We start from the raw sequence: 54,722 nt of genomic DNA on the forward strand, positions 1-54,722 counted from the left end.
AGATGATCGACACGCGCGGTGTTGAACGAGGACGAGCGCCGCTTGATTCCGTGCACGACATAGCCGAGCGACAGCAGGTGATCGGCGAGGTAAGCCCCGTCCTGACCCGTCACACCGGTGATGAGAGCGACCCGCTGGCTCATATTGTAGACTTGCTCCCGATGACACCCCGACCGGCGCGGCTGGCGCCACCGTCGAAAAACTCCCCCTCTTTGACATAATGGTCGCTGGGGTCAACCTCACAGGCGCGCCCGGGCGGGTTTCCCGGGTCGCTCCCTTCGAATTGAGGCCGCAGCCGGCAGAAATTGCGAGGCGTTACTGCGAGCGGTCGGAGGTCCAGCCCTTGTAGTCCTTGATATTGTCGCGGGTCACGAGCTTCGACGGCAGCAGCTCGACGGTCGAGGCCGGCTTCTGCCCGTTGAGAATGCCGACACCGACCTGCACGGCGCGACGCGCCATGAAGAACGGGTCCTGCGACGCCGACGCCTGGATCTGCGGCGACGCCGGATCCTTCAGCGCGGCCTCGATGTCAGGCGCGCCGTCAACGGAGGTGATAATGATGCCGGTGCGATTTTGCTGTTTCGCCGCAAGGTCGGTTCCGATCGCCTGCGGATCATTGATGGCGAAGATGGCATCGATCTTGGAGAAACGGGTCAGATAGCCTTGCGCGACGGTGAGGCCACCTTCGCGCGACCCCTTGCCGTCCTGGTCGCTGGACAGCACCTTGATCCCCGCATTCTTCCCGAAGACGTTCTTGCAGCCGGTGACACGGTCGATCACGGCCGAGACCTGCGGCCCGTTCTCGATGATGACATCGCCTTTGCCCCCCAGTTTGTCGACGATGTACTGGCACGAGATCTCGCCGGCCTGGACGTTGTTGGTGGTCACCGTGGCATCGGCGCCTTCAGCCGCGGTGTCGACCGCGACCACGACGATGCCCGCCGCCTGCGCCTTCTTGATCGCGGGCCCGATCGCCTTGGGATCGCCGGGGTTCAGCAGGATCAGGTCGACACCGGCGGCGATGAAATTGTCGATCTGGGTGACCTGCTTGCCGAGATCGTATTCGAAGCCGACGGTGGTGATCTTCACATTGGGATTGGTCTTCTTGGCCTCGAATTCGGCGCCCTTCGACAGAGCGACGAAGAACGGGTTGCCCATCGACCCCAGCGAGACGCCGATCGACTTGAGCTCCTTGGCAGAGGACGGCACGGTGGTCAGGGCGAGCGCCATCGCGGCGCCGGCGAGCATGGTCATCTTCAACATTGTCTTCCTCCCTGGTCTGTCTTCATCCCCGGGCACGGCAGACCAGTTGCCGCAACCGAATTTCGCATCACTAGGTTCGTGCGGAGCCCTGCAGTCGATAGCGATCCAGCGCCACCGCGCCGATGATCACAAGGCCCTTGATCACATATTGCCAGATGTCGGACACGCCCGTCAGGATCAGGCCGTTCGAGAGCACCGCAATGATCAGCGCGCCAACCAGCGTTCCCCAGATCGAGCCGATGCCGCCGACGAAAGACGTCCCGCCGAGGATCACCGCGGTGATGGCGTCGAGCTCGTAGCTTTGGCCGAGCTGCAAGCCGTTGGCCGCATAAAGGCGCGCCGCCTGCATGCCGCCCCCGAGCCCGGCCAGCAGTCCGGACACGCCATAGACGAAGATCACGACGGCCCAGACCTTGATGCCGGCAAGCCGCGCGGCGCTCTCGTTGCCGCCCACTGCGTAGATGTGCACGCCGAGCACCGTCCGGCGCAACACCAGCCACGAGACCAGGATGACAAGCAGCGCGATCACCGAGAGCCACGGGATCGAGGCGACGCCGGGGATGAGCGTCAGCGAGCCGTTGCCGATGAAGGCATAGGGAATCGACGGATTGAACACCGTGGTGTCGGCGCCGAGCAGCCGCGCCAGGCCGCGCACGGCCGTGAGCGAGCCCAGCGTGACGATGAAGGGTGGCAGGCGCAACAGCGCGATCAGCGCGCCATTGACGACGCCGAAGCCGAGACCGGTGAGGACCGCGACCGGCAGCCACAGCGCGCTCAACTCGGGCAGCTTGGACACCGTCAGGCCGGCCATTGCGGATGCCGCCAGGATCGAGCCGACCGACAGGTCGATGCCGCCGGTGAGGATGACGAAGGTCATGCCCGCGGCGAGCACGGTGTTGACGGCAGCCTGTTGCAGGACGATGCCGAGATTCTGCCCGGTGAAGAAGCGGCCGTCCGACAGATAATGAAAGCCGGCGCAGAGCAGCAGCAGCACCGGCAGCATGCCGGCCGCGCGGATCAGCAGCCTGACGCGCTGGCGCTTCGTCGCTTCGGCAGCAGCAGCGCCGTTTGCCGTTACGGCCTTCGCCTGTGTCGATCCGTTGTCAGGCATCGAGATGCTCCGTCCCCGTGGCAAGCGCCATGATGTCTTCCTGAGTCAAAGGCGCGGTCTCGGTCCGCCTGATCTCGCCCGCGATCAGCCCCGACCGCATCACCAGGACGCGGTCACAGATACCGATGATCTCAGGCAGATCGGACGAAATGACGAGGATCGCGGTGCCGGCCTTGGCGAGATTGTCGATGATCGAATAGATCTCCGACTTGGCGCCGACGTCAACGCCGCGCGTCGGCTCGTCGAGGATCAGCACCTTCGGCGCAATGGCGAGTAGCCGCGACAACAGCACCTTCTGCTGGTTGCCGCCGGAAAGCCCGCCCGCGGGCACGCCGACATTGGCGGCACGGATGCTGAGCCCCGCGAAGGCGCGGTCGGCACGCTCACGCGCCTTGTCGCGATCCAGGAATACGCCGAACTTGGCATCGCGCCCAAGCACCGCAAGATTGATGTTGTCCAGGCACGACATGTCGAGGAACAGGCCGAGCGCCTTCCTGTCCTCGGTCAGATAGGCGATGCCGGCTTCGAGCGCTTCGCCCGGCGTGCGAATGTCGATTGGCTGGCCTTCGAGCTCGAGACGACCTGACGTCTTCGATGCCGCGCCGACGATGAGATGCGCAAGCTCGGTCCGGCCGGCACCGATCAGGCCGGCAAGCCCGACCACCTCGCCCGCATGCACGGTGAGAGAGCAGCCCTTGACGCGCAGCCCGTCCGCCATATCGATGGCGGTGAGTACGGGATGCCCCTTCCCGGCCTCGGGATCGTGATCCTTCTTGTAAAAGGATGAGACGTCGCGCCCGACCATCATGCGGACGATGGCGTCGGCGCGGATGTCCTGCTTGTCGAGCGAGCCGACCAGGCGGCCGTCGCGCAGCACGGTGACGCGGTCACCGAGCGCATAGACCTCGTCCATGCGGTGCGAGATGTAGATGATGGCGAGCCCCTCGGCGCGGAGCTGGCGGATCAGCGCAAACAGCCGCTCACTCTCGCCGGCCGACAGCGCCGTGGTCGGCTCGTCCATGATCAGGATTTTCGAGCGCGCGTGCAGCGCACGCGCGATCTCGACGAGCTGACGCTGGCCCATGGAGAGATGTGCCACCAGGGTCGACGGCAGGAAGTCAGCTCCCAGCCGCTGCAGAATCGGGCCGACGCCCTCGCGCATGGTGCTGCGAGCCAGCAAACCTGAACGCGAGATCTCGCGGCCGAGATAAATATTCTCCGCAACGCTCAGATTGGGGGCCAAAGATAGTTCCTGATAGATGATCGAGATGCCCGCGGCACGGCCGCCAAGCGGACCTTCGATCCGAACCGGATTGCCCTCGATCCTGATCTCGCCGCCGGGATCCGGCCGGTAAGCCCCCGACAAAATCTTCATCAGCGTCGATTTGCCGGCGCCATTCTCGCCCATCAAGGCATGGATTTCGCCAGCATAGACGGTCAGGTCAACCGCACGCAGCGCCTTGATGCCGAAGAAGGATTTTGAAACTCCCCGCATCTCGAGGATCGGATCGTTCATCGTGCCTCCCGGCGCACAATGCGTTTCCTGTCCGCGTTTCGTTTCGAGCGCGGTTCACCCATTAAACAAAAGGCCATCGCGCAGGGCAACAGCGAACAGGGAGAAATGCGCAACCAAAGCGATACTAGTGGCGCGGCCGATACAGTTGGCGCCAGCCGGGAAGCCGCATCGCGTAGGCGTCCACCAGTGCGCGGTCGGGTTCGAAAGTCTCGACGCGTTGCGGCGGCGTGCAGACGGCTTCGATTGCCTCACCGGTGACAGCAAGCCGCCCCAATCTCGCCGCACCAAACGCTGCGCCGGTCTCGCCGTCGGCAAAGCGATGGATCGGAACGTTCAGAACGTTTGATAGCACCGACAGCCAGAACCGGGACCGTGAACCACCGCCGATGACATCGGCCTCGGCAACCGCAATGCCGGCATCGCCGAGCGCGTCACGGCAATCGGCAAGCGCGAAGGCCACGCCCTCGAGCACGGCCTGCACGATCGCCGTGCGGTCGGTGCCGTGACTCAAGCCATCGAGCATGCCGCGCACGACGGGATCATCGTGCGGCGTCCGCTCGCCCGCAAGATATGGCAGGAAGCTCACGGGCGATGGCGCCTGCGGGCGTGACCCCAGCGGCGCCAGCAGCTCGGCCTCAGCGACCCCGAACAGGCGCGCGGCCCAGGCCAGACATGATGCCGCCGAGAGGATGGCGCCGGCCTGAATCCACATGCCGGGGATCGCATGGCAGAAGGTGTGGACCACACGGTCCGGGTTGGCGGCGATGTGATCGGTCGGCGCCAGCAAGGCGCCTGAGGTTCCCAGCGAGATGAACGCAGTGCCGGACTTGATCGCGCCGATGCCGATGGCGCCTGCTGGATTGTCGCCGGCGCCGCCCGCAATCATCGGGCACCTCACCATGCCCCAACGCTGCGCCAGCTCGCGGCGCAAAGTGGCCGCGGGCGCGCATCCCTCGACCAGGCGCGGCATCTGTGCGCGCGACAGGCCGGTCGCGGCGAGCGCTGCATCCGACCAGTCCCGGCGCGCGGCATCGAGCCAGAGCGATCCCGACGCATCCGAGACGTCCTCGATTGCCTCGCCCGATAGCACCAGGCGCAGATAGGCTTTCGGCAGCAGCACGCGTGCGGTGGCCGCAAAGACCTCAGGCTCGTGCGTCGCAATCCAGAGCAGCTTGGGCGCCGCAAAGCCGGGCATCGCCTTGTTGCCTGTTGTCGCGCGCAAGGCAGGCCAGCGCTGCTCCAGGATGCGGCACTCCGCGGCGGAGCGTCCGTCGTTCCAGAGAATGCAGGGCCGCAACGGCGTATCGCTGGCATCGAGCAGCGTGGGGCCGTGCATCTGGCCTGACAGTCCGATGCCTTCGACGGAGGCCAGCTCTTTTCCATGCGACGCCTTCAAGGCGTCCAGCGTCGCAAAGGTCGCCGCGATCCACTGTGCGGGATCCTGCTCGAAATAGCCTTGATGCGGCGAGGCGCTGGTCAATGCCCGGCTCTCGCTCGCAACCACGCGCTGCGCGCCGTCGACGAGAACGGTCTTGACCGCGGAGGTGCCGAGATCGATGCCGAGATACATGGCGGATGTGGCTCCCGAATGTGGGCATTGAGGACACGATGCGCAACAATGATCGTATTCGTCGGGCGCGCAATTCCGGACAAGGACTTATCTCGTGGGATCGCAAATTTTTGCGCGCGGATGTTGCGTCGGCGCAGCAGCTGAAGGTCGCCATCTGTGGTTGATTGGACCAAAGTAGTTGCAACCATGTACCGTCTGCTGCGTTTGCACGATCTGTTTGCCGCGCCGGAGCAACCATGCAGCGATCCAGGTCCGTCTTCATCACGGGCATCGTCTACGCCCTGATCGGCCTGGTGCTCGCGGGTGGCGGCCTTTGGCTCGCGGCGTTGGGCGGCTCCATCTTCTATGTCGTTCTTGGTGCCGGCATTCTCGCCACGGCCGCGCTGTTGCTGTCGCGGCGCCATCAGGCGCTGTGGCTGTTTGCGATCGTGCTGGTCGGCACGGTGGCGTGGGCCATTTCCGAGGTGCAGTTCGACTGGTGGCCGCTCGCATCTCGCGGCGACGTCGTCTTCCCCATGGCGCTCTGGCTGCTCACACCGGTGATCGTTCGCGGGCTGTTGCGAGACCAGCCGGTGTCCTACCGAAGCGCGACGCTGCCACTCTGGATCGGCGTAGCCGCGTCTTCCGTCGCTATCGCCATCGCGCTGCTGTCGAGCTATCACGACGTCAACGGCACGATCGCCGAGCGAGCTCCGCCACGCCGCAAAGTGAGGCCGATCCTCAGCCTGACAGCGACTGGCGGGCATATGGACGCACGCAATTCGGACAGCGCTATTCGCCGCTGAAGCAGATCACGCCCGACAACGTCGGCAAGCTCAAGGTTGCCTGGACCTTCCGCACCGGCGATGTGCCGACGCCAGAGGATTCCGGCGAGACGACCTTCGAGGTGACGCCGATCAAGGTCCGCGACACGCTTTATCTCTGCTCGCAGCACCAGGTGCTGTTTGCGCTCGACGCCAAGACCGGCAAGGAGCGTTGGCGATACGATCCCAAGCTGGCTGCCGCGGTGATCGACAACTATGGGGTCGACGTGCCCTCGGGCGTGATCCGCGGCTTCGACGTCTATACCGGCAAGCTGGTCTGGGTCTGGGACTCCGGCGCGGCGGACGAGAACGAGCTGCCGTCGCCGACGCGCCACTACACCAACGGTTCGCCGAATTCGTGGATTGCGGCCTCGTTCGATCCGAAGCTGAACCTCGTCTACATCCCCACCGGCAATAACGGACCCGATATCTGGGGCGGCAATCGCAACGCGCTGATCGAGCGCTATTCCAGCTCGATCGTGGCGCTCGACGTCAACACCGGCAAGCGCGTCTGGTCGTACCAGACGGTGCATCACGATCTCTGGGACATGGACGTTCCGTCGCAGCCAAGCCTGGTCGATGTGAACACAGCCAAGGGTGTCGTTCCAGCAATCGTTCAGCCGACCAAGGTCGGCAACATCTTCGTGCTCGATCGACGGACAGGCGAGTTGATCGTGCCGGCACCGGAACGCGCCGTGCCGCAGGGAGCCGCGCCCGGCGACCGCACCGCGCCGACACAACCATTCTCCGAGCTGACGTTCCGCCCCGAGGCAAAACTGACCGGCGCGGACATGTGGGGCGGCACGATCTTCGACCAGTTGCTGTGCCGGATCATGTTCAAGCGGCTGCGCTACGAGGGCACGTTCACGCCGCCCTCGCTGCAGGGCACGCTCGTCTTCCCCGGCAATCTCGGCATGTTCGAATGGGGCGGCATCGCGATCGATCCGGTGAGACAGATCGCCATCGCCAACCCGATGTCGCTGCCGTTCGTCTCAAAGCTCATTCCGCGCGGCCCGCAAAATCCTCCGGCGCCGACGGCCGAGAAGCCTGTCGGCAGCGAGGTCGGGACGCAGCCGATGTATGGCACGCCGTTCGGGGTGGAGATCTCAAGCTTTCTCTCGCCCCTCTCCGTGCCGTGCTACCGGCCGCCATGGGGCTCGATGGCCGCAATCGATTTGAAAACGATGAAGGTCGTCTGGCAACATCCGAACGGCACCATCCGGGACACCACGCCGCTGCCGCTGCCTTTCAAGATGGGCGTGCCGATGCTGGGTGGACCGATCACGACCGCCGGAGGGGTCGCATTCTACACCGGGACCTATGAGTACACGATCCGGGCCTACGACGTGCGCGACGGCAAGGTGCTCTGGGAAGACCGCCTGCCGGCCGGCGCCCAATCGACCCCGATGAGCTACGAGGTCGACGGCAAGCAATATGTGGTCACCGCAGCCGGCGGCCACGGCTCGTTCGGCACCAAGCGCGGCGATTACGTCATCGCCTACGCGTTGAAGGACTGAACCGGGGGACGAATTTGGCTGTTACGAGCGGCGTGGCGGCGGCCATGGTTCGCATGAAATTCCATCTCGGTCGCGATCATGGTGCTGCCAATAGCCGGGTTCTCCCCGTCTCGCGGGCGCCAAGCCGACCAGTCGGGCAAAATCACAGTTGGGGGCAGACGCGATATGTCTGAGCGTGGTTGTGACCGGCCATGGGCTTGACGCCAGCCCCCACACGACTGCGAAGGCAAACGCAAAGGCAGCGACGCCAATCACGACCCCGATGACAGTCTGGCGCTGCCGCTGCCGATCATAGCGGGCCGATGCCGCGCGGAAACCACGTTGAAGATTACGCAGTCGCTTTTCAGCGCCGGCACGAACAGGATTGGGGCTCGGCAGGTGCGGCACGCTGGCTTCGCTCCGCCACAGAGGACAAATAGCTTGAGCAATATCGAGGCTTCTACCATGAATTGCGGGACTAGCGCAGGTGCCGCGCGAGCAAAAGGCTATCAATTGTCCGAATGACCACCAGCCAGCTTGTCCGAATGACAGGGAGAGCTGCTCAAAAGCCTTGGAGCGGGTGAAGGGAATCGAACCCTCGTATTCAGCTTGGAAGGCTGCTGCTCTACCATTGAGCTACACCCGCGACAGGGGCTCCCTAACACGGCCGGGCGGCGGTCTCAACTGTCCGTGGCGCTGCGTTGGCCGGCTTTCCTCCCTTGCGCACAGGCCCGGTTCCGCCTCGCGACGCGTCCCCTTAACAGCGGCGGTCATCCGGCCTATATTGAGGTCTCCCGCAATCAACGAAAGGAGGTGATCCAGTGTCTTTTACCAAGCGCTGTCACCTCGCTGGGATCGCCCGCTAGGCTTTGAAAGAGGCTTGGCATCGGGGCGCTCTCAGCCCTGGACCAGCGAGCAAGAAATCGGGCGCGACGGAGGTCTCCTCCGCCGCGCCTTTTCTTTTGGAATTGCTTCAAGGGATGAGCCGCACATCGGCTCAGATTGCGCGAAACCGCTCGCGCACCGCCACGGAGGCGACCAGCGCGCCAAGGCACCAGGCCATGACCGCCCGGTGGGGCTCACCGCTCAAGAGCACGGTGAGGATGCTGGTGAGCAGGCAGAGCGCAATGACATGGATGTTGCGGCTCACGAGCGAGAAGAGGAAGGGCAGTGCGGCGATCGCAATTTGCAGGACGCTCATGGCGCGTCGTTTTCGCTCAGCGAGGTTTAAAAACCGAAGATGGCCAGCACAGACGGGCGCTTGCCGCGGCGAGTCTCGACGATCCGTTCGCCGCCACGCTCGACGGAGCTGCCGTAATAGCGGTGGTGGCCCGCCTGGTCGTGCAGATCGGCCGCCTCCGACGTCCCTGCCCGCCGCGCATCGCAGATGATCTTGATGGTCTGACCCGACATTGCCGCCTCCGATAGCCCTTGATGGCTCTTGATGGCCATCAGTCGCCACGACTTTGGCCAGCGTTCACACCCCCGGGCGCTAATCGGGTTTCAGATTGGTTTCGTCAGCGTCGCCGTGACGCAATATATTACGCCGGCCATTGTCGGTATCGATGGCGGTCATACGTCCTTTGGGCTGCGCGCCCAAAAACAAGTGAGGTAAAAATGCTTTACGCGATCCTGGCCTACCACGTGGAAGGCGAGATTTTGGCGTGGACGCCAGAGGAGGACGCCGCCGTCGTCGCCAAGGTCATTGAGGTTCAGGCGCCCATGAGAGCAAGCGGCAACCTTGGGCCGGCGGCCCGTCTGGATGACACCAAGAAGGCCTACACCCTGCGCGGCTCCGGCGCAGGCATCGTGTTGGACGGGCCGTTTGCCGAGACCAAGGAGCAGCTTCTGGGCTTCCACCTCGTCAACTACGACACGGATGAGGAGGCCATCGCGGCGGCGCGGAAGCTGCGTGAGGTCAATCCAAGTGCAGTCTACGAAATCCGCCCGGTCAAGCTTTACGTACCGGCCGATGGGTTCGGCGCGACGCCATCAAGCAAATAGGCGCGGCCCACTCGTTCCGCCCGCCCCGGCGCCTCATCGGGGCACAGGGTCAGAAGCTGGAACCTGAGGCGGCTTTTCCCGAGGTGTTGTCTGCAGGTTCCGTCCAGCCGCATTGCGATTCGGCGGGGGATCGTTGATTCTGCTGGTTTCACCGGGGCGATTCGTGACGTCATATCTGGACACGCTCAATGCGGAGCAGCGCCGCGCCGTGGAGCATGGCGTGGCCGATGGTACGATCGTGGGCGCCCCTCTGCTCGTCATCGCCGGTGCGGGCTCCGGCAAGACCAACACACTCGCCCATCGCGTCGCGCATCTGATCGTCGCCGGTGCCGATCCGCGGCGTATCCTGCTGATGACATTCTCCCGCCGCGCCGCCGCCGAGATGGCCGGTCGTGTCGAGCGCATCGCCCGCAAGGTGCTGGGTGAGAACAATGCCGCGATCATGCGCGATGCGCTGACCTGGGCCGGCACCTTCCACGGCATCGGCGCGCGCCTGTTGCGCGAATATGCCGAGCGGATCGGCGTCGATCCCGCCTTCACCATCCACGACCGCGAAGATTCCGCCGATCTGATGAATTTGGTCCGGCACGAGCGCGGTCTGTCGAAGACCGAGAGCCGCTTTCCGGCCAAGGGCACCTGCCTGTCGATCTACTCGCGCTGCGTCAATGCCGAGATGGAGATCGAGAAGGTGCTCGGGGCGCACTATCCCTGGTGCGCGGGCTGGGCCGCCGAACTGAAGGGGTTGTTCGCGGCCTATGTCGAAGCCAAGCAGGCCCAGCATGTGCTCGATTACGATGACCTCCTGCTCTACTGGTCGCAGATGATGGGCGACGCGCTGATCGCGGATGAGATTGGCGGCCGCTTCGATCACGTGCTGGTCGACGAATACCAGGACACCAACCGCCTGCAATCGTCGATTTTGCTGGCGCTCAAGCCCGACGGACGCGGGCTCACCGTGGTCGGCGACGACGCACAGTCGATCTATTCGTTCCGCGCCGCCACCGTGCGCAACATCCTGGACTTTCCGCAAAGCTTCTCGCCTCGCGCCGAGATGATCACGCTCGACCGCAATTACCGTTCGACGCAGCCCGTACTCGCGGCAGCCAACGGTGTCATTGGGCTCGCGCGCGAGCGCTTCACCAAGAATCTCTGGACCGACCGTACCGGCTCGCAGAAGCCGCAGCTCGTCACCGTGCACGACGAGGCCGACCAGGCCCGCTACATCGTCGAGCAGGTTCTGGCCAATCGCGAGCAAGGCGCACTTTTGAAGCACCAGTCGGTGCTGTTCCGCACATCCTCGCATTCCGGCCCGCTCGAAATCGAGCTGACCCGCCGCAACATCCCGTTCGTGAAATTCGGCGGACTGAAATTCCTCGACGCCGCGCATGTCAAGGACGTGCTGGCGCTGCTGCGCTTTGCCGAAAACCCTCGCGACCGCGTCGCCGGCTTCCGCATCCTGCATCTGTTGCCGGGCATCGGCCCCGCGACCGCGCAGCGCGTGCTCGACCAGATGGCAGAGAGCATGGACCCGCTGCACGCACTCGGGCAGTTTCCGGTGCCGGCGCGCACGGGTGCTGACTGGACCGGATTCGTCCGCACCGTCGAGAATCTGCGCTATTCGGAATGGCCGGTGGATCTCGAGCGCGTGCGCCTCTGGTACGAGCCGCATCTCGACCGCATCCACGAGGACCCCGAGACGCGTCGCGCCGATCTGATGCAGCTCGAGCAGATCGCGAGCGGCTATTCCTCGCGCGAAAAATTCCTGACCGAACTCACGCTCGATCCGCCGGATGCGACCAGCGACAAATCAGGTCCGCCGCTTCGCGACGAGGATTATCTGATCCTCTCGACGATTCATTCGGCCAAAGGGCAGGAGTGGAAGTCGGTATTCGTGCTCAACGTCGTCGACGGCTGCATGCCCTCCGACCTCGGCGCCGGGACCAGCGCCGAGCTCGAGGAGGAACGCCGCCTGCTCTACGTCGCGATGACGCGCGCCAAGGACGATCTGCACCTCGTGGTGCCCCAGCGCTTCTTCGTCCACGGCCAGGCCGCCAAGGGCGACCGCCACGTCTACGCCTCGCGCACCCGCTTCATCCCGGAGCAACTGGTCTATCTGTTCGAGCGCACGGCCTGGCCGAAGGCCGGCGCAAGCGCAGCGCGCGCTGCATCGCAGGGACCGAAGGTCGACATTGGCGCGCGGATGCGGGGAATGTGGCGGTAGACGCAAGAGACAAGTCTCGGGACCTGTCAGGATGGCTGGAATAACAGAGGTCCGACATGAAAGCCGTCGTCGTCGAGCAATTCGCGCCCATCGATCAGATCGAACTGAAGGAAATCCCGTCTCCGCGCATGGAGCCCGGACAGCTGCGCATCCGGGTGGAGGCGGCGGGCATTGGCTTTGTCGACGGCCTGAAGATCGAGGGACGCTATCAGACCAAGGATTCTCTACCCTTCATTCCCGGGACGGAATTCGCTGGTGTCGTCGAGGAGGCGCCCGGCGCGCCGGGAGGTTACCAACCCGGCATGCGCGTGATGGGCATGACCCGATCTGGCGCGCTCGCCGAGGAAATCGTCGTCAGGCCTGAAGCGCTCCATCCCTTGCCGGACGGTGTCGCGGCCGAGGTCGCCGCCTCATTCCGCGCCAACTATCTGACTGCGCTCTACGCGCTGAGCGCGCGCGCCGCGATCGTCGCGGGCGAGCAGCTTCTGGTGCTGGGTGCAGCGGGCGGCACCGGGATCGCGGCCGTGCAGATCGGCAAGCTGCTCGGCGCCCGTGTGATCGCAGCCGCATCAACGCCGGAGAAGCGCGAGTTCGCGCAAACCCATGGTGCCGACGCTGTCATCGACTACACCCGGACCGATTGGCGCGACACGCTGAAAGAATTGACGGGAGGACACGGCGCTGACGTAATCTTCGACCCCGTCGGCGGCGAGATCTCGGTGCAGGCCTTTCGTTCCATCGCCTGGCGCGGACGCCATCTCGTGGTCGGTTTTGCCGGCGGTACGATCCCCGCGCTGCCGTTCAATCTGCCGCTGCTGAAAGGCGGTGCCCTGCTCGGCGTCGACCTCGCGCAGATCCCGACGCGCGAGCCCGATGTTCAGACCCGCCTGATGTCGGAGTTGACCTGCTGGCTCGCCGAAGGCAGGCTGAAACCTGTGGTCGGTCGCGTTTTCTCGTTCGACGACTTTCGCGAGGCGTTCAGGACGATGCAGACGCGCGGGGCGCTCGGCAAGATGGTCGTGCGCACTTCGAAATAGACGCACAAACGGAAACCGAGCATTTCCGGAAGTTGCCTTGTGACGTCGCGGTCGTCCCTTAAATCCGGTCGATCCTCCCCACAGAGACCTGATCGATGACCGCACCGCTCGAATTCGGACTGGATACCTTTGGCGACGTCACAGAGGACGTCACCGGCAACATGCTTCCGCATGCGCAGGTGATCCGCAATGTCATCGACGAAGCCGTGCTGGCCGACGAGCTGGGCCTCGACTTCATCGGCCTCGGCGAACACCATCGCGCTGATTTTGCGATCTCCTCGCCCGAAACCGTGCTCGCGGCGATCGCCTCGCGCACCAAGCGCATCCATCTCGGCTCGGCCGTGACAGTGCTGTCTTCGGACGACCCCATCCGCGTGTTCCAGCGCTTTGCGACGCTGGATGCGCTCTCCAACGGTCGCGCCGAAGTGATCCTCGGCCGTGGCTCGTTCACGGAGTCCTTTCCGCTGTTCGGCCTCGACCTGCGCAAGTACGAAGAGCTGTTCGAGGAGAAACTCGACCTGTTCGCGGCGCTGCTGTCGCAGAAGCCGGTGACGTGGCAGGGCAAGCTGCGCCCTCCGCTGAAGGAGCAGCTTGTCTATCCGCCGGTCGAGAATGGTCAGCTCAAAACCTGGATCGGCGTCGGCGGCAGTCCGCAATCGGTGGTGCGCGCCGCGCACTACGATCTGCCCCTGATGCTCGCCATCATCGGCGGCGATCCCGCGCGCTTTGCGCCTTATGTCGATCTCTATCACCGCGCCTTCAAGGAGTTCGGCCGCCCCGCGCAGCCGATAGGCGTGCACTCGCCCGGCTACGTCGCCGAAACCGATGAGCAGGCGCGCGAAGAGCTCTGGCCCGACTACAAGGCGATGCGCGACCGCATCGGCCGCGAGCGCGGCTGGCCCCCGATGGGCCGCGATGAGTTCGTCAGCGAAGCCGAGCACGGATCGCTCTATGTCGGCTCGCCGGAAACCGTGGCACGCAAGATCGCGAAGACGGCAAAGACGCTCGGCATTTCGCGCTTCCAGCTGAAATATTCGGCGGGGCCATTGCCGCACGAGAAACTGATGCGGAGCATCGAGCTCTACGGGGCGAAAGTGGTGCCGATGGTGCGGGAGATGTTGGGGTGAGGAACTCGCCTCAGTCCGTCTTCGCCCTACGGGCTTCGCCGGACACCACGCTTCGCCCTTCGGGCATCACGCGGCTGCGCCACGCGTAGCCCGAAGGGCGAAACGTGGTGGGGGAGGCAGGACTCGAACCTGCGAAGCCATGAGGCGGCTGATTTACAGTCAGCTCCCTTTGCCACTCGGGACACTCCCCCGCTCGACGGCAGCACAATCGGGCCGGACCTTGCCGGCGGACCGAAGACGGCCATGGAACGTGAAGGCCGCGACAGCCCGGATGGGGGCGCGACCGGGCGCGTTTATGGGCGAAGCGGTGGGGCAAAGTCAACCGAGGCGAACAGCTAAAATCGCCCTCGAACCCAGCCAAATTGCCATATTCCGGGACCCGTGACACAAGCGAGGCCATGAAGGATAAGAAATTCGCCCCGAGGGGGCCCCGCGGCGGGGCTAAGCCCTTCAACAGACCCGGGAAATCGGCTGGCCGGCCGGCAAGGCACGATCGCGATTCGCATGGCGATGGGCCGGTCATCCTCTATGGCTGGCACACCGTCGCCATGGCGCTGGCCAATCCCCAGCGGCGGATCCGCAAGCTGACGCTCACCGAGAACGCCGCCAAGCGCCTTGCGGACGAAAACATCGAGACCCGCGTCACCCCCGAGATCGTCCGGCCCCAGGAGATCGACCGCCTGCTCTCGCCCGACGCCGTGCACCAGGGCCTGCTCGCCGAGGCCGATGCCCTGCCCTCGCCCGACATCGAGGACTTGCAGCAGGACGGCATGGTGCTGGTGCTCGACCAGATCACCGATCCCCACAATGTCGGCGCCATCCTGCGCTCGGCCGCCGCTTTCGCCGTCAAGGCGATCGTCACGACGGCGCGCCATAGTCCGGAAGCTACCGGCGTGCTCGCCAAGGCCGCCTCCGGCGCGCTCGAACTGGTGCCTGTTATCACCGTGCAAAACCTCGCCCGCGCGCTCACCACGCTGAACGAAGTCGGCTTCCAGACGGTTGGGCTGGACAGCGAAGGCAGCGAGGATCTCTCGGACGTCGCGCTGCGCGAGCCGCTGGCGCTGGTGCTCGGCGCCGAAGGCAAGGGCCTGCGGCAATTGACGCGCGAGACCTGCAGCGTCGTGGCGCGGCTCGACATGCCCGGCGAGATCAAGAGCCTCAACGTCTCGAACGCTGCCGTGCTCTCGCTTTATGTCGGCGCTGTCAGGCTCGGGCTGATGAAGCGCTGACAAAACAAAACGCCCGGTCGTGAGACCGGGCGCTTCATCAACTCAACCGATCAAGATCAGTAATAGCGGCGCAGCGCGCGATGGCCGCCGTAATACGGCTGATAGCGATGGGCGTAGCCATAGCGCGGACCATAGCCGTAATGCGTGCGCGGCAGGTAGCCGTAACGCGGGCCGTAGCCATAGCGATACGGCCGGAAATGCCGGCGATAGGGATAGGCGACCGGCGGCGCGACAGCAGCGGCGCCATAGCCATAGCCGTAATTGGCGGGCGCGACGACTGCGTCTTCCTGGTAGGTCGGATGCGGCGCGAAAGCACCCGGGCCGGTGTAGGTCGGGCCCTGGTTGACGTAGTAGTACTGCGTGCTCGGCTCGGCCAGGCGCTCATAGCCATAACCATAGCCGGCTCCATAGCCATAGCCGCCGCAGCCGGTATTGCAGCCGGAGAACACCGGCGCAACCGGCTGGCACGGGCTGAAGCCGCAAGCCATCGCCGGCGCGCTGCCCACGAACATCACGGCGGCGGCCGCGACCAGTCCCGAAATCATTTGACGCATTACTCTCTCCTGTTGATTTCCGTCTTGTTGGATTCTGACGTTTCTTAACCCGGCGGCTTGCCGGGCATTCCTGCATGCGGCCGTGGTCGAGGACGGCGCGGATGGTCGTTGACCTCTGGAGCGAGGATCACCGGCGGCGGATCGACCGGCACATCCATCTGCGGCGGCAACGGCGCGGATTGCGCACCCCAGCTCTCGTGATAACTCTCGGCGGGCTTCGGCAATTTGCGGTTCGCGGGCGGCTCGATTTCGAGGCGGCCGTAGCCGGGCTGCAAGCCCATGCTCGGGTAGTAGTGGCCGACCTCGGGGGGCTGTCGTTCTGCCACATAGCGCCCGCCGTAAATCGTGGGCTGCACCTGGACGTTCTTGCCAAGGCCCCAGACACCTTCGACGACGGTGTAGGACGCGTCGATATTGTTGATGATGATGGGCACGCCGGGACGGCCGGGCACGACGATATCGAAACCGCCGCCGGCCGAGGCCGACGCGGGCAGTCCGATCAGGAAGGCTGCAAGCGCCAAGGCGCGCATGGAAGTATCCCGGTTGTCCGGATCGCAACCTACCGGATTGCAGCATCGAGAGGGTTAAGGAGCGCTGACCAAATTCCGGTAAGCCTAACGTGCAAGGGTCGGGCGCCGCTCAAATGCAGCGACGCGCACTAGCGAAGTGTTAACGGCGGCGGCCCTTGTTCCCATGCGCTCACATCCGTTTGACTGTGCGAAATATCAGTCCGTTCCGTCGGAACGACTGCCGCTCACAATATTTAGCTCCCCGTCAATTCGAAGGGAGACGATCATGACGGCAATGAAAATCCTCGGCGCGGCGGCGATTGCGGCGACCATGTTGACCGGCTCGGCGATGGCGCAATCGGTCGTCACCAATTCCGGGCGCTGCTCAGCGCGATCGCCCGACGTCAACTGCCAGAACCTCGGATATCGCCATCATCGGGTAAGCTACCGCCACAGCAATGGCGACTGGAACAGGACCCATACCGGCTTCTGGCCGACGGACGTCGCGGGTGACGTGGCCGGCGCCGCCATCGGCACCGCGGGCGCGATCGCAACCGCCCCGTTCCGCGCGATGGACAACAGCTACGCCTATGACAATTCCTGGGACAATCGCGGCTGGGATAACCGCGGTTGGGACACTCGAACCTATGCCCAGCGCAACGGCTTCGTCTGCACGCCCGGTACCTGGTTCAAGGGCGCGGACGGCCGCCGGCACATCTGCCAGTAAGCCGATTTAGACAGCCTACACGCGAACAGGCGGCCTCCTCAGGCCGCCTGTTTCGTGCCCGCAGGACGTGTGCGGGTTCTGGCACTTTCCAACCAAGTCTGGTATTGCGACGCGCGGGCGGGCAGCCGGCGCATGCCGGCCCCTGCCCGCTTCCTCAAGGGCGTCGCCGGCTTAGCTCAGCGGTAGAGCAGCGGTTTTGTAAACCGAAGGTCGGGGGTTCAATCCCCTCAGCCGGCACCATTAGATTAGCCGACACCCTCGCCTTAACAATACGGCTAGACTCCGCCCCCATAGACAAGGCCGCTTGCACAGCCTCAGGGCGCCCGCTGGGCGCCCCAATCAATGCTGCCAGCCGTCCACGGGTCTCCACCGTGTAAGGCTCACCTGGCTTTCTGGGCAGCACCACGACACTCTCTACTAGTTCCCGGAAGCTGGCTGCTACTTGAGGGTCGACGCGATCCCCCGATCCGGAAATTCGCTCCAAATTCTGCCTGAAGCGGGCCACAGCGGTGGGATGCAGATCGACAGAAACAATGTTCTCGTCAGCGGCTGCCAAGTCGGCCTGAAGCCGCGACTTCTCTGTTCGTTGGTGCTGTAGCCGGGAAGCTATTTCTTCCGGTTCAAATTGCCCCTTCTCGACAGCTAGAACGAGGTTGTCGATTGCCTTCTGACAGCCCGCAATTTGCGCCGTAATCTTCGCCTTATCGCGGCGCGCGCTCGCAGACAGAGCCCGCCTTTCGGCTAGATAGGCTTCAACGAACTTGCCCATTTGCTTCGGATTGTCGATCTGGGCTTTCAGCCGAGTAAGAACAAGCTCCTCGATTTTTTCGATGTAGTAGCGCGTGCCGTTGTTGCAGGAACCGCTTTCGCGATGGCGCGTACATTGAATGCGGGGCCCGGAGCGGTCGTGGCCCATAAGCGACATGCCAGAACCGCAGGCACCACAGCGAAGCAAGCCTGACAGAAGACGGGTGGACTTTGGCCGCCTGCGAGACGCAGGGGTTCCAGCGTCAAGCCGTCGTGCACGAACCGCGTTGAACAGTTCGTCGTCGATGATGCGCAATTCCGGGACTTCCTGCGTAACCCACTCGGACTCAGGATTGGTTCGCGTCACGCGTCGTCCGGTTTTTGGGTCTTTGATGGACCGCCTCTTATTCCAGACTAAGCGGCCTACGTATCGCTCGTTCAGAAGCAAGCCCTGCCCGCGTGCGGTGTTGCCGTTGATCGTAGAAGCATTCCATTTACCCCCTCGCGGGGCCGCAATGTTGTCAGCATTCAAACCCGCAGCAATCGCGCGCGGAGACGTCCCCGCCGCGTATTCTTCGAAGACGCGCTTCACAACTGCCGAAGTCTCGGCGTTGATATCGAGAATGCCAGCATCCCCCTTTCTCGGGGTGTACCCGTAAAGATCGCCACCGGGATTGCGCCCCTGTCTCACTACACCGCCAAGACCGCGCCTAACCTTCTGAGCAAGTCCCTTCAAGAACAAAGCACTCATGGTGCCTTTGACACCGATGTGCATTTCATTGATTAGACCGTCAGCCATCGTATGAATTTCGACTTCTGCGAAATTCATATCCTCGAAAAGCTGTGCAATGTCTGACTGACTGCGCGACAGACGGTCCAAGTCTTCCGACAGGATGATATCGAACGACCCAGCGTGGGCTTCGCTGACCATCTTTGCGAACTGCGGCCGACCAAAGATCGAAGCGCCCGACGCAGCGCGATCATAGAAATTCCCTACGACCTTCCAGCCCTGCTTTGCGGCAAACTTTTCGCAGACAGCGATTTGGTCTTCAATCGATCGATCGTTTTGTAGGTCCGACGAATAGCGCGAATAGATCGCGACCCGCTTAGTGGAGCGTGTTGTCATTAGCTGCGCTCATTGCTTCGACATGGTCGATACGGGCCTGACTGCGGGCTAGCGCAATTACGAAATCGTCCAGCGCTGCTTCCAAATCGTCGCCTATGGATAGGGCAGCGTTTCCCGAAAAAAACTGAGCACAGTTACTGTTTGCTGGTCTTGGCAATTGATTTTCTTGCATAAATACTCCCCAATGCAATGAACTCTATATCCGACAAACGGTCGGATTTCAAATGTAATTAGAAACTATGCCTGATCGTGATTTCTCCTTATTGGCGGCACAGATCAGGGCCGCGCGTGCGTTGCTTGGTTGGTCGCAGGCTTACCTAGCTGAGGGCTGCAACATGCACCGCAGCACGTTGGCCGACCTTGAAGGCGGCAAACGCGAGCCGCACGAAGCGACGCTGTTCGTTCTGATGAGCGAGCTAGCAGCGGCGGGAATCGTCTTCACAGAAACGGGCGTGCAGTTTCGGAAGTGGCCGTCGAAGCCCTACGTACCGGCTGGGATCAAAGACCGGAAGAAGTGATCGCGCGGGTTTGGTCGACAGTTGCTATAGTCGGCGTGCACTTGGACATGAATGGGTGATGGAATGCGCACTGCCGAGGAATGCCGAAAGCTCGCAATGGCATATAGGAACAAGGCCGAAGTCGCCGGGGTCACCCCAAGGACCGCAACGGTACTCAAGAACATTGCCAAGAATCTCACGGCGCTCGCCAATCAGTACGAGACGCTGGCCGTCATTGCCAATGAGGAACGACGACACATTGCGCATTGATGCCAAGACCGCCTTGGCGTCGCCCTAACGACGCTGCTGGCTGGATCAGCCGCCTTCCTTGTGGAACGCTCACTAACATCACTTCGTTACCACATGCGGCTCGGGCAGCACCGAGTGGTAAGACAAGTGACTTAGCCCCGGCCTCACGATCCCCCTCGTTGCCGGGGCTTCGTTTTGCAATTGGAACAAATAGCACCACCGCAGGTTAGCGCTTCGGTATCCCGCCTCAACACCGTGATGCCATAAGAGGCCTCAACTGGGCTCCGGCTCCGAGTTGAGGCCTTTTTGTTGCTAATAGGCGCCGCGCGGGTTTTGAATTTTGACATCGACCCGGTTTGTCCTAGGCTTGGGCAATGACCTACGAACGGTCCCGAGAAGTCTACCGTCCCTACCGAGAGGATCGCGCGATTTTTGCGCGGGCCTATAAGCGCTACCTGGCTGCGTATCGGGAGAGCCTTGATCTGCTGAAGCTACCGCTTCCCGACACCTTCCTAGGCCGGAAGACACATGAGCCGTTCCCCAAGCTGGACGAGGATTAAGCGCTCTCAACGTCCAGTCTGCTGATTATCGACACCGTTGAGGTGTTGAGGTGTCCCAAACTGCATAGTCAGAGTGTCGCTCAGGACGCTAAGTTTCCATGCATGGGCAGAGAATTACTTGTGATTTTGGCCGCCGTCTCGGCCGGTATTTTTACCATCGCCGCCGTCGCCGTGCTCGTGTTCAGCCATTGATCTAGCTCAAGTGGAGCATGTGCGCTTCGTATCTCCTGGCGTGGACAGGAATACCGAGCGGGGCGCAATGATGCAGCCTTGGATGCTGTACGTACTGACTTGGGGGCTGACTGTCGTCGCCCTCGTCGCCATCCTGTCGATGGCGATCGCTTAAGGGCCGCCATCTTCAAGTTAGCCAAAAGCGCCTTTTCAGCGATTCCTAGAAAGTTCGCTTCGCACGCAAAAATATAGTTCCATAGGCGCTAACATAGGTTACTGCCCAACTTCCCACCTGCCGTAAAGTGTTACCATCACCGCGCGGCTCTCGGTATCTATCGGTGATGAGAACGCCCCAGCACAGCGCTCCCGCCTTCCTCGAAAAAGGAGCGTGTCATGACAAAGCATCGGCGTCGTTTCAAACAGACCACGTCGCTGGAAGAACGCCTCGCCGCTTGGTCGAAAGAGGTTCGTGAGCAAGCCGCAATGCTTCCACCCGGCCCCGAGAGAGATTTGCTGATTAAGAAAGCGAGACAGGCCGACGTTGCGTGCCACCTCGACGATTGGGCGCATTCGCCCGGCTTACAGCCACCGGACTAATTCTAAGAACCATTAAGCTTCGGCAGGGCGACCGGGGACTTCCCCATGCGGCAGCCTGAAGAACTGGAAGGTCGTTCCTACGTGATCTACGCGTGGGAGCGCACAAGCGCCGGGAGCGACGTGACAAGGCGCATGCTCGTCCGTTCAAGCGAGCGGATTGAACTGTCTCGCAAGCTTCTCAAGGGGCTTCCCACTCCTCCTCCTGCGACTCGGCAGAAGCGCTCAGAGAGTGATTAAGACCGCGTCTGTAAACGGTCCTACCGCCCCACGTTCCTCAAACGGAATATCAGATTTAATGCGCGACGAAATCATCCTGAAACAATAGGCCGCTTCAATCCGCATGTCCGGGACGACCCATGTTTGATCCTTAGAAGTTTTCACCCGGGGCTGGATTTAAGACCTTATCATTTTAACTAGCGGAAAGGGTCGCCCGATCAGGCGGCCCTTTCTGATTTCGGCTACAGATCACGACCGGTTGTTAATTTCTTTGGCCGCCAAACTCAGTTCGAAATCAGTTAGCTGCTCAATAAGCCGCTCTACAATTTGTTCGCAGTCGGATGGATCGAGCGAATTCACACCGCGCGCTACAAGCTCGATTTCAAGAAGTTTGGCCAGCATGGCTCTGACGCTCATTGGCGATCCGTTTGCTTAGACCTTACTTTCGCTTTCGTGCGTTACTTGAGACAGACGGCTGCTTTAAGCGGCCTCTTCTTAGCGTCTTAAGCGAGAAAGACCCCGGCCAAAATTGCTGCCGAGGTCTCCTCCCAGTTATCCGCAACCGAAGATTGCCACTTTTTCCCGGTATCGTCCAGCGTGGAGTCTAATTGGGCCCGGAATCAGTTCGGCATGGTCCCGTTCATGTCAGTGAATGGAAATGTGCGGTGACGTTCACTGTTGAAATATACGGGACTGCCTTGGATGGTTCGGAGTGGCTCATTCACCGGACCACAGTTTTGGCGTTAAACCCGCTTGCAGCGCGCAAGACGGCGGACACTCTGCTAGCTGCGCGTAAGAAGGCGACGCGCGCTTGTGAGCTGAACGCGCAGGGAGAGACGATTTTCACCGTCAGTAAGTAAAGGCGCGACGGCCCCAACGTGCCGGAAGAGGACGGGCGACGCCGGGGCCGCGAGCGCGCCAACGCGAATACACTAGCGCACCAACCGCCCAACAGGGCGAGCGGCGACCTCGTTCCTAGGCAAATAAAGCTTCGAAACGAATGTGCACTTTGGTACGTAGGAACCTCGGCACAGCGCGAGGTGATTCGATGCTGGAAATGCTGCTAATCATGACGGGCGTTGGTGCTACCGCGACGATAGCAATCGTAGTCGCTGGATTAGAGTGGCGAGCGCTCTTCGGCTACTGGCGCGGATCGCGCGGCAAACACCCGTAATTTTCCGATTGAAAGTCGAAGGCCGCCGGTCTGGCGGCCTCATTGATTTGTGTCCGCAGACCGACCTTCCAGCTAGCTCCAACGAGGCTCCGCCTCTTGGCCGCGCGGCATCCATAAAGACACATCGCTGGCCGGTACTGTTCGCTCTTCGTCGTGCTCGCAGATGGCTATCGTTAGCGCGCCATCCGCAATTTCAAATACGAATCCCGTCAATCCGTCCAACGTCGTCACGTACTGGCCCACGTCGTACTTAGTCATGCTCTGCATTGCCCCGTTCTCTTCCCCTTGCGGAATCAACAACGGGTCAACATTGCCCCAATGCAAAATGAATTGCAACTACAACAACTTGTACCGAATATAGCTACACTTTTAGTTGCGTTGCTCCGATTTTAGCTACATCACACCTTACGCACCAACACAGTCTCTCCCCTCGCCCACGCGGCGTACTTTCGCGCCGTCCAATCGCGCTGATCCCGCCATTCTTGGAAATCGGCCTCTGTCCGTTTCGACAAGAAAACTTCCCACGACGCAAGGAATGCGTCGCGTGCGCGCTCAAACGTCGACGTAGTGCCAGACGTGCATTCGCCGGGATTACTGCCTGGATAGAAGCCACAGGACCAACTCCACGGATCGGAGTCCGTTGGGTTGCCGGATCGCTTCCCAATAGTCCCAACCCGGACGTCACCATAGTAGACGTGCCAGCACTCTTCGCGGGCTTGTCGGTCGCATCGGCGGGTTAGCATGGGCATCGCCCATGATTCCGCCGAACGGGCTGTACGGGAAGCCGCTAGGGGTTGGGGCTTTGAATCCGGCGTGACCCGCATTGCGGTCAAGCCATACTTATTCATAGGTCGCGGCGCTTCGCTTTGCAGTGCAAACGCTGACCGCTCTAGGTCTATCGCCCTTGCAGCGCGAGTATTAGCAGCTAGACTCGCTCTATGGCTGCAATGCGGGGCAAAAATGATACTCCAGAAATTCCGAGTTCTAAATTTTCGTTCTATCGAGAATAGTGGCGATATTGACGTCGAAAAGATAACAGCTCTGGTGGGACGCAACGAGAGTGGAAAATCTAACCTGCTCACAGCTCTTGCTTCACTAAATCCCGCTGGTGGTCGCAAAGACCTCAATTCGGTAAAAGATTTCCCCAGAAGTAAGCGCATTGAGGAATGCAAGCCGAACACACACGTGGTTTGGACGTGGTGGGGACTGAACGAAAAGGAATCCGAACAGCTCAAAGATTTGCTCGGGAGCGCTCCCGAGGATATCACGATAGGCCGTGGTTACGCGGCCGCACAGTTCTGGGTCAACGTCAACGCTAAGCAGCCTGAGATTGATGCAAAAAAAGCAGCTAGCACAATCAAGCGACTTAAACCGGTAGTCGAACCAAAATGGGCTGCGCTCGACGATGCACTCAAGACACCGTGCAATTTGGCATGGCAGGCGCTTGAGCAAGCTTTAACAAACGGCAATGCAAAGGCGTGGTCTGCCGCCGTGATTGCAGCCACGGCAAACCTTCGGTCATCACTGGGCGCGGCTGGCGTCATGCTCGATGAAGCACAAGACGAACTTCTAAATCAACTTGAGTATCCAGCGAATGCCATCGCCAACTTCGACAGCAAGCGAAGGAAAGCCGAGGAGCTTGTAGAAGCCTGGTTGCCCCGCTTCGTTTACGTTTCAGACTTCCCCGAATTGCACGGCTATCAAGACCTTGAATCCTTTACGCAGCGACGAGGCCAAGATCCTTCTTCGAAGGAACGCGAGAACAATTTCGAAAAGTTGGCCAAGGTCGCTGGCTTTGATCCAGCCAATCTGAATGCCAATCGCAACAACCACGAGCTACGCGGCCAAATCCTCAATCGAGCGAGTTCTCTGGTGACAGGAGAAATTCGTCGCCTTTGGAAGGACCGTAGACTTATGGTTCGCTTCGACATTGACGGTCAACACGTTACCATCTTGGTATCAGATCCGAACGCTCAGTACCCCGTCGAAGTTAATCTCGACGAACGTAGCCGTGGCTTTCGCTGGTTCTTTGCGTTCTATATTACGTTCTCAGCCGATACACAGGGAGGTAATTCAGACGGAGCTATCTTGCTACTTGACGAGCCAGGTCTGTATCTCCACGCAAAATCTCAAGAACATTTGCTGTTGCACCTTCGAAAAGACTACGACAATCAGATCATCTACACCACGCACTCTCCATTCATGATTCCCGCAGATTCGATCGACGTTGTAAGAACGGTAAACATCGACGAGAACAACGCATCAGGTACCACCGTCACGAAAACTCCTACCGGAGATTCACGCACGCTGTTCCCGCTGCAGGCCGCTTTAGGATATCAGCTCTCGCAGACGCTATTCGTCGGACACTCAAATCTCATCGTTGAGGGAGTGACAGACTTTTGGATTCTGTCTGCGGTCAACGCCCACTTGCAGACGATTGATGAACCCGCGTTGCCCGATGAACTCACAATCACACCTGCCGGCGGGGCAGGCAAGGTGTCCTATTTGGCTGCACTGCTGGCGTCGGAGGAGCTAAATGTCTTAGTTCTTCTCGATGATGACCGAGCCGGTAGAGAGACCCAGAAAGACCTCGTAGCCAACAAGCTCCTGCGAAACACCGCCGTCCTCTTCGTAACCGACGCCTTCACACCAAAACCCTCAGAGGCCGACATTGAAGACCTTATCGAACCAAGCGTCTACGAGAAGCTAGTGAAGGATACCTACAAAGCCGAACTGAAGGGAAAAACACTGGCCTTGAATTCCAACATTCCGCGAATCGTCAAGCGGTACGAGGAAGCATTTGTTGCGGCAGGCTTAGAGTTTCACAAGACGCGCCCCGCGCGAGAGTTCTTGGCTCGCATGGGGGTCGACCCCAATACAGTCCTCTCCGCAGCGAGCAAAGGCCGCTTCGTTGCAATGTTTGACGCTGTCCGAAAGCGATACGACAAGATCAAGGACCGCGCGCCGTTTACCTAGAGTGTGAGGGCGGCCTTCGCGCCGCCCTCTTGCCTTCCCTTAAAGCGCTCGCATCTTCTTAGCTTGCGTGACTGTCTTGACGATTGTTCCTGGCAGAGAGGATTTTAAATCTGCGATTTGCTGATTCACCCTTGCTAACCCGGCTTCGTCGGCGCCGCGTGCGTCAATGGTGACCGTAACCGGTGCCATCACAGAACCGCCAGGCGAAACACCGTTAGGCAGGATTTGCGCGCCCTTCGGCACGTTCATCAGTTCAGGCCCGCGCTCGCCAACGATTGACCAACCACCAGGCGCGCTATCCGTACCGTCCGCGAACATTGGGAACGACAAGCCACCTGTACCGGCGCCTAGACCACTAGACATTGTCGGGGACGAACCACCGAACAGATTGAACGACGAACCGCCGAACGCTTTGCTCCACAATGAATCCACAGCCATAGACATAAGCTTGTCATCAATCTTGTTAAGCGCGTTGACGCCTGCAGTCTGGAACGACGACCAAAACGAGTTACCGGCCGCCATTGCGTGCGAAAGGTCTTGCGCAAAGCCGGTGATATCCGTACGGGCTTCGTTGCTGAACTCTCTTACCGCGCTGTTCATCCGCATTTGCGCGGCTTCAGCGCTGTTAAGCGCCGTCGTGACGTCCGGGTAGATGTTCTTCAGAGACGTGGCAATCTGCAAGTCTTGCGGCGACAGAACCGCCGTCTGACTGGCAAAGCTAATGCTGTTGGCAACCTTCGCCTTCTCAAGAGCTAGCGCAGCATCCCCGGCACCTTGGGCTAACCGTTCGAATCCCTCGCGCCGTTTGTCAGTGGTACTGATCCCTTCCCGCTCTGCCGCAGCTTCCAACTGCGCCATGGCCTTCAGGCGCTCGATATTGTCGGACGTTGTTCCGACCGACTCCGCAGCGGCTTGCTGCGTCTTCGCGTATTTCAGAAGCTGCTCCGTCGCGCGATCCAAAGAGTCGTCTGGCCTGTCTCGCCCCGCAACCCTAGACGGACTCAACGACTCGTAGTCGGAAGCCGTAAGACCGGCTAGCGGGTGTTCCCTAGAGCCAGGATCGGCGGGGTTAGCCTTGTCAAAGGCAGCATCCATCTGCGCTGCAGTCGGATACGACGGCTCTACGATACGGCTTGCCGCGTAACCCGGAATGGTTGCCGCCGCTTGGTCGCCGTTCTGGAACGAAAAGCCGTCCCATAATGCCTTACCAAAATTCGTCCAAGTGCCAAGTTCGAACACCGGTTGGTCGTGCCATTCGGTAATCGCATCGTGCAGCTTGTCAGCGTTGATAGTAAGTACGCCGTCGTCGGCCGGAACCCCTGTCGCGGATTCGAACTGCTTAAAGCTTTCGTCGCTGGCCTTCTGAATTTGCGCCGGGTCAATAGATTTTACGAACCTGGCTGCTTTCTCAATCAGGTTATCAAGGAACGGCAACACTTCATCAAACGCCGCCTTCATGTACATAGACCATTCGACGCTGGACTTACGCCAACGTTCGTCGAATTCTGCGGCCCGTTGAATCGTCTCTTCGCTAACAACTACGCCAGCGTCTTCAGCGGCATTGCGTATGCCGTCGAACCCGTGCGCCGCAGATTCAAGAAACGGTATCCATTCCTTGGTATAGCCAAGCATCTGAGCTATGGCGATTTGGTCTTGCGGGGTCTGAGCCCTTCGCACAAGGTCGCCCGCAGTCGTCAACAACTGCGTTTCGGTAATCAACTGCCCGCTGGCGTTCCTGATACTGAGTCCGTTAGCGTCAAACTCTTTGGAAAGCGAATTCGCGTTGCGCTGTGCGTCGTTGAGAAGCTGTGCGGACTTAGTAAGGCCAGAATTGATCTGATCTGCGCTTAGCCCCGCAACCTGCCCGCCAAACGCCACGGATTGGAAATCGCGCACCGACAAGCCAGCCTCACGGGCCGTAGTCTGCATGTCGGCAAGTTCTTTGTTGGCTTTTGCGATGTAGTCGACAAAGCCACCTAGAGTCGCGATAGCTCCAACACCAAAGCCCGCGAGCGCGGACAATGACACGTCGGAACTGGACTCTACTCTAGAAATCGCATCGCTAAGGGACTCGACAGAACGTGTTGTTCCGTCGATTCCTTCGCCCGTCGCGCTGATTGTTACTCTGCGAACGATATCGCCTTCGGCCATGTATGTATTACTTTCATTGAAATGTGATGTCTCTCTTGCTAAAAGCCCCGCTCACGATCAGGAGCCCCAATGGCAAAGAAGACGAAGAAGATTGCCCGCCGCGAATGGACTGCAGCGGACGTGAAAGAGTTGCGCGCGCACTCGAAAGCACGCACGCCAGTTGTGAAAATTGCAAAGCAGATGAAACGCAGCGAAGGCAGCCTTCGCCAAAAGGCAATCGCTTTAGGTATTGGCCTCGGCCACCAACGCTAGCTCAGTTCCGGTGGTAGAATACCGGGAGCGTAATGCAACCAAGCTCCAGTATCCCGATTACGCTGCTACTTTTCAGAAGTTGCCATAGCGGTTTTATTCGGGAAGACTCCCCCCATTTGAAAGGACCTTTTTCTTTGGGGGGCTTTATGCCCGAGACACTAGAAGCAATCGTTTGGTGTGCAGCGCTTGCCACATGGTTGATGATCCTATTCGCATTCATCAAGTCGGGTCTGAAGCCGTTTGCGAGAAGCATTCGGAGATTGGCAACGGCTGTTTTTGGGACCAAACCAAGATGAGCTAAGTTAGGTTCGCCTGCCTCGCGCGACAGGCAAACTCAGCCTGCTTTCCCAGAACATTTCTTGGTGGTCGCCATACTGCGCCCAAAGTGCAGCTAGTTCTTCTTGCGACTTAAAGCGGAAGAATCCACACGATGGGTCGCCGCGAAGCCATGCTTGCGCAGCCGCCGATAGGGCCTGCCGCTTATTCAACGTTCTTTTCCGTGGCGCCATCTATCACCGCCTGTTAGCAGGCAGTGCAGGCGGTCGACCGGATGCCGCCTCACCAATATCGAGGCCGAGTTCTCGGAACAGACGGGCCATGCCAATCCGGCTATCCCGCTCGATGCCAACGGCCGGATGCGCTCGCGGGCTTCCAAACCGGTCCTGGTACGTCATGCCTTCTTTTGCAATGACCTTCCGGGCGTCTTCTGCGCGGTCATAGGCCTCGCAGGCCTTGGTAAGAAGAATAATGTGATGCGGCTCGAATTCGTACTCTGCAACGGCGCCGCTGAAGAATGCTGCGGCGTCCTTGCTAAGGTGCTTGGGTGGTTTGTAAGTCTGTGTAGTCACTACTTCCCTTTCTAAAAATTTGATTTGAACGGGGTCACCGTCCGTAAAAGTTTTCCCAATGGCCGGTTAGAGCCCCGAAGGCCCTTAAGACTCGATGCCCCCTACCCGTTCGCCTTACGTGGGTATCGATACCCTGCGACGTGGTTGATCGTTTGGCTATACAGCCGACGTGTCAGTCCTCAGCGATCGGTCAATGAGTAGTCGGACGCGACGGACTGCCAAGAATCCTAGTCTGGCTCCGATAGAACCAGTCTTGAGGGTGCCGCCGCTGGTGAATGAGTAGCGCCAAAGATCAGCGTCACTGTCTCTCTGAAGTGAGTAAAACACTTCACGGTGGAAACCAGAGTGCTCGGTTAGCAACACTGCATTTTGCGGCATGGCGCGGATCAAAAGTTGTCGCTTTAAAATACTGCTATCTGGACTCAATCAGAAGATGATTGCAAGTAGCAAAACACGCCTACGGGATCGCTCACAGTTGCAAAAACAACAAATTCGCCTGTGATCTACTTCACTAGTACGCTGCAAGGGTCTGCCTAGACTTGGCCCATGTGGGGCCTCATCGTACGTGCCATCATCGTTCTGGTCGTCGCGTTCGCCGCGATAGCCGCGATCTACAGCGGTCCATTCCAGCCGCTCGCCACCGCTTCCATGCCTGCGGTGAACGTGCCTTGACGGGCAAGCACTGGACGTAATGCTTAGCGGCGAAACCGCGCTTCCTAGCCACAAAGGGCGATGCGGCGTCCCGCCCCGCTTTCCTTGATCTACCGCAAGTCTCCCTCTCGGCAGGACTCAAAGATGCAGCGGTGGCAGACAGGGGGGTTGAAATGCTCCGAGTTCTTCTGATGTTTTGCATCACCGTGACCGTCACGCCGGTAATTGCAGAGGAATGCGCGGCTCTTACGGGCCGGATGCGGTTTGCCTGCGCTGTAGCGAAATACCCGGCGTTCAGCGCCCAGGTTGAGCGCTGCAAGGATGAAGCCCGCGCGATGGGCCTACGCTTTGGGCGAGGCGACCCCGCTTTTAGAGGCTACGTTGAAGGCTGCTTACGGCGTATCGTGGCAAGAGGACGAAACTTCGCGAGAGAGTGACCAGCCAGCGCCACCAGCGCGCTGTTTGACAGCCTGCCTTACCCAACACCGGCCAAGAGGCGAAACGCGCCACGGGCCATGCCAGCCCTTCCTTGGGCCATGACCACCGCCCCGCAGGTTTCTTCTTTTCTCAAGAATCCTCCCCACAGCGTGACATCCGTGACAGGGTATAGACCCCTGTCACGTCACGTCACGCTAAGATGGGCCGTGACATCCGTGACATGTCACGCGTGACCTCGAAAATGTCACGGTAGCCAAACCCGGGCCCCCATCGCGCCCACATGGCTTGCCTCTATCAGCCTGCCAGAAGCCCGGTGGAAGCGCTGCCTAAGTGTCTCGGCGTCTAGGGCAGGCTCCTTAGCCAGGACGTCCGCGTAGAACCTGTTACGCCAAGCGTCACGCGTGACGGTCGGGACGCCGTCCGGGTAGCCCAGGTCGACAGGTCCGGGCTCGCCTCCATCCTTCTCCAAGACGGTCCGCAAGGCCTCGAATGCCTTGGCGGTATTCCCTCTCAGATTAAGTCCGTCATCCGTTGATGCCGTGAGGCTGCCAGGCATAACCTTCGTCGGCACGACTACAGGTGCAGTAGTTTCGTTTCCATCCGGGTCAACGCCAAGCGACACAGACTCAAGTCGGAAGGCAGTTATCACGCCTTCGTCCCCGTCGTTCGCGCCGGTACATTCCAAGACGAACGACTTGCTTTCGCCCTTACCCGACGCGGTGACGCCAAACGACACGTCAATAGCACCGTCAAGATCGATAGCGCCCTTGCCACGGTCGCCCTCCCATCCCGAATGATGGACTGCGGCGACGTGCGCACCGGTTGCCCGGTGAAGTTCGTCAACCGATTGAATGTACCGTTGCATATCCTTCGAGGCGTTCTGATCCCCACCGCCGAAGGTTCGTGTGACCGTGTCGACAATGATAAGAACGCATTGGTACCCGCACTTAGCCTCAAGAGCGCGTACGGTGCTGGCCAATGCCTTGGCATCGACTAGCCCGCCCGTAAGGTCTAGCTTTCCTCCGACTACGACAAACGGAATGCCGAAGACCCCATGCTTCTTACGCCAGGCTGCAACGCGCCGTTCAGTTAGCGATTTACGCTCAGCGGCGAAGAAGACAACCAAGCCCTGTTTCACCTTCCGGCCGTGCCAGTCTACACCGGCTGCAATGTGGCAGCCGATATCGCAGAGTAGAACGCTCTTACCGGTGCCCGGCTTGGCGACGAAAAGAGAAAACTCGCCGACGCCTAGGAAGCCCTTTACAATCTCTTCCTTCGTCACGGATTCATTGACGTCGTCGAACCACGTCACATCGAAGCGACTATTATCGTTAGCCGCCGTTGGCGCGTACCGTTGCCAGACGTCGCTTAGCTTAACTTCGGAGCACCGACCATTCGCGAAAGCGTCCCGTGCGTCCTGCCAATGTGCTTCATCAACCTTGTTCGCCGCGAAGTTGACCCGAAGGACGTTGCTGGTTCGGTCATACTCCGAGAGGCGATCTGTGATTTGCCCAAGCCTGAAGGCCGCTTCGCAAGCGACGGCGGGATTAGCTCCCTTCCAGCCGCCCACGATGCTCCGTATAGCTAGTTCACCAATCTCAACGCGCGATTTTTTCTTTACCTCGGACATATCAGGCAGCGGTCTTCACGTGCTGCAGATATGACACAAGAGTATTCACAAAATCATCGAACGTCCTGATTGTTCGCTGATATCCGACGCGCCTAACGACCGTCCGCAAGGTCGTATGCCAGTATTCGTCGGCCCAAGAAAAATGTGGGTCGAGCAAGCCTAGCTGATAGTCCGTCATACTATCGGCATCCGCCGAAAATCGCGTTAGCAGTTCGACGGCCAGCGCATTACGCGGGTCTTCGGGAAACTTCGATTGCAATGATGCGCGCCACGGAATGCAATGGTTCAGCGCGTACTTCACGGACTTCTTCAGTTCAATATTCATGTTCTCTTTCTGAAATTAGATGGCGCCTGACTTACCTCCGGTCTAGGCGCCGCTATGGATCGTTAAGCCGCAACCCACGCCAGGTATTCGCCACCGCTGCGTTTCCCGAAGATATCGAGCGGCGTATTCGCCTGGAGGAATCGACGCGGGCCGTTGGTGGCATCCGGCGTCGGGCCAATCGCAAAGTAAATATCGACGCTAGAGACAATCGAGAAAACTGCAGCGCCTGCGAGTTCACTCTCGATAGGGCTTGCGTTGGTCGTAGTGCCAGCACTAGCCATGTTCTGACTCCAAACGCATTCGGCTAGAAGCGCGACCGGATGTTGACGATTGGAAACAGGTCCGGAGAACCCGCAACAGACATGAACGCCTGAAAAGGCCATATGTGTTTTTCCTAAATGATGTTATCCGCGAACGGCAGCAGCGAGTTGGGCCAGGGCGCGACTGAAGCCGTCGTCGTCGCGCTTCGATTTTGCGTATCTTACCCGCGCTAGATCGTTGCTCGGTTCCGAAACCAAGCTCAGTTCTTTCAAATCTATTTCGTGCAGACGTCGTCGAACCTCACTGCCCTTTGGCATTAAGGTGAAGCGCCGGCTGACGTAGCCAATCGAGGCACCGTTGAAAGCTGGCGGGTTCATTCTTAGCAACGCAGCCACATCATCAGCGCGACGATTCCCAATCGCTAGGCGACCGCGAACTTTCAAACCGCGCTCGTCCTCCTCCATATGATCCCAGGCCCCGATTGGAAAAGCATCCTCCAACAGAGGACCGTTTGCATGCTGAAGAAGCATCGGAGGGAGTCTCCCTTTGCGATGCCAATCGGCAAGCGTTTTTTGAAACGCTCCGCGGTCGATGGAGTCCCCGTGTGAGTCGACGTTGCCGAAGAATGCGCCGTAGCCGTCCACGCGTCCTTGGTCATCTACGCTTAGGTCACTCATCCAAGAGCTTTCTCAGCGCCAACTTGAAGCGGTCTGCCGCTTCGTCGGCAGACGTCTCTATGTCGTGATCTTCAATTAGATACAGCTTGCCATTGCGCGTTTCGTACAGGCCAGCTTTTAGCCCTCCCTTGAATTCGACCTTGGTTGCGCCGTCTGGGGAATATTCCATCGCCATTAGCGAAGCTCCTCCGGAAGCTTAATGTACCCGAGAGACGCCGCCTGCCTAAGAAACTGCATCATGTCGCTACCCCGGTCGAACACCGAGTCCTTAAATACACGCTCCGTTTCAAGCCGTAGAGGTGGCCAGAAGCCGAAATTTTGCCCGGCAAGCTTCGCTGCCGTCTGCTCAATTCGCTTCAAGGCGGGAAGAGCTTGAGCAACGCACTGCGCCACGATTCTTTCGTCGGCCTCAATGGCGGGCTGAACTTCCTTGCGAACCCGTTGCTCTCTCTCTTTCAGAGCTACGGCGTACCGCTCTTTATGAACTTCGCAATCTTCAATCGCGATGAAATGAGCAGTCTGGGCTTCTGCGATCAGTAGATGGTGAGTCTTCCGGGGACTTGGCTCTTCATTCCGAAGAATGGCAGCTTTGCGTTCTGTGTTGTACTCCTCGAAATATTTTGCTGAAGAGACCCTGCGAACATTCGCTTCTGTTTCGTCACAGACGCGCTTCGATTCAGTGTAGTCTCGTTCTAGATTGATGAAATTAGAGTCAGTCTTGCTAGTCATTATGTATTCCGTGAAATTAGGCAGTGGCGTCGTCGTAGAGAGCCTTGGCCAAGTGGGCCAGTGTGTGTCCGCTGATCGTGCAGGTGTGCAGCACGCGGATGAAGCTGGATGGCTGATCCTGAATTGGTCCGTATCTCGTCTCTTTCACTCCGTTGGGTGTTTCAGTCGCAATCGTGATGCTAGGGAACGACGTGTCGATAACGACGCGCTTGTTCATTTCTCGCGCAGCAACGCGGAGGCTTCTGCTATCTTTGACACCATCCTGAATTTGCGACTTCGCCTTACCGAAGTTTTCAAGGATGGCTGCGATGGCATCGCCCGCCCGATCACCATCGGGCGACTTAAGGGTCGAATAATTTTGCGTCGCGTTGGCCAGGTTTCGAAGCGGCTCGTTGAGGCAAAGCGCAATGCCCCAATCGGCAACGTGTTTCGGCTTCAGCTTCTCCGGTGCCGGGCCGCGCTTTTCAGAAAGCGGAAGCACCTGTCCGCCGATCAAGGACGCAGCGGTATTTCTCACCCTCGCTCCCGGAAAGCCGGCGGCCACAAGGTGACGTTCAAATTGCTTTACAGTGGGCATTGATATTCCAATCAACGATCTTTCGTCTTTGGCGGTCCAAAAAAATGCGAGCGCCCTCCCGCCATGAAGGGCGCCCGCGCGAGTTCAGTCCGCCGCGAGGGAGCGGTGGGCTGGGCTGAGTAAATCTGTCAGGGGTGGCCAGTGGTCCGGGCACAAAAAAGCCGCCCTTATGGGCGGCCCGGACGCAATAAGCACATCTAACTGTTTTGTACCCCAAAACGGTACAGAAGTCAAGGTGTATTTAGAAATAATCCTGATATATCAATGATTTGGTATGGAGGTGGCTTTGAAATCATTGGCCAAATTCCGCCATTTGTCCAACTAATTTCAGAATGATTTCTAGCGCCACCTCGCTAGCGGCGTTCCAACCACAAACCAAAGCTAAAAATGCCGCTCTGTTCTTGTCGGCTATGGTGGGTGATCCCCTCAGCCGGCACCAGCGCTCAATGCGCCTCCCTCAACTTGAAGCCTTCGGCACGCTGCCTTGTTGCAGATGCTCGACATCGACGCCTGTGATCTCCACCCAAGCATATTTCGACCGCTCAAACACCGACTTGACCGGCGCCGGAAGTTTCGGATCCGCGATCGCGCCGACGGCAACACCGATCATCATGGGAAACTTGTCGGGCTTCCAAAAAACCGTGGAGCCGCAATCAGGACAAAAATAGCAGCGGACCTTGCCGCCGCTCTCGCCGGCGCGAACATATTCCTTCGGCGTCCCTGAGATCGTGACGGCATCGACCGGATAGAAAGCGCCAACGCCGAATGGCGCGCCGGTCCGTCGCTGGCATTCGAGACAATGACAGGCCGCAACCAGCTTGGGCGGCCCCGGTAGCAACAGCGCAACAGCACCACAACTGCATCTGGCATCGATCATCGATCCACTCCCGTAATTGCTCTGCCCGGCCCCTAACGCGGCCATCGAGATTGCAAGCTTGTCCTGAACGAAGAAGGCCTTGCTGTTCCGGCCGAACTCCTTTTAATCCCCGGGCCGGCACCATTCGGGCGGCACGCCGCTACAGATCGAACGAAGCAATGACTGGATATCTCACCCAATCTCTGAGCAAGGCAGCCGCCGGTGATATCAGCTACATCGTCGGACTCGGCCTTCTCATCTACGCGGTGATGCTGCCGCCGATGCTCGTGGCCGGACACAGCTTTCAGCCTGTACCGGAGCCACGCGGTACGAAAGTCGAGATTAGCACGGCTGATGCGGCAACCTTTCGCGCCTCCTTTTCCAATCCAGCGCACGGACCGTCGACTACGATCATCAAGGACAAGCCTGCCGCCTCTCCGGAAGGCGACTGTCCTGTTCCGCCGAATCTGGCACCTCCCCTCTCGAGGTGATGACAGCCGTGTGGGCCTGTCAGACCGCCCCCGCGCCATCGGCAGGCAGCTCATCCAACCGCCAGAGCCCGAGGCTCTTGTCGCGCCAGCCGCCACCGCCCTCATCGCAGCGCTCGTTGATCAACTCGCGCGGGGGCGGCCAGTCGAACGGTGCTCTCGTCATGTTGAGCGCGCGCCAGTCACCATCCTCGCAATCGCGGTTGTCCCCCCACTCAGGAAACGTCGTGACCAGCAGGAATTGCGCGCCGCTCGCACGAAAGCCGGCCATTGCGCGCGCGATGTTCTGAAAACTCAGATGCACGAGACAGTCGCGGCACAGGATGACGTCGCAAACGGGCAGCGGATCGCGCGTGATGTCGGCGACGAGAAAGCGGCAGCGCAGCTCGCCTTGCGCCACGCGCGCCATGTTGGCCGCGATCAGCGACGGCACGATGTCGACGCCGGTATAGTCGACATCCAACGTCGTCCTGCCGATCCATCCGGCATCTCCGCAGGGCGCATCGAGCAGCGAGCGCGCGCCGAGCCGTTGCAGCAAGCCGGGCAGCTCTTCGCGGATCGCGGCGGTCGCGCAATTCTCGGAGCCGAGGCCAGAGACCGAGGTGACAGCGCCCCACAGATTGGTCCGCTCGATGCGCTCGAAGCGAGCCGCAAGGTCGAGACCGACAAAATTCTCACGGTCGGCCACGAACCGCTCATGGGCGAGCACGGAGGGACGATCTTCAATCATCGGGGGACTCGCGTTCGAGATTCCGTCGCAAACGCAATATACACGCGGAGCATCGCATCCGAAGCGTCTCCCCAGCGAGCCGGCTCATGATGAGCTGACGCGCCCCGGCCTTGTACGTCCGCGTGGGCTCAGGCCGCGCGCACAGTCCGCAGGAATTTTCTGACCTCGTCCTTCAGCCGGTTGCTGTCGGTTGCCAGCATCTTCGCGGTGGAGAGCACCTGCGAGGACGCCGAACCGGTCTCGGCCGCACCGCGCTGCACGTCGGCGATGTTGGTCGAGACCTGCTGGGTGCCGTGCGCGGCCTGCTGCACGTTGCGCGAGATTTCCTGGGTCGCTGCGCCCTGCTCCTCGATGGCTGCGGCAATGGTCGAGGACACTTCCGACAGCCGCTCGATGGAGGCGGAGATGTCGCGGATTGCCGTCACCGATTCCTGGGTGGCGTTCTGGATGCCGGAGATCTGCTGGCTGATTTCGCCGGTCGCCTTCGCCGTCTGCTCGGCCAGCGTCTTCACCTCGGAAGCGACGACGGCGAAGCCGCGGCCGGCTTCACCTGCCCGCGCCGCCTCGATGGTGGCGTTCAGCGCCAGCAGGTTGGTCTGGCCGGCAATGGTGTTGATGAGCTCAACGACATCGCCGATCCGCGTTGCCGCAACCGAGAGCTCACCGACCCGCTCGGTGGTGGTGCGGGCCTGGTTGACGGCTTCGCTCGCCATTCGCGCGGATTCCTGCACCTGCCGGCTGATCTCGTTGACCGAGGACGACAATTCCTCCGTCGCGGTCGCAACCGACTGGACGTTCCCGGTAGCCTCGCCCGAGGCAAGCGCAACCACCGAAGTGAGTTCCTGCGCGCGCTGCGCCGTGGTCGCAAGCGTCGAGGACGACGCTTCGAGCTCGGTCGACGCGGATCCGACAGTGTCGATGATCTCGCCCACCGCGCGCTCGAATCCGTCGGCCAGATTGAACATGTCGCGCTTGCGCTGCTCCGCAACCTGCTTATCGGCTTCCACCTGCGCTACCTTGAGGCGTTCGACTTCAATCGCGTTGGTCTTGAACACTTCGACCGTCCTGGCCATCTCGCCGATCTCGTCGCGGCGATCCTTCTCGGGCACCTCGGTCTTGAGGTCATTGCGCGCCAGGCCTTCCATGGCAAGCTTGAGCCGGGCGATCGGCTTCGACATCGCCACAAGGCCGATGAAGAGCGCGATCGCAATGCCGACGATCAGGCCGCCGGCGCTGACGCTCGTCACGGTCCAGACCGCGGATTTGGCGTCACCCTCGATCGCTTCCTTGCGCTTGGCGACCGCCTTCGACGTGTCGGCCGTGAACTTGGCGACACGTTCGATGGCCGCATCGATCAGCGGATCACACTCCTTGTGCGCACGATCGGCGGCCCTGGCATTTTCCGCCGGGCCGTTTGCGGCTGCGCCGGCCTGGAGCACCGGATCGCAGCCGGCAAAGGCGGCATTCAATTGCTCGCCGACGCTCCTCGTTTCATTCGCCCGCGCTGGGTCATCCTGCTGCGCAGCGTTCAGAAACTGGCCGACTTCATTGCGGTTCTGGTTCGCGATCTTGAGGCGATTGGCGTTGCCCGCCTCGGTCGTCTCGGTGAACACCGCATAGAGGGCCGCATGATAGGTCTCAAGACGACGCTGGACGCGCGTGAGGTTGAGAGCTGCCGACTGCATCGCCGTGAGTTCGCTGAAGCCATCGACGGTCGCGGAGAGCTCGCGAATGCCGAAGGCCGCGACTGCGACCAAGGCAACGCCCATCACGGTCACGATCAGCCCAACCTTCAACACGATCTTCAAATGATTCAAAAAGCGCATCGCAAGCCGCCTGTTCAAGACTCCAGTTCCAGAAAGCCGGAACCGTTCAGCGGCGACATTGGAACCCGCTAACCTTAACATTTGATACAAAATGTCGCGCGTGAGCTTACGGGAAACTACCCATTTGAGCGCTGCACGTAAGTCTCACGTAAGCTTCGATCGTTTATAGCGGCGCCCGCTCTCCCCTCCGGCCGGAACCAACCACGGGGCTTGCTTGTTCTCGCCCCATGCGGATCCGAGAAGACAACCGAAACATGGTCCTGCTGTCGACGGTCACGCTGTGCTGCGCGGTTGTCGCCGGCGCGCTCGCGGTGCTCGAACCGGTGTTTGGGCAGGCTCCTGACCAGCAGGTCGCCGAAAGCAGGCCCATCGACAGCGCAAGCCCGGCATCGGTCCGGGTGGTCGGCGCTCCCTTCGTGCCCAACGTCAATCCGCGCCAGCGCTAGTTAGCGATCCGGAGAAACTTCCCGGCCGTCATCTGGTCGGGTGCGGGCGCGTACCAGCTCCTCAACGAATGCGATCACCTCCGCCCGCTTCTCCGGCGGCAATGACAGGAAGGCGCGCACGAGCCGGAGGCCCTCCACTTCGTCCGATGGTTCAACCCTGACATCCATCCCTCCAGTGTCGGGCGACCGGGAAAAATATGCAATCCCTTGCCGATCGCCCGCTTGATTCGGCGCCCCGGCTTTGGTGGAATAGCTGCAACAGGGGTGGTGGATCATGAAGTGGATCAGAGAGCGTGACGCGCTGATCGCGCAGACGCTGGCCTTCGTACAATCGGTGTCCGCCCGGAAGGACGACTTTCGTCAGCCGGATACCGTTGCGTCCGCGCCGGTCCCGGCCGCGGAGATCATCTCCGTCCGAGCCGCGGCCGTCGCATTCGAACCCCGGCAAGCCGAACCAGCCCCGCACGTTGCCCCACCGCCGCAGCCCTTGCCGGCGCCCCCGCTACGGACGAGCGATGTCCGCAGCGAGATGCAGGCCCGCATCGCCAATTTTCGAAAGCATCAGGAGCGTTTCGAGCGCGAGCGCGAGGAATATTGTGCGGCGACGCTGAGCAAGCTACGCGCCGCCATCGGCGACGTGGCACCACCGCCGCCAACCCGGAAATAGGGCCGGCCCGCCTACAACCACGACCACACCAGCCAGAGATTGGCTGCGCTGGCGCCAAACAGTGCCAGCGTCAGTGGCAGGAGCATATGCCCGCAGCAAGTTTTCAGGTCGGTCGTCATGGCCGGAAACATCCGCTGATTCCGCCAAACGAGTCCCAAGGTTTCTTTTTTTGCGGATTCAGGACTCGTTAAGGACTCAGGCCCCGCCAGCCCCGGCCTCTCGATCACGCCCCCGTGATCAATTGGGAACCCCTCGCGCCACGACGTCGTTAACGCGTTTTCCGGGAGCGGCAAGCATGCCTTACGCCCTGTTCTGCAACGACAGCCAGATCAGCAAAGCCTATCCGAGCGAGGCCGACATCTGGAAGCTCGCGCAACGGAGCGGACTGGTGGTGGACATCGGCACCGACGATGAGCGGCAAGGCCCGCGCCGGGTGCTCGACAATGACTATGAGATCAAATCCTGCCGCGCAGCCCAAGGCGAGGACCCCGCCAAGAACAAGGCGGACGCCGAGCGGGAATCCCGGATCGAGCTTCAGCTCAACTCGTGAGATCCAAAGACCGCAAGCCAGGTCGCAGGATCTGTTCGGAAGGCCGCTTCACGCTTTCAGGATGTGGTTCAGGGCGTCGCGGCCGCCAGCGAGGCCTGCTCACCGGCGAGCGACACGCACGCCTTGCGTCGATGCAGCCCGCGGATCGCCCCGGTCACCTTCAGGACCTTGCCCAACGCACAGGACGCGTCTTTCACGAAGGCGACCTCGTAAGGTGCCAACATCAAAGGCTCGGATTTGAGGATAGTTTGGGCAGAACACGGCAGGGCGACGAAGCACGAAATCACCACCACTGACGCCAAGATACGCATGTTCGTCGTCCCACAGCCCGGCAACTCTCTAATAACGCCTTCCGGCGCGGGAGTTCCGTAAGTCCCAAAAATTATTTTTGCTTTACCCGATCCCCGTGACACGCGTGAGAAGGCGCGCGCCTGACCAATCGCGTGCAAATGACGCGCCAGATGGTTCACGCAATGCAAACAAGCAGGCCAAACGAAAAGGCCGGCGGGAAGCCGGCCTTTGTTAAGTCGCAGTCGCTCCTGGGCGCCTCAGTAGCGCGAGGCCGCCGGACCGCCCCAGCCGAAGCGATAGTTCACACCGACCTTGACGGTATGCTCGTCGTCCCGGCCGCGGACGCCGACGATCTCGCCCGGACCAGTAGCGGAGGTGAAGGTGGTGCTGCCGAAATTATAGTACTGGTATTCGGCCTTCGCCGACCAATTCGGCGCAAACATGTATTCGAGGCCAGCCCCGACGGTGTAGCCGTCCTTGCTGTTGCCGCTGGTGGTGAAAGTCTGCGGCACGCCGGCGAAGTTGACGCCGAGATTGTTGTTACGCCAGGCATAACCGCCCTTGGCGTAGAGCAGCGCCGGGCCCCAGGTGTAACCGAGGCGGCCGGTGACCGAGCCGATCTGATCGGTGTTGGACGTCACCTGCGTCCCCAGCGGGAACGTGACGCCGTTGTTGTTGGTCGGCAGCCAGGAATACTGGGCCTCGACACCCACGACCCAATTGGGTGCGAACTGGTAATCGAAGCCACCCTGCACACCGCCCATGAAACGGGCGTCGCTCGACTGGAAGGTGTTGTCGCCGGCGAAGGCGCCGCCGACATGGCCGCCGATGTAGAAGCCGGTCCAATTGTAGATGACCTGCGGCGGCGTATAGGCCGGAGCCTTGGTGTAGGTACGCGCCTGCATGTCGGCCGCGGCCGCCGGTGCGGCCAGCGCCAGCAAAGCTGCGGCACCAAGCAAAATCGTCTTCATGATCGTCCCCGTTCTTTCATTTACGACACTCAGGAAACAACGTGGCGTGAATTGGGTTGCTTCGCGTCGATGCCGGAACGTTGATCGTTCGTTACTGTGACGGGGCGGCAACATCGCGATTTTGTTCCATCACGTCCGCCTGTCACGACCGATTTTTTCATTCGCGCAAGACCGGCCGTAACACTTTGTCGCAACTCAAAGCCACCCCGTTCAAAGCTCGCCAAAATGTGATCCAGCGGCTCCGGCGGCACCTGTCCTAGCACCGTCCGATGAAGGCAGGCTTTGAGCTAACGCGCCATCTTTTCCAGTTCCGGAAAGGGAGCGTAAACCGCGCCGGCGCAGAGCTCGCTAGTGCGGTCGACGATGCGGTCGCCCCGCCCGTTGACGAAGATGGCGGCCCGTTCGCGCATGCCCTTGTAGCTCCCGTCGCTCTCGCGGGGCGTGAAGTGCAGGCAACTGACGTAGAACTGCCGACCGCCAACCTCGCGCAGCACCGGATCGGCCATGCTGGCCTCACGCACGCCGACAGGATTGTTGAGATAGGTGCGCATCAGAGCCAGCGTGTCTCCACGAAAATTGTCGGGAAACGGCTGAGGCCCTCCGGCCTGCCCCCCCTCCATCAGGGATGGACGATCACCATCGCTGCCGAAACAGGCCGCGAGCGCCAGAGGCAGCATCAGGATCGCCGCGCGTTTCGCCAATCGCCCCAAGGAATCAAATTCTCCGGCCATTCAGTTTCGGAGAAGTTCTAGCCCCAAGGCCGCGCAAAGGGAATTCGCTTCCGGCTGTCGACAAACAACACCGGCCCGCCGTCACGGCCTCGCGCTTTCGCGCGAAGGGTGACGAACGGGCCGGACCTGAACTCCGCACGAGGCGGCGGGGCAATGCCAGGGATGCCGCCTCGCTGGGGTCAGTGGTTAGCTACGCTTCTCGGCGGTCGCCGGCTTGGTGAGGCCCGACTGCGTCTTCGGCGACTTCTTGGCCGACAGATGTTTGTGGTGATGGCGATGCGCCCGCACCGTCTTGTGCTCGTCAGGCATGAGCGCGGCGTTGGCGTTCATCGCCTTCACCTTGGTGTCGACCTTCGCGCCGGACTTGATGTCGGCAGTCTTGGCAGTGGCCTTGGCATCAGCCTTGACGCTGGCGTCTGGTTTGACGGCGGTGGTCGAGACCTTGCTCTGGGTCTGGTCAGCCTTGATCACCGGTGCGGTCGTCGTGGTCTTGCCGGCTTCAGCGGCGAAGGCCGGAGCTGCGATGACCGAAGCTGCGAGCAAGGCTGCGGAAATGGTCTTCAACATGATGGTCTCCTCTTGGAAGGATCTTGAGGCGGCGCCCTCTCGCCGACCCTTCGATCATGGGGAAAGCCTAGGAGCCGCGCTCTGAACCCGTTCTGAAGCGCGCGGCAGGCTTCCGTTCATCTGGATGACAAGTTTGTTATCTTGCCCAGGCAGCGCCGAACGGCCGGAACGATCGGGAATGTTTTTATCGGCCGGGTGTTCCGGTCATTGGGCAATCGTGTAGGATCGCCACGTTCCATTCGGGAGAACTTAGATGCGCAAACTCTCTACGCTTCTTGTGCCGGGACTCGTCGCCATGGCCTTGGCGGCCGGGCCGGCTCTGACCAGCGCCTATGCCGCCGGCGGTGACGAACCCTCCTCGCCGCCGAAATCGGACTCCTCGTCCAAGAAGGGCAAGAAGAAAAGCTCCTCCGTCAGCGATCCCAAATTCCTCGCGGCTTACCGCACCGCCTACACCACGATCTACGACAACCATGACTACACCGGCGCGATTGGCCAGCTGAAGTCGCTCAAGCGCGACGACGTCGCCGACGTTGCGAACCTGATTGGCTACTCCTATCGCAAGATCGGCGACTATCAGTCGTCGAAGATCTATTACGAGATCGCGCTGAAGGACGATCCGAACCACGTCCGCACCTGGCAGTATTACGGCCTCTGGCAGCTCGAGCAGGGCAACCGCGAGCAGGCGCAGTATCACCTGAACAAGATCGCCTCGCTCGCCGGCACCGACAGCTCAGAATATCGCTCGCTGGCTGCGGCGCTCGACAAGCCGACCGGCGCGACGCTCGTCTACTAAAGACATCGAATGTTCGCATGACGCAAACGGGCACACCCTCGGGGTTGTGCCCGTTCTGCTTTCTCGGATAGCCTTCTCGCACCGATCTTTCCTCGCAAATTGGTGCGCAATGGACACGTGGCTGCGATCCGCGATCGACTACACCGGCTCCTGGATCGAATTCCAGCAAACGACCTTCCAGCAGCCGGGCGTCCTGATCGCCTTCGTCCATCGCGGCGAGGTCGTCGCCGAGCATGCGTTTGGTCTCGCCAATCTCGACACCGGCGAGAAGCTCACCCCGCGTCACCGCTTCCGCATCGCCTCGCACTCGAAGAGCTTTACCTCGGCCGGCATCATGAAGCTGCGCGAACAGCGCAAGCTCCGGCTCGACGATCCCGTCGGCCAGTATGTCGGCGGCCTGCATCCACGTGTCGCCGAGACGACGATCGCGCAGGTGCTCTCGCACAGCGCCGGGCTGACGCGCGACGGCGCCGATTCCGGCCAGTTCATCGACAGCCGTCCGTATCTCAACGCGAAAGAGCTTCTCGCCGAATTGAAACTGCCGACCGCGATCGAGCCAGGCACGCGTTTCAAATATTCCAATCACGGCTTTGCCCTGATCGGCCTCGTCATCGAAGCAGTGACGAAGGAGCCCTACTCCACCTGGATCAGGCGCGAGATCATCGAGGCTGCGGGCTTGCGCGAGACCGAGCCGAATACGCCGCTTCCGAAGGGCGCGCTGTTTGCGCGCGGACATACGCGCAAGCTGCCGATGGGTGAACGCGGCGTGATTCCGGGCGACAATCCCGCCCACGCGATGGTGTCAGCCGCGGGCTTCGTTGCCACCGCCGCCGACACCGCACGGTTCTTCGCACAACTCGCGCCCAATGCCAGGAAGAGCGTGCTGTCGGTCGCGAGCCGCCGGGAGATGACGCGGCATCAATGGCGCGTTCCGCAGAGCTTCGAGGGCTATTACGGCCTCGGCGTCAACGCCGGCAAGACCGACGGCTGGGACTGGTTCGGCCACGGCGGCGGCTTCCAGGGCTACATTTCCCGGACCTGCTCCATCCCCGGTTGCGAGCTCTCAATCAGCATCCTCAGCAACTCCATCGACGGCGCGGCACCGTTCTGGATGGACGGCGCGATGCAGATCCTGCGCGTCTTCAAGACCCGCGGCGCACCTGACCGACGCGTGCGCGACTGGACCGGCCGCTGGTGGACGATCTGGGGCGCGACTGACCTCGTGCCCGCCGGCAACCGCGTGCTCGTCGCCAATCCGCAATTCAACAATCCGTTCATGGATGCCGCCGAGATCGAGGTGACCGGCCGCGACACCGGCAAGCTCGCCTGGGCGGCCGGCTATTCCAGCCATGGCGAGTCGGTGCGTCGCGTCCGCGACAAGCGCAACAAGGTCAGCGACGTCTGGCTCGGAGGAGCAAACCTGAAGCCTGCGGCCACGGTGGCGCGCGAGATCGCGCGGCGCTACCCTCCGCGCAGGAAACGCCCTACTCCCTGATCAGCGCTTCGACCTCGCCGCGAAACGCCTGGCGCGAGCCGTCGCGCGAATAGAACATGTGGCCGCCGGGATAGACGACGAACTTCACGCGCGGCGTCGCGAAGGCCGGCAATTGGTCGAGTGCCCGTTTCGTTCCGAAATAGGGCGTCGCGAGATCGAACAGGCCGTGCGCGACCAGCACGTTCAGTTTCGGATCGGTGGCGAGGATCTGACGCAGCTCCGACAGCGATTGCGGCGGGCTGATGCCGCCGCCGAAGTCCCAATTGCGCTCGACGGCGCCGTTGAGGACTTCATAGGAGCCATCCGGACGCCAGTTGAGTTTTTGCGTCAGCACATCGACCGCGGCGCTCGTCAGCGGCGCCTGAAGCGCATCGCCGGAAGGATCGCCGAAGCGCGAGCTGCTCGAATCCGGATAGGGATCGAGACCACGCACGGAAGCATCGTAGCGTCCCGTTATCATGCCGTTCTTGCGATCGAGCTCGCGACGGAATTCACCGACGTCGAACCGACCGGCGAGCCTGCGGCTCACCGCCTGGTCGATGCCGGTGAGCTCGGCAACCTTGTCGGCCAGACGATCGGTGGCCGCCTTGTCCGCCTCCCCTTTGACGAGATCGGCGAGGAATTCACCGCGAGCATAGGCCTCCACATCGGCGAGATCGCTGCGCTTGACCGGGCCCTTCGCTTCGCGCGCCACCGCTACGTAGCTCGGCAAGGTCGCGACATATTGCAGGAGGCTCGTGCCGGTGAACTCGCGAAAATCCAGCAGCGGCGACACCAGGATCAATCCCTTGACGCCGACTCCGTGCTGAAGCTGCAACTGTCGCACCACCTTGGGCCCTCGGATGCCGCCATAGCTCTCGCCCACGACATATTTCGGCGAGGTCAGACGGTTATGTTTCTCGAGCCAGCGGCGAATGACGAGCGCAATCGAACTGACGTCACCATCGACCGAATAGAACCGCTTGCGCGCGTCCTCGCCACTCGCGATGACACGGCTGTAGCCGGTCCCGACGGGATCGATGAAGACGAGATCGGTGAAGTCGAGCCAGGTCTCCGCGTTCGGCTTCACCTCGGGCGAGGCCGACGGCGACAGCCTCTCGCCGTCGAGCGGCAGCCGCCATGGCCCGACCGCGCCGAACTGGAGCCACGCCGAGGATGCGCCGGGCCCGCCGTTGAACAGGAACGTGACCGGGCGCGTGGCGCGATCGGCACCGTCGAGTTCGTAAGACGTGGCGGCGATGTCGGCGAGTGGCTCGCCCTTCTCGTCGAACACACGGATCGAGCCGGCGGTCGCGGCGAAGTTGAGCGTTCGGCCCGGCAGCTCGAGGGTCTGCCTGGTCGTCGAATCTCCGGGAAGACGACGATCGGAAGCCGATGGCGAAGCTTGCGCAGCATTCTGTGCATTGCCGCCGCGCCCGCCCTTCTGTCCCACGGGCGCTGCCGTCTCGTTGCGCGGCTGCGGCGGATCGTCCGCCAACGCCGGGCCCGCGAGCGCCAACGCAGCGACGGCCAGCAGCATCCCCGCACGGCGCGGCATCGGAAAGCTCATCACCATGATTGTTCTCCCTGCCGCGCTCACGGCTTTTCGATCACAAATCTAGCCGCCAATTGCGACGGTTTGCGGGATCGGAGGCCCCGGAAGGGTTTTCCGGGCCGATGAAGCCGGCTTTTGCCGTCAAACGGACGCTCGGCCGGCGAGCCCGCTTGCCTTGCCGTCCGGTCATCCTCGACAATACAGGCCCAGGTCGTATAGACGACCTCGGCGGAACTTTCTCGAGCCAACGGCACCTGCCTGGAAGCCATGACCAAGCCATCGCGATACGACCGGATCGCCTTCGTCGCCAGCCCGAGCAGCGAGGCAGAGGCCGCCTTCCACCAGCTCACCTCGCAATATGGCAACTGCGATCCCGGTGAAGCCGACGTCGTTGTCGCGCTCGGCGGCGACGGGCTGATGCTTCAGACGCTGCATCGCCACATGCGCTCGGGCAAGCCGATCTACGGCATGCACCGCGGCACGGTCGGCTTCCTGATGAACGAGTACTCGACGCACGATCTGCGCGCGCGGCTCGAGGCGGCGCATGAATCCGAGATCAACCCGCTGTTGATGCGCGCGACCGACACCAATGACCGCGTCCACCTGCACCACGCCATCAACGAGGTCTACTTGTTCCGGCAGACCTCCCAGGCGGCGCGCCTGCGGATCCTGATCGACGAGCGCGAACGAATGCCCGAGTTGATCGCCGACGGCGTCATTGTGGCAACGCCGGCTGGCTCGACCGCCTACAATCTGTCGGCACAGGGCCCGATCCTGCCGATCAACGCAGCGCTGCTGGCACTGACACCCATCAGCGCCTTCAGACCACGTCGCTGGCGCGGCGCCCTTCTCCCCAACACCGCCTATGTCGTGATCGAGGTGCTGGAAGACGACAAGCGCCCCGTCGCGGCGGTTGCCGACCACGAGGAGGTCCGCAGGGTCCGGCGCGTCGAAGTCCTGTCCGACAAGACCATCTCGATGCGCATGCTGTTCGACCCCGGCCACAGCCTGGAAGAGCGCATTTTACGCGAGCAGTTCGGGTATTGAGCCCCTCCCCGGGCGCTGGGCGGCAACCCTTCGTTAACCCTCGGCACGATATGGTTAACGAAGGTTGACCGCTTTGGCCTGGGCGTCATGTTCCGTATCGACTTCAACAAGCTGCGCTTCCTCGTCTGCGACGACAATCCGCACATGCGCCGCATCCTGCGGACGCTGCTGCATTCGTTCGGCGCGCGCGAGGTCTACGAGGCCGAGGACGGCGCCACTGCGCTGGAAATGTACAGCCATTACGTGCCGGACATCGTCATCACCGACTGGGCGATGCCGATCTTCGACGGGCTCGAGCTGGCGCAGATGATCCGGCAGCCGGAATCCAAGGGCAACCCCTACGCGCCGATCATCATGCTGACGGGCCATTCCGAGAAGCGCCGCGTCACCGTCGCGCGCGACGCCGGCGTCACCGAATTCCTGGCCAAGCCGATCTCGGCCAAGGGCCTGTACCAGCGCATTCTCAACGTGGTCGCCAGTCCCCGGCCCTTCATCAAGACCAAGACCTATTTCGGCCCGGACCGGCGCCGCAACACCAACTCCGCCTATATGGGTCCGGAGCGCCGCGTCGGCGAAAAGCACGAGGTGCTCCAGCAGCCCTCGCTGCTCGACAAGGCCCGCTCCTCCATCTAGCGCGACGTCTCACCCGACGAGGCAGGCATCATGGCGAAGAACAGCGCAAAGGACATCGAGGTCAAGGCTTTCGCCACGCATCACGTGATCACGCAGCCCAATCCGCTGCGTAAGGTGCTGCGCCGTGTCGAAGACAAGGACATGGACGATCCGATCGGCCGCGCCGAGCAGGCGCTTGCCGGTCTGTCCGGCGAGTTCAAAAGCTGGATGGCGACCGAGGTCAACCGCCTGTCGTCTGCCTATGTCGCCATCCGCAACGACGGCTTCACCAAGGCGCGGCGCGACGAGCTTTTTCACGCGGCGCACGACATCAAGGGCGATGCCGCCACGTTCGGCTTTCCGGCCGCGGCGGGGGTTGCCGAGAGCCTGTGCCGCGTCATCGAGCACGCGCCGGATCTCGAGAAGGTGCCGGCCGAGCTGTTCATGCACCACATCAACGCCATCCTCGCCATCGTGCAGGAGAACACCAAGCTCGACAGCATCAGCGTCTCCGCCGAGCTCAGCCGCCGCCTGCGCAAGGTCGCCGACGACTACCTCGCCGACGTCAACCGCGACCGCCCCGAGCATCTCGAGGTGATCCTGGCACCGAGCATCGTGCCGGCGGAGTAGCTCTCCGCTCTTTCTTTTCGTCATTGCGAGCGCAGCAAAGCAATCCGGAAACCCCTCCGCGGGGGACAGACTGGATTGCTTCGCTGCGCTCGCAATGACGGAGTTTGTGGGACGAGTTCGGACTAAGCTGCAATCAGATCGTCGTACATCGGATCGATCGTATCTTCCTCGACCAACTCTTCACAGAACAGCCTCGCCTCTTCGCGCGCGGATTCGGTGGCGAAGCGGCGCAGCAGGACCATCAGCGGCTCGGTGGCACCGCGATCGGTCTCGCAATGGGTGAGCACGCGCTCGACCATGCGCCGGCGCAGCCGGGCTGCGGTGTCGTCGGTGTCGACAAAGCCCTGCTCGTGGCAGGCATCGAGCGCGACCTGGAACGCGGCGAAGGTGGCCTCCGGCAGCCCGGCGCGACGGAGTACCGCGTGCAGGCTGTTGCCGCCGCGGTCATGCAACAGCGCAGAGACACGCGCCAGCGGCAGGTCGGCGAGTTCAGCGAGCGCGGCATCAAACAAATCGAGATTGCTCGACAGCAGCGCCCGCAGGATCAGGCCTGCGGTGAGCTGGCCGGTCACACGCAGATGCTTCACCAGGCCCTGCATGTCATCGCCGCGCGAGCGTGCAGCGATGTTCATCGTGGAGCGATCACGTGCCTCGGTGGTCATCCGCTCGGCGCGATCGGCGCTCAGCCAGTTCCGCGCCACGACGAATTGCGCCAAGGTCTCGGAGAGCTTTGCGACCAGCGCGGCGCGCGTGGCGGCGGGGATGTCGTCCAGCACCAGCATCGCCTCGCGGATCGCCGCGAGATGGCCGTGACGCTCGACGATGCGAGTCCAGGAGAAGGGCGCCAGCTCGGCGTGCGGATTTTCGATCAATTCGAGGGCCGCGGCCGCGCAGCCCACTTCAGCGATGGCGGCGCAGACCGAGACCGGCAGCGCGATGCGGCGGGCGACCGCGCATTGCACCTCGTCATTGCCGGTCGCGACGATGTCGACGAGATCGGCGTCGATCAGCAGCGGCGAATGTTCGAGCACGGGAAGCGCCACGGTCGGCTGGTCCGCCGACAGCGCCCGCACGATCGACGCCGGCGCATCCGTGCTGCGCGCGAACGCCTCGGCCATCGCCTGCCGCACCAGCGGCGACGGATCGTCGAGCAGCATCAGCAGCGCGCCTTCAGCGGCGACGCGGTCGTCATGGGAGAGATCTGAGATCAGCCAGGCCCGGGCCAACGCCCGTGTTGCCTCCGCCCGCTCACCGGCGGGCGCGGTCCTGATCCAATTGATGAACTGCCGAACAATCATGGTGCTTCCGGCTTACGCAACGAAAAAACGAAACGGTGACGGCTTGTCACCTGCAACACAAAATAAACCACGACGCTTAACAAAGCGTTCACCATAACTGGCTGGTTTTATTGATGATTTGTTAAGGGCTGGAAGTCGCCCAATGGGCGCCGCCGCGCGCTAGCTCGAGAATGTGCCGCTGCGATCACTGAAGAGATCGAGCGGCTGCGGCGGCCGTACATCAGGCGTCGTCGATGCAGACGAGGTGAGCGAGGCGTTGTTGCCCCACAATTTCTGCACCGTCGTCGAGACCGGCTGCGTCGTATCGCCGGGTTGATAAATTGAACGAAACGCAGGTGCAGGCGGCGTGTTGTCGGCCACCGTCGTCGACGACGTCGCACTCACCGGCGTCACACCACGTGCATCGGGGAAGGTCTGCAGATAGGCGGCGCCATTGACCATCGGCACGGTCGGCTGCACGCCGTTGGCTGCGGCAACCTGCGTGGTCGACGGTGCGTCGCCGTACATCGCCATCGCGCTGCGCGTCGATTTTGCGTTGGAGGCGCTGGCGTAGCGCGCGTTCAGCACCGAATAGACTTCGGAGACGCTGCGCGCACGGCCGTCCTTGGCGTAGAAGATCGAGCGGTTGGCGGATGCCGCGTTGGGAAACAGCCGCGCGCCGACCGCTTGCGGATTGTCCTCGGCATTGGCGATCAGTTTCGCGGCGCCGCCGACGCCCATGAAATGGGCCATATAGAGTTCGCTGTCGGACGGCCGGCGGCCGAGCAGCCCGGTGAGCTTGAAACTATTCGACTGCGTCAGCGCCGCCGCCATGCTGGATGCGGCTTCCGGATCATCGCGCAGCTTCATGATCGAGCGCTTCATGAAGGGATCGTCGACGGTGTAACTGCCCGATGACGTCCTGGTGATGGCGTCGGAATAGCTGCCATAGCCGAGCTGGGTGCCCGCTTCCTTCACCGTGCCGAGCCAGGTCTGGTCGATGAACTGATACAGGCCGTGCGCGGACGAGGTGGTGGCCCCGGCCGAAGGATCGAAATCCGATTCCATCTTGGCGGTGGTCAGCATGTATTCGAAGCTGACGCCGGTCTGGTTCGAGGCCTGCTTGATCGCGCCCGCAACGCGCCGCGCACCGTCCGTTGCGGCCGTCTGCGAGGCACTGGAATTGTCGACCGACATGATGGCGTGACGGGCCCGCGCGACGTGTGAGTGGCGCCGGCAATTCGGGCGCCTGATCGTCCCACCGTGGGACATTTATGGTTAATGCGGGGTTAATCTGGCAGCCCCCGTCATCGCGGGGCGCTCCGCGGATGCGAGGCTATTTCTTGTAAACCGCGTCCGGATCGAAAAGCCTGTCTGCGTCGACAAACACCAGCTTCGCACCCCCGCCCTCGGCTTCGACCTTGCGGTAGAAGCAGGACCGGCGGCCGGTGTGGCAGGCGGCACCGATCTGCTCGACGCGAATCCAGATTGCGTCCTGATCGCAATCGGTGCGGATTTCCATCACGCGCTGGGTCTGACCTGAGGTCTCACCTTTTCGCCACAAGGCGTTGCGCGAGCGGCTGAAGTACCAGACTTCGCCGGTCGCAATGGTTTTGCGGAGCGCCTCGTCGTTCATGTGCGCGACCATCAGCACGTCGCCGGTGGCGACGTCGGTCGCCACGCAGGTCACGAGGCCGGCGGCATCGAACTTCGGGACGAAGGCGAGACCTTCCTCGGTCTCATGAGAGTGAGCGGACACGGGCGTCCTCGCTTAGAGTGTTCGCGAGGTCAGCGCGGCATGCCTCGCACCATGGACAGGAAACGGGCCTGCTCCGCCGGATTGTCGCGGAACATGCCGGTGTAGCGGCTGGTGAAGGTGGAGGCGCCATGCTTGGCGACACCGCGCACCGACATGCAGGTATGCTCGGCCTCGATCAGGATGGCAACGCCGCGCGGCTTCAGGATCTCGTCGATCGCCGCTGCGATCTGCGCCGTCAGATGCTCCTGGGTCTGGAGTCGGCGGGCGAAGATGTCGGTCAAACGTGCAAGCTTGGACAGGCCGACGACGCGTTCCACCGGCGTATAGGCGATGTGCGCCTTGCCGTAGAACGGCATCATGTGATGCTCGCATTGCGAGGTGAACTCGATGTCGCGCACCAGCACGAAGTCGTCGTAGCCGGCGGTCTCGCCAAAGGTGCGGTCGAGCACCTCGGCCGGACACTGGTGATAGCCCTGATAGAGTTCGTCGAAGGCCTCGACCACGCGGCGCGGCGTGTCGAGCAGACCCTCGCGGCCCGTGTTCTCGCCGATATAGGCGAGCAGCGTCTTCACCGCAGCTTCCGCCTCGGCGCGTGCCGGACGCGGCTGGTCGGCGCGAACGGCGGCCGCGAGGAATTCGGCAGGATCCAACTCAGCCGGGCGGCTCTCGGGCTGCCGGTCGGAAGGCTTGCTCGGGCGGATGGATTTGATCGTTGCGTCCATGTCTACTCCGTTCGACGGCCCTGCGGCCGGAGTGTCACCGGCAGACGGGGCGGACAAGCCGCCGGACGCCTGAAGAGAACAGTTTTGACGGAAAAAGGCCACTCCAAGCACATCGGCCGCGCAGATCTGGACCACCGCCGACGCACTGCCGGACTGTTTTTCCGCCAGTTCCGACCCTATATAGGACCCTGGAGAGCGCCCGCCAAGGCCGATCCGGGACGGAAGTGTTGGACTCCATCACATGCTGAACGACATCTATAACAAGCGGATCATCGAGCTGGCCGGGAATATTCCGCGCCTCGGGCGGTTGTCGGACCCCGACGCCAGCGCCACCGCCCACTCCAAGTTGTGCGGCTCGACCGTGAAGATCGACCTCAAGATGGAGGGCGACACCGTCACCGACTTCGCGCATGACGTGAAGGCCTGCGCGCTCGGACAGGCCTCTTCATCCATCATGGCAAGTCATGTGGTCGGCGCGACTGCGAGCGAACTCCGTGAGTTACGCGAAACCGTTCGCAAGATGCTCAAGGAGAATGGCGCTCCTCCTGAAGGCAAATGGGAAGAGATCAAATTCCTCGAGCCGGTTCGCGACTACAAGGCGCGTCACGCCTCGACCTTGCTGACCTTCGATGCCGTGGTCGATGCGATCGGGCAGATCGAGGCCAAGGCGGCGAAGCAGCCGGCCACCGTGCAGGGCTGAGCCCCGACTGAAGCTCTTACTTCTGCGGCGCAGTACCCGGCGTCGCCACGCCGCCGGTCGGAACCAGGGCTTCCGCCGTCTTGGTCGATTTGGCAGGCTGCAGCTCCGGCTCCTCGCCGAATCTTGCCTGCGTCTTTGGCGCGAGCTCCGCCACGGCGGGCGCCGTGACATTCACATGCGGCAGCACGTCGGCGACGAGGTCTGTCGTCACAAGATTGGTCAGCTTCAGCTCGGCAGTGTCGAGTTCGTGCAGATCCTCCCAGGGCGGCACGCTGAGCGCGAGCGATAGCAGGTCTCCTGCCCCACCCATGTCGAAGGTGTATTTGGCGAGCCGGCCGATATCGCGTTCCACGATCATCAAATCCTGTGCGCTGTAGCTCGCCGCCTTGGCGTCGTCGGCACGGTCGCCCATCCAGATCTGGTGGACGCGAACATGGGCGGCTTCCGGCACGTAGCGCTTCTTGCCGGCAAGCAGCAGAAACACGCACATGGATTCGCAATAGGCTTCCGAGGCGACCGCAGGACGGGCACCCTTCCCGCCGCCCTGCTGCGTGATGCCGACGGTGGTGAGAAGACCGAGATTGCGGAAGCGCCGGCCGAGCGTGATCGCATCGTTGACGGAACCGCCGCTGGAATCGAGCACAACGGTCGCGCCGCCGAGTTGGCGACCGCGAGCGAAGTCGTCAAAGTCCTTCGGTGTATCGGCAGTGATGATACCGACCGCGCTGACCCAGCCGCGGCAATTGGGCTCGCAGGCAACCCAGCCAAATTTCATCGGCAGCTTGCGCTCTTCAAGCGAGGCCCCGGCGTTAGCCGGCGAGCCAAAGGTCGCGATGGCGCCCGCCAATACGACGCCACAAACTGCGGTTCCCATCAGCAGCCAGCCGCGACGGTTGAGCGACTTCAGAATTCTCAAACTGGTTCCTTCCCCAAGCCCCAAAGCAATCAGGCAAGCCCCGTTTCGACGTGCCAATGAGTCTACACATGGACGTCACAAAAATGGTATCCGGGGGAATACAGATCGTCCATAGGTACTTGCTGCAGTGCTCCCTGAAAGCAGGCAAAATATGGCGCGCCTGCAACAGCTTGCTGTTCCCCATGTTGGAACTGGACATCGGTGCGCACCGAATATCGGCACAGGGCACATGAAGCACACAACCTGCGAGCGCTGTTCCGTCCCTGCCACTGAAGCGCTGCGGCTGCCTCGCAGATTCGGCCGCGCGCTGATCTGGCTTTACCGGCATACCCTGTCGCCCCTGGTCGGATACAACTGCCGCCATCTGCCCACCTGCTCCGTGTACGGCGACGAGGCGATCGAGCGGTTCGGACTCTGGGCCGGCGGCTGGATGACTCTCGCGCGCCTGTTGCGATGCAACCCCTTTGGCACATCAGGCATCGACAACGTGCCTCTCACCGCGCCGCCGGCTGCGCGCTGGTACCTGCCTTGGCGCTACGCACGCTGGCGAGGCGTGAATGCGTCGTAGGGATGCTGCGGTGCTTTGCGCATCACTGCCCTGAGCGGAACCGGAAACTCTGGCCTTGCGTTGCTGTATTGCTCCCACGGGAGGAGACAACAATGCGCTGGAAAATCAGCCATCATTTTCACTTCAGGCCTGGTTCACATCTGAGCTTCAATCCCAGGGATCACGATCCCCGCACCATCGACATGCTCGCGATCGTCGCGCTGCTCGTGCTTGTCGTTGGGTCCGGCTGGTATCTGGCGACAAGTCTTGCAACACCGCCAAGTACGACAGCGTTCATCGTGCCGAGCCAGAGCGTGCACTGGTAGTCAGCGAAACCAGAAAAAGCGTCCCGGTGGCGGCGGAATGGGCTCGGGCGGACGCGGTCGCTTTGGTCGCGGTGGTTTCGGCGGTGGCTCGGCGGACGAGGTGGTCTCAGCAGCCGGCGCAGCTTCATTGCCCGCAACTTTCACCGACAACAGCAAATTCGACTCATGCATGCGCCAGCGATAGCCGACGCCGAAATCGATCGGCTGGGCGCGCGCAAA

At 61.6% G+C, this 54,722-nt stretch carries 58 protein-coding genes, 3 tRNA genes and 3 pseudogenes (1 of these 64 running past the window's edge); 27 read left to right on the forward strand and 37 right to left on the reverse strand.

Features of this window, described 5'->3' with window-relative positions; translation table 11 throughout:
- The 5 genes from JQ631_RS26640 to xylB form a co-directional block, all read right to left on the reverse strand.
- The coding region (locus JQ631_RS26640; RefSeq protein ID WP_212332390.1) for a GDP-mannose 4,6-dehydratase at positions 1-143 on the reverse strand (143 nt) is incomplete at its 3' end.
- Between the two features lie 172 nt (positions 144-315).
- On the reverse strand, positions 316-1,263 hold the full coding sequence (locus JQ631_RS26645) for an ABC transporter substrate-binding protein (RefSeq protein WP_212331631.1): 948 nt from the start codon (positions 1,261-1,263) through the stop codon (positions 316-318).
- 70 nt (positions 1,264-1,333) lie between these two features.
- On the reverse strand, positions 1,334-2,374 hold the full coding sequence (locus JQ631_RS26650; RefSeq protein ID WP_212331633.1) for an ABC transporter permease subunit: 1,041 nt from the start codon (positions 2,372-2,374) through the stop codon (positions 1,334-1,336).
- The gene (locus tag JQ631_RS26655; RefSeq protein ID WP_212331635.1) at positions 2,367-3,890 is read right to left on the reverse strand and encodes a sugar ABC transporter ATP-binding protein; all 1,524 of its coding nucleotides are present in this window, start codon (positions 3,888-3,890) and stop codon (positions 2,367-2,369) included. The genes JQ631_RS26650 and JQ631_RS26655 overlap by 8 nt, the downstream gene beginning before the upstream one ends.
- Positions 3,891-4,014: 124 nt before the next feature.
- Positions 4,015-5,460, reverse strand: a complete 1,446-nt coding sequence (xylB, locus tag JQ631_RS26660) for a xylulokinase (RefSeq protein WP_212331637.1) — start codon at positions 5,458-5,460, stop codon at positions 4,015-4,017.
- 236 nt (positions 5,461-5,696) lie between these two features.
- Here xylB and JQ631_RS26665 point away from each other — a divergent pair.
- Positions 5,697-7,780, forward strand: a pseudogene (locus JQ631_RS26665) (outer membrane protein assembly factor BamB family protein).
- 21 nt (positions 7,781-7,801) lie between these two features.
- On the opposite strand, the gene JQ631_RS32515 reads toward JQ631_RS26665, so the two are convergent.
- The 4 genes from JQ631_RS32515 to JQ631_RS26685 all read right to left on the reverse strand — a co-directional run bounded on the left by JQ631_RS32515 (position 7,802) and on the right by JQ631_RS26685 (position 9,172).
- A complete protein-coding gene (locus JQ631_RS32515; protein ID WP_349645025.1) occupies positions 7,802-8,167 on the reverse strand; it encodes an excalibur calcium-binding domain-containing protein in 366 nt (121 codons plus the stop codon).
- A 164-nt stretch (positions 8,168-8,331) separates the two neighbouring features.
- Positions 8,332-8,405: transfer RNA gene (locus tag JQ631_RS26675), tRNA-Gly, on the reverse strand.
- Positions 8,406-8,756: 351 nt separating this feature from the next.
- Positions 8,757-8,960 (reverse strand): hypothetical protein, encoded by a 204-nt coding sequence (locus tag JQ631_RS26680; RefSeq protein ID WP_212331640.1) that lies wholly within the window; start codon positions 8,958-8,960, stop codon positions 8,757-8,759.
- 26 nt (positions 8,961-8,986) lie between these two features.
- Positions 8,987-9,172 carry a hypothetical protein gene (locus tag JQ631_RS26685; protein ID WP_249161110.1) on the reverse strand — a complete coding sequence of 62 codons (186 nt, stop codon included), beginning with the start codon at positions 9,170-9,172 and terminating at the stop codon, positions 8,987-8,989.
- A 204-nt stretch (positions 9,173-9,376) separates the two neighbouring features.
- Here JQ631_RS26685 and JQ631_RS26690 point away from each other — a divergent pair, with 204 nt between their 5' ends.
- The 4 genes from JQ631_RS26690 to JQ631_RS26705 all read left to right on the forward strand — a co-directional run bounded on the left by JQ631_RS26690 (position 9,377) and on the right by JQ631_RS26705 (position 14,148).
- Positions 9,377-9,763, forward strand: coding sequence for a YciI family protein (locus JQ631_RS26690; RefSeq protein WP_212331644.1), 387 nt, complete (start codon positions 9,377-9,379; stop codon positions 9,761-9,763).
- Positions 9,764-9,926: 163 nt separating this feature from the next.
- Positions 9,927-11,984: an ATP-dependent helicase gene (locus JQ631_RS26695; protein WP_212331646.1), complete on the forward strand. Its 2,058-nt coding sequence runs from the start codon at positions 9,927-9,929 to the stop codon at positions 11,982-11,984.
- A gap of 56 nt (positions 11,985-12,040) precedes the next feature.
- Positions 12,041-13,021: an NADPH:quinone oxidoreductase family protein gene (locus JQ631_RS26700; RefSeq protein WP_212331659.1), complete on the forward strand. Its 981-nt coding sequence runs from the start codon at positions 12,041-12,043 to the stop codon at positions 13,019-13,021.
- Positions 13,022-13,116: 95 nt separating this feature from the next.
- Positions 13,117-14,148 (forward strand): LLM class flavin-dependent oxidoreductase, encoded by a 1,032-nt coding sequence (locus JQ631_RS26705; RefSeq protein WP_212331662.1) that lies wholly within the window; start codon positions 13,117-13,119, stop codon positions 14,146-14,148.
- Between the two features lie 105 nt (positions 14,149-14,253).
- Here JQ631_RS26705 and JQ631_RS26710 read toward each other — a convergent pair.
- Positions 14,254-14,339 (reverse strand) — tRNA-Tyr (locus JQ631_RS26710).
- A gap of 207 nt (positions 14,340-14,546) precedes the next feature.
- Here JQ631_RS26710 and rlmB point away from each other — a divergent pair.
- Positions 14,547-15,377, forward strand: a complete 831-nt coding sequence (gene rlmB / locus JQ631_RS26715; protein ID WP_212331665.1) for a 23S rRNA (guanosine(2251)-2'-O)-methyltransferase RlmB — start codon at positions 14,547-14,549, stop codon at positions 15,375-15,377.
- Between the two features lie 56 nt (positions 15,378-15,433).
- On the opposite strand, the gene JQ631_RS26720 is transcribed toward rlmB, so the two are convergent.
- Positions 15,434-15,931: a hypothetical protein gene (locus JQ631_RS26720; RefSeq protein ID WP_212331667.1), complete on the reverse strand. Its 498-nt coding sequence runs from the start codon at positions 15,929-15,931 to the stop codon at positions 15,434-15,436.
- Positions 15,932-15,975: 44 nt separating this feature from the next.
- Entirely contained in the window at positions 15,976-16,461 is a 486-nt protein-coding gene (locus JQ631_RS26725) for a hypothetical protein (RefSeq protein WP_212331669.1), read from the reverse strand.
- A 265-nt stretch (positions 16,462-16,726) separates the two neighbouring features.
- Between JQ631_RS26725 and JQ631_RS26730 the strand changes: the two genes are divergently transcribed.
- Both JQ631_RS26730 and JQ631_RS26735 read left to right on the forward strand, forming a co-directional pair.
- Positions 16,727-17,167: a hypothetical protein gene (locus tag JQ631_RS26730; RefSeq protein WP_212331671.1), complete on the forward strand. Its 441-nt coding sequence runs from the start codon at positions 16,727-16,729 to the stop codon at positions 17,165-17,167.
- 165 nt (positions 17,168-17,332) lie between these two features.
- Positions 17,333-17,407: transfer RNA gene (locus JQ631_RS26735), tRNA-Thr, on the forward strand.
- A 565-nt stretch (positions 17,408-17,972) separates the two neighbouring features.
- Here JQ631_RS26735 and JQ631_RS32640 read toward each other — a convergent pair.
- Positions 17,973-19,040: pseudogene (locus JQ631_RS32640) on the reverse strand (recombinase family protein); the annotation flags it as partial.
- 239 nt (positions 19,041-19,279) lie between these two features.
- Here JQ631_RS32640 and JQ631_RS26750 point away from each other — a divergent pair.
- From JQ631_RS26750 to JQ631_RS26760, 3 genes are all read left to right on the forward strand, one after another.
- Positions 19,280-19,558, forward strand: coding sequence for a helix-turn-helix domain-containing protein (locus JQ631_RS26750; protein ID WP_212331673.1), 279 nt, complete (start codon positions 19,280-19,282; stop codon positions 19,556-19,558).
- A 96-nt stretch (positions 19,559-19,654) separates the two neighbouring features.
- Positions 19,655-19,807: a hypothetical protein gene (locus tag JQ631_RS26755; RefSeq protein ID WP_212331675.1), complete on the forward strand. Its 153-nt coding sequence runs from the start codon at positions 19,655-19,657 to the stop codon at positions 19,805-19,807.
- A gap of 1,103 nt (positions 19,808-20,910) precedes the next feature.
- Complete coding sequence (locus tag JQ631_RS26760; RefSeq protein ID WP_212331677.1) at positions 20,911-21,114, forward strand: hypothetical protein; 204 nt, start codon at positions 20,911-20,913, stop codon at positions 21,112-21,114.
- A 465-nt stretch (positions 21,115-21,579) separates the two neighbouring features.
- On the opposite strand, the gene JQ631_RS26765 is transcribed toward JQ631_RS26760, so the two are convergent.
- Entirely contained in the window at positions 21,580-21,747 is a 168-nt protein-coding gene (locus JQ631_RS26765) for a hypothetical protein (protein WP_212331679.1), read from the reverse strand.
- Positions 21,748-23,245: 1,498 nt separating this feature from the next.
- Between JQ631_RS26765 and JQ631_RS26770 the strand changes: the two genes are divergently transcribed.
- Positions 23,246-25,480 (forward strand): AAA family ATPase, encoded by a 2,235-nt coding sequence (locus JQ631_RS26770; protein ID WP_212331682.1) that lies wholly within the window; start codon positions 23,246-23,248, stop codon positions 25,478-25,480.
- Positions 25,481-25,519: 39 nt separating this feature from the next.
- Here JQ631_RS26770 and JQ631_RS26775 read toward each other — a convergent pair whose 3' ends face one another.
- Positions 25,520-27,631 (reverse strand): hypothetical protein, encoded by a 2,112-nt coding sequence (locus JQ631_RS26775; RefSeq protein ID WP_212331685.1) that lies wholly within the window; start codon positions 27,629-27,631, stop codon positions 25,520-25,522.
- A 69-nt stretch (positions 27,632-27,700) separates the two neighbouring features.
- Between JQ631_RS26775 and JQ631_RS26780 the strand changes: the two genes are divergently transcribed.
- Complete coding sequence (locus tag JQ631_RS26780) at positions 27,701-27,883, forward strand: hypothetical protein (RefSeq protein ID WP_212331688.1); 183 nt, start codon at positions 27,701-27,703, stop codon at positions 27,881-27,883.
- A gap of 512 nt (positions 27,884-28,395) precedes the next feature.
- Here JQ631_RS26780 and JQ631_RS32385 read toward each other — a convergent pair.
- A complete protein-coding gene (locus tag JQ631_RS32385; RefSeq protein WP_212331691.1) occupies positions 28,396-28,731 on the reverse strand; it encodes a P27 family phage terminase small subunit in 336 nt (111 codons plus the stop codon).
- Positions 28,732-29,277: 546 nt separating this feature from the next.
- Here JQ631_RS32385 and JQ631_RS32520 point away from each other — a divergent pair.
- Positions 29,278-29,403, forward strand: coding sequence for a hypothetical protein (locus tag JQ631_RS32520; protein ID WP_283841822.1), 126 nt, complete (start codon positions 29,278-29,280; stop codon positions 29,401-29,403).
- 661 nt (positions 29,404-30,064) lie between these two features.
- Here the strand turns inward: JQ631_RS32520 and JQ631_RS26790 are convergent.
- The 8 genes from JQ631_RS26790 to JQ631_RS26825 form a co-directional block, all read right to left on the reverse strand.
- On the reverse strand, positions 30,065-31,450 hold the full coding sequence (locus tag JQ631_RS26790) for an AAA family ATPase (RefSeq protein ID WP_212331694.1): 1,386 nt from the start codon (positions 31,448-31,450) through the stop codon (positions 30,065-30,067).
- A gap of 1 nt (position 31,451) precedes the next feature.
- Positions 31,452-31,775, reverse strand: a complete 324-nt coding sequence (locus JQ631_RS26795; protein ID WP_212331697.1) for a hypothetical protein — start codon at positions 31,773-31,775, stop codon at positions 31,452-31,454.
- Positions 31,776-31,837: 62 nt separating this feature from the next.
- Positions 31,838-32,056, reverse strand: a complete 219-nt coding sequence (locus JQ631_RS26800) for a hypothetical protein (RefSeq protein ID WP_212331700.1) — start codon at positions 32,054-32,056, stop codon at positions 31,838-31,840.
- A gap of 123 nt (positions 32,057-32,179) precedes the next feature.
- Positions 32,180-32,680: an HK97 family phage prohead protease gene (locus JQ631_RS26805; protein WP_212331703.1), complete on the reverse strand. Its 501-nt coding sequence runs from the start codon at positions 32,678-32,680 to the stop codon at positions 32,180-32,182.
- 25 nt (positions 32,681-32,705) lie between these two features.
- A complete protein-coding gene (locus tag JQ631_RS26810) occupies positions 32,706-32,888 on the reverse strand; it encodes a hypothetical protein (protein ID WP_212331706.1) in 183 nt (60 codons plus the stop codon).
- Entirely contained in the window at positions 32,888-33,442 is a 555-nt protein-coding gene (locus tag JQ631_RS26815; protein ID WP_212331709.1) for a hypothetical protein, read from the reverse strand. Before JQ631_RS26815 ends, JQ631_RS26810 begins: the two co-directional genes overlap by 1 nt.
- Before the next feature lie 16 nt (positions 33,443-33,458).
- On the reverse strand, positions 33,459-34,019 hold the full coding sequence (locus tag JQ631_RS26820) for a hypothetical protein (RefSeq protein ID WP_212331712.1): 561 nt from the start codon (positions 34,017-34,019) through the stop codon (positions 33,459-33,461).
- Positions 34,020-34,476: 457 nt separating this feature from the next.
- Entirely contained in the window at positions 34,477-34,896 is a 420-nt protein-coding gene (locus tag JQ631_RS26825; protein WP_212331716.1) for a GFA family protein, read from the reverse strand.
- Positions 34,897-35,054: 158 nt separating this feature from the next.
- Between JQ631_RS26825 and JQ631_RS26830 the strand changes: the two genes are divergently transcribed.
- On the forward strand, positions 35,055-35,366 hold the full coding sequence (locus JQ631_RS26830) for a hypothetical protein (protein ID WP_212331719.1): 312 nt from the start codon (positions 35,055-35,057) through the stop codon (positions 35,364-35,366).
- A gap of 19 nt (positions 35,367-35,385) precedes the next feature.
- Here the strand turns inward: JQ631_RS26830 and JQ631_RS26835 are convergent, their stop codons facing one another.
- Both JQ631_RS26835 and JQ631_RS26840 read right to left on the reverse strand, forming a co-directional pair.
- Complete coding sequence (locus JQ631_RS26835; protein WP_212331722.1) at positions 35,386-36,093, reverse strand: class I SAM-dependent methyltransferase; 708 nt, start codon at positions 36,091-36,093, stop codon at positions 35,386-35,388.
- A 128-nt stretch (positions 36,094-36,221) separates the two neighbouring features.
- Positions 36,222-37,919, reverse strand: a complete 1,698-nt coding sequence (locus JQ631_RS26840) for a methyl-accepting chemotaxis protein (RefSeq protein WP_212331725.1) — start codon at positions 37,917-37,919, stop codon at positions 36,222-36,224.
- 254 nt (positions 37,920-38,173) lie between these two features.
- Between JQ631_RS26840 and JQ631_RS26845 the strand changes: the two genes are divergently transcribed.
- The 3 genes from JQ631_RS26845 (at position 38,174) to JQ631_RS26855 (ending at position 39,582) form a co-directional block, all read left to right on the forward strand.
- On the forward strand, positions 38,174-38,365 hold the full coding sequence (locus tag JQ631_RS26845; protein ID WP_212331729.1) for a hypothetical protein: 192 nt from the start codon (positions 38,174-38,176) through the stop codon (positions 38,363-38,365).
- A 274-nt stretch (positions 38,366-38,639) separates the two neighbouring features.
- Positions 38,640-39,032 carry a hypothetical protein gene (locus JQ631_RS26850; RefSeq protein ID WP_212331732.1) on the forward strand — a complete coding sequence of 131 codons (393 nt, stop codon included), beginning with the start codon at positions 38,640-38,642 and terminating at the stop codon, positions 39,030-39,032.
- 295 nt (positions 39,033-39,327) lie between these two features.
- Positions 39,328-39,582 (forward strand): hypothetical protein, encoded by a 255-nt coding sequence (locus JQ631_RS26855; protein ID WP_212331735.1) that lies wholly within the window; start codon positions 39,328-39,330, stop codon positions 39,580-39,582.
- Positions 39,583-39,650: 68 nt separating this feature from the next.
- On the opposite strand, the gene JQ631_RS32590 is transcribed toward JQ631_RS26855, so the two are convergent.
- The 4 genes from JQ631_RS32590 to JQ631_RS26875 form a co-directional block, all read right to left on the reverse strand.
- Positions 39,651-39,893 carry a hypothetical protein gene (locus tag JQ631_RS32590; protein WP_212331738.1) on the reverse strand — a complete coding sequence of 81 codons (243 nt, stop codon included), beginning with the start codon at positions 39,891-39,893 and terminating at the stop codon, positions 39,651-39,653.
- Between the two features lie 237 nt (positions 39,894-40,130).
- Positions 40,131-40,844, reverse strand: coding sequence for an outer membrane protein (locus tag JQ631_RS26865; RefSeq protein ID WP_212331741.1), 714 nt, complete (start codon positions 40,842-40,844; stop codon positions 40,131-40,133).
- A 287-nt stretch (positions 40,845-41,131) separates the two neighbouring features.
- Complete coding sequence (locus JQ631_RS26870) at positions 41,132-41,575, reverse strand: hypothetical protein (protein WP_249161116.1); 444 nt, start codon at positions 41,573-41,575, stop codon at positions 41,132-41,134.
- A 186-nt stretch (positions 41,576-41,761) separates the two neighbouring features.
- Complete coding sequence (locus JQ631_RS26875; protein ID WP_212331744.1) at positions 41,762-42,142, reverse strand: His-rich protein BRANT; 381 nt, start codon at positions 42,140-42,142, stop codon at positions 41,762-41,764.
- Between the two features lie 253 nt (positions 42,143-42,395).
- Here JQ631_RS26875 and JQ631_RS26880 point away from each other — a divergent pair, with 253 nt between their 5' ends.
- Positions 42,396-42,938 carry a tetratricopeptide repeat protein gene (locus JQ631_RS26880; RefSeq protein ID WP_212331747.1) on the forward strand — a complete coding sequence of 181 codons (543 nt, stop codon included), beginning with the start codon at positions 42,396-42,398 and terminating at the stop codon, positions 42,936-42,938.
- Positions 42,939-43,047: 109 nt separating this feature from the next.
- The gene (locus JQ631_RS26885; protein WP_212331750.1) at positions 43,048-44,433 is read left to right on the forward strand and encodes a serine hydrolase domain-containing protein; all 1,386 of its coding nucleotides are present in this window, start codon (positions 43,048-43,050) and stop codon (positions 44,431-44,433) included.
- On the opposite strand, the gene JQ631_RS26890 is transcribed toward JQ631_RS26885, so the two are convergent.
- Positions 44,423-45,982 carry a S10 family peptidase gene (locus JQ631_RS26890; protein WP_212332396.1) on the reverse strand — a complete coding sequence of 520 codons (1,560 nt, stop codon included), beginning with the start codon at positions 45,980-45,982 and terminating at the stop codon, positions 44,423-44,425. The genes JQ631_RS26885 and JQ631_RS26890 overlap by 11 nt on opposite strands.
- A gap of 252 nt (positions 45,983-46,234) precedes the next feature.
- Between JQ631_RS26890 and JQ631_RS26895 the strand changes: the two genes are divergently transcribed.
- The 3 genes from JQ631_RS26895 to JQ631_RS26905 all read left to right on the forward strand — a co-directional run bounded on the left by JQ631_RS26895 (position 46,235) and on the right by JQ631_RS26905 (position 48,256).
- The gene (locus tag JQ631_RS26895) at positions 46,235-47,014 is read left to right on the forward strand and encodes an NAD kinase (protein ID WP_212331753.1); all 780 of its coding nucleotides are present in this window, start codon (positions 46,235-46,237) and stop codon (positions 47,012-47,014) included.
- Positions 47,015-47,101: 87 nt separating this feature from the next.
- Positions 47,102-47,647, forward strand: coding sequence for a response regulator (locus tag JQ631_RS26900; protein ID WP_008133731.1), 546 nt, complete (start codon positions 47,102-47,104; stop codon positions 47,645-47,647).
- Between the two features lie 30 nt (positions 47,648-47,677).
- A complete protein-coding gene (locus JQ631_RS26905) occupies positions 47,678-48,256 on the forward strand; it encodes an Hpt domain-containing protein (RefSeq protein ID WP_212331756.1) in 579 nt (192 codons plus the stop codon).
- A gap of 122 nt (positions 48,257-48,378) precedes the next feature.
- On the opposite strand, the gene JQ631_RS26910 is transcribed toward JQ631_RS26905, so the two are convergent.
- The 3 genes from JQ631_RS26910 to hisI form a co-directional block, all read right to left on the reverse strand.
- Positions 48,379-49,554 (reverse strand): DUF2336 domain-containing protein, encoded by a 1,176-nt coding sequence (locus JQ631_RS26910; RefSeq protein ID WP_212331759.1) that lies wholly within the window; start codon positions 49,552-49,554, stop codon positions 48,379-48,381.
- A 159-nt stretch (positions 49,555-49,713) separates the two neighbouring features.
- Positions 49,714-50,730 carry a lytic transglycosylase domain-containing protein gene (locus JQ631_RS26915; protein ID WP_212331762.1) on the reverse strand — a complete coding sequence of 339 codons (1,017 nt, stop codon included), beginning with the start codon at positions 50,728-50,730 and terminating at the stop codon, positions 49,714-49,716.
- A gap of 139 nt (positions 50,731-50,869) precedes the next feature.
- Positions 50,870-51,292 carry a phosphoribosyl-AMP cyclohydrolase gene (hisI, locus tag JQ631_RS26920; RefSeq protein WP_212331765.1) on the reverse strand — a complete coding sequence of 141 codons (423 nt, stop codon included), beginning with the start codon at positions 51,290-51,292 and terminating at the stop codon, positions 50,870-50,872.
- Here hisI and JQ631_RS32645 point away from each other — a divergent pair.
- A pseudogene (locus tag JQ631_RS32645) lies at positions 51,209-51,397 on the forward strand (hypothetical protein); the annotation flags it as partial. The gene hisI and the pseudogene JQ631_RS32645 overlap by 84 nt on opposite strands.
- Here the strand turns inward: JQ631_RS32645 and folE are convergent.
- Positions 51,322-52,014, reverse strand: coding sequence for a GTP cyclohydrolase I FolE (gene folE, locus JQ631_RS26925; protein ID WP_212331768.1), 693 nt, complete (start codon positions 52,012-52,014; stop codon positions 51,322-51,324). The pseudogene JQ631_RS32645 and the gene folE overlap by 76 nt on opposite strands.
- Positions 52,015-52,255: 241 nt before the next feature.
- On the opposite strand from folE, the gene JQ631_RS26930 reads away from it, so the two are divergent.
- Positions 52,256-52,714, forward strand: coding sequence for an iron-sulfur cluster assembly scaffold protein (locus JQ631_RS26930; RefSeq protein WP_212331771.1), 459 nt, complete (start codon positions 52,256-52,258; stop codon positions 52,712-52,714).
- A gap of 16 nt (positions 52,715-52,730) precedes the next feature.
- On the opposite strand, the gene JQ631_RS26935 is transcribed toward JQ631_RS26930, so the two are convergent.
- Positions 52,731-53,630 (reverse strand): COG3904 family protein, encoded by a 900-nt coding sequence (locus JQ631_RS26935; RefSeq protein ID WP_433995529.1) that lies wholly within the window; start codon positions 53,628-53,630, stop codon positions 52,731-52,733.
- 229 nt (positions 53,631-53,859) lie between these two features.
- Here JQ631_RS26935 and yidD point away from each other — a divergent pair, with 229 nt between their 5' ends.
- The gene (gene yidD / locus JQ631_RS26940) at positions 53,860-54,198 is read left to right on the forward strand and encodes a membrane protein insertion efficiency factor YidD (RefSeq protein ID WP_212331774.1); all 339 of its coding nucleotides are present in this window, start codon (positions 53,860-53,862) and stop codon (positions 54,196-54,198) included.
- Between the two features lie 92 nt (positions 54,199-54,290).
- Complete coding sequence (locus JQ631_RS26945) at positions 54,291-54,503, forward strand: hypothetical protein (RefSeq protein ID WP_212331777.1); 213 nt, start codon at positions 54,291-54,293, stop codon at positions 54,501-54,503.
- Here the strand turns inward: JQ631_RS26945 and JQ631_RS26950 are convergent, their stop codons facing one another.
- Positions 54,504-54,722: the 3' end of a hypothetical protein gene (locus JQ631_RS26950; protein WP_212331779.1), read on the reverse strand. 996 nt of this gene lie beyond the right edge of the window; only the last 219 of its 1,215 coding nucleotides appear in the window; its start codon lies beyond the right edge, outside the window; the stop codon is at positions 54,504-54,506. It lies immediately after the preceding gene.

The organism is Bradyrhizobium manausense (genome assembly GCF_018131105.1).
Lineage (GTDB): Bacteria > Pseudomonadota > Alphaproteobacteria > Rhizobiales > Xanthobacteraceae > Bradyrhizobium > Bradyrhizobium manausense_B.

Coding starts and splice junctions, on each gene's coding strand:
- JQ631_RS26930 (WP_212331771.1), top strand. CDS start 52,256: ATGCTGAACGACATCTATAACAAGCGGATCATCGAGCTGGCCGGGAAT.
- JQ631_RS26840 (WP_212331725.1), bottom strand. CDS start 37,919: ATGCGCTTTTTGAATCATTTGAAGATCGTGTTGAAGGTTGGGCTGATC.
- JQ631_RS26770 (WP_212331682.1), top strand. CDS start 23,246: ATGGGCATCGCCCATGATTCCGCCGAACGGGCTGTACGGGAAGCCGCT.
- JQ631_RS26760 (WP_212331677.1), top strand. CDS start 20,911: ATGACAAAGCATCGGCGTCGTTTCAAACAGACCACGTCGCTGGAAGAA.
- JQ631_RS26870 (WP_249161116.1), bottom strand. CDS start 41,575: ATGGCCGGAGAATTTGATTCCTTGGGGCGATTGGCGAAACGCGCGGCG.
- JQ631_RS26725 (WP_212331669.1), bottom strand. CDS start 16,461: ATGCGCGCCTTGGCGCTTGCAGCCTTCCTGATCGGACTGCCCGCGTCG.
- yidD (WP_212331774.1), top strand. CDS start 53,860: ATGAAGCACACAACCTGCGAGCGCTGTTCCGTCCCTGCCACTGAAGCG.
- JQ631_RS26880 (WP_212331747.1), top strand. CDS start 42,396: ATGCGCAAACTCTCTACGCTTCTTGTGCCGGGACTCGTCGCCATGGCC.
- JQ631_RS26835 (WP_212331722.1), bottom strand. CDS start 36,093: ATGATTGAAGATCGTCCCTCCGTGCTCGCCCATGAGCGGTTCGTGGCC.
- JQ631_RS26780 (WP_212331688.1), top strand. CDS start 27,701: ATGGCAAAGAAGACGAAGAAGATTGCCCGCCGCGAATGGACTGCAGCG.
- JQ631_RS26900 (WP_008133731.1), top strand. CDS start 47,102: ATGTTCCGTATCGACTTCAACAAGCTGCGCTTCCTCGTCTGCGACGAC.
- JQ631_RS26685 (WP_249161110.1), bottom strand. CDS start 9,172: ATGTCGGGTCAGACCATCAAGATCATCTGCGATGCGCGGCGGGCAGGG.
- JQ631_RS26800 (WP_212331700.1), bottom strand. CDS start 32,056: ATGGCTAGTGCTGGCACTACGACCAACGCAAGCCCTATCGAGAGTGAA.
- JQ631_RS26895 (WP_212331753.1), top strand. CDS start 46,235: ATGACCAAGCCATCGCGATACGACCGGATCGCCTTCGTCGCCAGCCCG.
- JQ631_RS26890 (WP_212332396.1), bottom strand. CDS start 45,982: ATGAGCTTTCCGATGCCGCGCCGTGCGGGGATGCTGCTGGCCGTCGCT.
- JQ631_RS32590 (WP_212331738.1), bottom strand. CDS start 39,893: ATGCGTATCTTGGCGTCAGTGGTGGTGATTTCGTGCTTCGTCGCCCTG.
- JQ631_RS26680 (WP_212331640.1), bottom strand. CDS start 8,960: ATGAGCGTCCTGCAAATTGCGATCGCCGCACTGCCCTTCCTCTTCTCG.
- JQ631_RS26815 (WP_212331709.1), bottom strand. CDS start 33,442: ATGACTAGCAAGACTGACTCTAATTTCATCAATCTAGAACGAGACTAC.
- JQ631_RS26865 (WP_212331741.1), bottom strand. CDS start 40,844: ATGAAGACGATTTTGCTTGGTGCCGCAGCTTTGCTGGCGCTGGCCGCA.
- rlmB (WP_212331665.1), top strand. CDS start 14,547: ATGAAGGATAAGAAATTCGCCCCGAGGGGGCCCCGCGGCGGGGCTAAG.
- JQ631_RS26910 (WP_212331759.1), bottom strand. CDS start 49,554: ATGATTGTTCGGCAGTTCATCAATTGGATCAGGACCGCGCCCGCCGGT.
- JQ631_RS32520 (WP_283841822.1), top strand. CDS start 29,278: ATGTGGGGCCTCATCGTACGTGCCATCATCGTTCTGGTCGTCGCGTTC.
- JQ631_RS26775 (WP_212331685.1), bottom strand. CDS start 27,631: ATGGCCGAAGGCGATATCGTTCGCAGAGTAACAATCAGCGCGACGGGC.
- JQ631_RS26820 (WP_212331712.1), bottom strand. CDS start 34,019: ATGCCCACTGTAAAGCAATTTGAACGTCACCTTGTGGCCGCCGGCTTT.
- JQ631_RS26730 (WP_212331671.1), top strand. CDS start 16,727: ATGACGGCAATGAAAATCCTCGGCGCGGCGGCGATTGCGGCGACCATG.
- JQ631_RS26875 (WP_212331744.1), bottom strand. CDS start 42,142: ATGTTGAAGACCATTTCCGCAGCCTTGCTCGCAGCTTCGGTCATCGCA.
- JQ631_RS26690 (WP_212331644.1), top strand. CDS start 9,377: ATGCTTTACGCGATCCTGGCCTACCACGTGGAAGGCGAGATTTTGGCG.
- JQ631_RS26915 (WP_212331762.1), bottom strand. CDS start 50,730: ATGTCGGTCGACAATTCCAGTGCCTCGCAGACGGCCGCAACGGACGGT.
- JQ631_RS26650 (WP_212331633.1), bottom strand. CDS start 2,374: ATGCCTGACAACGGATCGACACAGGCGAAGGCCGTAACGGCAAACGGC.
- xylB (WP_212331637.1), bottom strand. CDS start 5,460: ATGTATCTCGGCATCGATCTCGGCACCTCCGCGGTCAAGACCGTTCTC.
- folE (WP_212331768.1), bottom strand. CDS start 52,014: ATGGACGCAACGATCAAATCCATCCGCCCGAGCAAGCCTTCCGACCGG.
- JQ631_RS26905 (WP_212331756.1), top strand. CDS start 47,678: ATGGCGAAGAACAGCGCAAAGGACATCGAGGTCAAGGCTTTCGCCACG.
- JQ631_RS26790 (WP_212331694.1), bottom strand. CDS start 31,450: ATGTCCGAGGTAAAGAAAAAATCGCGCGTTGAGATTGGTGAACTAGCT.
- JQ631_RS26885 (WP_212331750.1), top strand. CDS start 43,048: ATGGACACGTGGCTGCGATCCGCGATCGACTACACCGGCTCCTGGATC.
- JQ631_RS26755 (WP_212331675.1), top strand. CDS start 19,655: ATGGCATATAGGAACAAGGCCGAAGTCGCCGGGGTCACCCCAAGGACC.
- JQ631_RS26810 (WP_212331706.1), bottom strand. CDS start 32,888: ATGGCGATGGAATATTCCCCAGACGGCGCAACCAAGGTCGAATTCAAG.
- JQ631_RS26765 (WP_212331679.1), bottom strand. CDS start 21,747: ATGAGCGTCAGAGCCATGCTGGCCAAACTTCTTGAAATCGAGCTTGTA.
- JQ631_RS26700 (WP_212331659.1), top strand. CDS start 12,041: ATGAAAGCCGTCGTCGTCGAGCAATTCGCGCCCATCGATCAGATCGAA.
- JQ631_RS26945 (WP_212331777.1), top strand. CDS start 54,291: ATGCGCTGGAAAATCAGCCATCATTTTCACTTCAGGCCTGGTTCACAT.
- JQ631_RS26795 (WP_212331697.1), bottom strand. CDS start 31,775: ATGAATATTGAACTGAAGAAGTCCGTGAAGTACGCGCTGAACCATTGC.
- JQ631_RS26720 (WP_212331667.1), bottom strand. CDS start 15,931: ATGCGTCAAATGATTTCGGGACTGGTCGCGGCCGCCGCCGTGATGTTC.
- JQ631_RS26825 (WP_212331716.1), bottom strand. CDS start 34,896: ATGATCGATGCCAGATGCAGTTGTGGTGCTGTTGCGCTGTTGCTACCG.
- JQ631_RS26655 (WP_212331635.1), bottom strand. CDS start 3,890: ATGAACGATCCGATCCTCGAGATGCGGGGAGTTTCAAAATCCTTCTTC.
- JQ631_RS26845 (WP_212331729.1), top strand. CDS start 38,174: ATGGTCCTGCTGTCGACGGTCACGCTGTGCTGCGCGGTTGTCGCCGGC.
- JQ631_RS26855 (WP_212331735.1), top strand. CDS start 39,328: ATGCCTTACGCCCTGTTCTGCAACGACAGCCAGATCAGCAAAGCCTAT.
- JQ631_RS26705 (WP_212331662.1), top strand. CDS start 13,117: ATGACCGCACCGCTCGAATTCGGACTGGATACCTTTGGCGACGTCACA.
- JQ631_RS26850 (WP_212331732.1), top strand. CDS start 38,640: ATGAAGTGGATCAGAGAGCGTGACGCGCTGATCGCGCAGACGCTGGCC.
- JQ631_RS26645 (WP_212331631.1), bottom strand. CDS start 1,263: ATGTTGAAGATGACCATGCTCGCCGGCGCCGCGATGGCGCTCGCCCTG.
- JQ631_RS26750 (WP_212331673.1), top strand. CDS start 19,280: ATGCCTGATCGTGATTTCTCCTTATTGGCGGCACAGATCAGGGCCGCG.
- JQ631_RS26830 (WP_212331719.1), top strand. CDS start 35,055: ATGACTGGATATCTCACCCAATCTCTGAGCAAGGCAGCCGCCGGTGAT.